We start from the raw sequence: 48,741 nt of genomic DNA on the forward strand, positions 1-48,741 counted from the left end.
GGGTCGGCGCCGTCGCGTTCCGCATCGCTCATGGCGCCACGCTAGTCGCGGCCTCCGACGGCCGCCGAGAGCGGATGCCGCGTGCCGCGAGCCCGCGCGTCCGACCGGTCAGTCGGCGGTGCGAGGCGGATGCCGCGCGCGTCGCGCCACGCGGCATCCGCCGTCGCTCAGTCCGAGAGCGCCGGCACGGTCCTCGGGCGGACGAGCGCCCAGACCGAGGTGATCGCGACGATGGCGGCGCCGAGCATGAAGGCGGCCATGGGGACCGCGCTCCCGACGCCGAACAGGCCGATGAGCGGCGAGATGACGCCCGCGAGGCCGAAGTTCAGCGCGCCGAGCAGCGACGCGGCCGTGCCGGCCTCGGCGCCGTGGTGGGCGAGCGCGAGCACCTGGACGGCCGGGAAGCTGAAGCCGCACGCGGTGATGTAGATCCACAGCGGGATCGCGGTGCCCCAGAAGCCGGCGCCCGACGAGTCGAGCACGATGATCGCGATCGCCATGGCGGCGTGCACGATCGTCGTGGCGGCGAGCACGTACTGCGGCGGGATCGGCCCGCGGATGAGCCGCGACGAGGTCTGCACGCCGATGATCACGCCGACGGAGTTGACCGCGAAGAGCAGGCCGTACTCCTGCGCGCTGAAGCCGTAGACCTGCTGGAACAGGAACGACGACGTCGTCAGGTACGAGAAGAGCCCGGTGAACGTCATGCCGCCGATGAGCGCGGCGCCGAGGTAGATGCGGTCGCGGAAGAGCGCGCGGTAGCGCTCGCGGATCGACGAGTGGCCGGCGACGTGGCGCCGCGACTCGGGCAGGGTCTCGACGATGAGGAACGCGACCGCGAGCACGACGACGACGCCGTAGCCGCCCAGCACCCAGAAGACACCGCGCCAGTCCATGAACGCGAGCAGCTGCGAGCCGATGACCGGCGCGAGCACGGGCGCCAGCCCGTTGACGAGCGCCAGGCGCGAGAGCATGCGGACGAGGGGCTTGCCGCCGAAGAGGTCGCGGACCATGGCCATCGCGACCACGCCGCCCGCGGCGGCCCCGAAGCCCTGCATCAGGCGGAAGAACGCGAGCCACGCGATGTCGGGTGCGAGCGCGGCGGCGACGGATGCCGCGATGTGCAGCGTCGTCGCGAGGATGAGCGGGAGCCGGCGGCCGACCTTGTCGCTCCACGGGCCGACGATGAGCTGGCCGAGCCCGAAGCCGATCATGGTGCCGGTGAGCGTGATCTGCACGGCGGCGGGGCCGACGCCGAACTCGGACTCGAGCGACGGGAATGCCGGCAGGTAGAGGTCGACGGTGAACGGGCCGAGCGCGGTGAGGGCGCCGAGGACGAGGACGTAGACGAGGCGCTGGCGTCGGCTGAGGAGGTCGCCCGGGTGACGCGGGGCGGCGTAGTCGTCCGGGCGGACGATGGGGATGGAGGCGGTGGACATAGGCGGTTCCCGAGGCGTGCTGGAGTGCGGTCGTGCGGAGGCGGCTGCGCTGGCGCACGCCGTCGGGCGCCGGGCGAACAGGAACGGCGCCCTCGTGGGCGCCGACGGGATCGATCTCGGCCGTCGTGGCCTCGAATCGATTCGATTGAGGGTTCGAGTCTAGCGGAACCACCCCCGGGCGGCGCAAGCCGAGGTCGTGATCGTCGTCTCGGGAATGCGCTCGCCGGGCAGTCGAGCGGGCGTCAGCCGGCCGTCGCGAGCGGGTCGGCGAGCAGTCGCGCGAAGGCGAGTTCGGCGGCGCCGATCATGAGCCGGTCCTCGCCCAGGGCGGCGACGACGAGCTCGACGTCGTCGACCGCGGCCGGCATCGCCTGCTCGGCCACGGCCCGGCGCAGCGCCTCCGGATCCTGCTCGGCGAGGGTGGCGAGGAAGCCGCCCAGGATGACGAGCGACGGGTTCAGCACGTTCACGGCGTTCGCGAGCGCGGTCGCGAGGATCCGGCGCTGCCGGTCGAGCTCGGCGGCGATCGCCGGGTCGCCCGCCTCGATGGCGTCGCGGATCGCGGCTGCCAGCGTCGGCTCGTCCGCGGAGCGGAGCCCGACGGCGTCGAGCAGCCGGGCCCGGCCGACCTCGTCCTCGAGCACGCCGCCGCCCGCGCGACGGTCCTCGGCCGAGGCGATGCCCGGGCGGTTCTGGCCGAACTCCCCCGCATAGCCGCTCGCTCCGCCGACCGCGACGCCGTGCACGATGAGCCCGCCGCCGATGCCGCTCGCGCCGCCGTTGAGGTACACGAGGTCGTCGACGCCGCGGCCGGCGCCGAACAGGTGCTCCGCCATCGCCCCTAGGCTCGCGTCGTTGCCGATCGAGGCCGGGAGCCCGGTCGCCTCCTCGACGTGGGCGCGCACGGGGACGTCGCGCCACTCGAGGTGCGGCGCGAAGCGCACGAGTCCGTCGGAGGCGCGCACGAGGCCCGGCACCGCGACGCCGATGCCGACGAATCGCGCGTGGGCGAGCTCGCGCTCGCGCCACCGCCCGATCGCGTCGGCCACGAGGAGCGCGGCCTGCTCCGGGGTCACCAGGTCGTCGACCTCGATCCGCTCGCGCGCGTCGATGCGGCCGCCGAGCCCGACCGCGGCGATCGTGACCGCGTCGACCTCGGGGTTCACGGCGACGGCGACGACGCCGGGGTGCGCGGCGACGACGGGCGACGGGCGGCCGACGCGGTTCGTGGGGTCGGGCGCCCGTTCCTCGACGAGGCCGAGCTCGATGAGCTCGCCGGCGAGCGAGGCCACCGTCGAGCGGTTCAGTCCCGTGAGTGAGGTGATGCGCGCGCGGGAGAGCGGCCCCTCGAGGTGTGCGAGTGCGAGGACCTTCGCGAGGTTGCGGCGATGCACCCCGTCGAAGCTGCCGGTACTGCCACTGCGGTCGGTCACGGCGTCCACTCTAGGTTCGCCGCGGCGTCGGCGGGGCGTGCCGCGCCAAATTTGTTGCGCTTGACCGCATATCGGTCCGGGCGTATATTCATGTCGTCCAGATCACTTTCGACAGTTCAGTCGAAATTTTCGAGAGGTTCAATGATGAACAGACGCAGCACCACGCGGCTCGTCACGCTCACCGCGGCGACCGGGCTCGCGGTCGCCTCCCTCACCGGCTGCTCGGCGGGCGGCGGCGACAGCGGGGACGGCGAGGTCACCATCACGTGGTGGCACAACGCCACGACCGGGCCCCTTCCCGCGGTCTGGGAGGAGGTCGCCCAGGAGTTCGAGGACGCCCACCCCGGCGTGACCGTCGAGCAGACCGGGTACCAGAACGAGGACCTGCAGCGCACGCTCATCCCGAACGCGCTCGCGGCCGGAGACCCGCCGGACCTCTTCCAGGTGTGGCCGGGCGGCGAGCTCCGCGACCAGGTCGAGAACGGCTACCTCATGCCGCTCGACGACGCGATCCCCGACACGATCGAGAGCGTCGGCGCCACCGTGAACCCGTGGCAGGTCGACGGCGCGACCTACGGCATCCCCTTCACGTTCGGCATCGAGGGCATGTGGTACAACACCGACCTGTTCGAGCAGGCCGGCATCGACGCCCCTCCGACGACGCTCGACGAGCTCATCGACGACGTCGGCGCCCTCCGCGACGCCGGCATCACCCCGATCGCCGTGGGCGCGGGCGACCAGTGGCCCGCAGCCCACTGGTGGTACCAGTTCGCGCTGCACTCGTGCTCCCCCGAGACGCTGCAGGCGGCCGAGACCGACTACGACTTCAGCGACGACTGCTGGGTCGAGGCGGGCGACCAGCTCGAGGCCTTCATCGGCATCGACCCGTTCCAGGAGGGCTTCCTCGGCACGCCCGCACAGCAGGGCGCGGGCAGCTCGGCGGGCCTCGTCGCCAACGGCCAGGCCGCGATGGAGCTCATGGGCCACTGGAACGCCGGCGTCATCGGCGGCCTCACGCCCGACCAGCAGGTGCCCGAGTTCCTCGGCTGGTTCCCGTTCCCCGGCATCCCCGGTTCCGCGGGCGACCCGACCGCCGCGCTCGGCGGCGGTGACGGCTTCGGCTGCTCGGCGGACGCGCCGCCGGAGTGCGCCGAGCTGCTCGAGTACATCATGAGCGAGGACGTGCAGGCGAAGTTCGCGGCGAGCGGCGCCGGCATCCCCACCGTGCCCGCGGCGACGAGCTCGCTCGAGGACCCGAACCTGAAGGCGGTCGCCGACGGCCTCGCCGCCGCGTCGTTCGTCCAGCTCTGGCTGGACACGGCCTTCGGCACCACGGTCGGCAACGCCATGAACGAGGGCATCGTGAACGTGTTCGGCGGCTCCGGCTCGCCCGAGGACATCGTGACGAAGATGCAGGACGCCGCGGCGACGCTCTGACCATGACCGCAACACTCAACCCGGCCGGGCCTGCGATCGACGCGGGCCCGGCCCCCGCCCCGGCACCCCGGCGCGCGCGCTCCGGCGCCGCGCGCCAGCGCATCGAAGTCGTGCTGCTGGTGGCCCCCGCCCTCGTCCTCTTCCTCGGCTTCGTGATCCTGCCCGTGATCCTGGCCGCCGTGTACAGCCTGTACAACCTGCCGCCCGCCTTCCGATGGGAGCACCTGGCCGACCCCGACCGGTTCATCGGCCTCGCGAACTACGAGCGGGCCTTCCAGAGCCCCGAGTTCGTCCGGGCGATCGGCAACAACTTCGTCATCCTGATCGCCTCCCTGCTCATCCAGGGTCCCCTCGCGATCGGCATCGCGCTGCTGTTGAACCGCCCGCTCCGGGGGCGTGCCGTGCTGCGCCTCCTGATCTTCGTGCCCTACGTGCTCGCCGAGGTCATCGCCGGCCTCGCGTGGAAGCTCCTGCTCCAGCCCACGGGCGGCGTGAACGCCATGCTCGAATCGCTCGGGCTCGGGTTCCTCCAGCAGAACTGGCTCGCGGACCCGTCCATCGCGCTGTGGACGCTCTTCTGGATCCTCACGTGGAAGTACCTCGGGTTCGCGATCATCCTCATGCTCGCCGGCCTCCAGGGAGTGCCCGAGGAGCTCGCCGAGGCCGCCGCGATCGACGGTGCGAGCTGGTGGCAGATCCAGCGGTACATCACGATCCCGCTGCTCGGACCGACGATCCGCATCTGGGCGTTCCTGTCGATGATCGGCGCGCTCCAGCTGTTCGACATGGTCTGGGTCACGGTCGCGCCGACCGTGCGCGGCATGGCGACCGAGACCATGGCGACGTACATGGTGCAGCAGGGCCAGTTCGCCGGCCAGCCCGGCTACGGCAGCGCCATCGCCGTCATCCTCTTCTTCATCTCCCTCATCGTCGCGCTGGTCTACCAGCGCCTCGCCCTGCGCCGCGACCTCGCCGGCGCCGTCACCCGAGGAGTGCGCTGATGTCCGCGACGACCTCCATCACCACGGGGCGCCCGATGGACGACCTGCCCGAGCGCCGCAGCGCGGGGCGCGGGTTCGACTGGGGCCAGCCGTTCGTCTACCTGGTCGCGCTCGTCGTCGCGGCCGTCGCGATCGGCCCCGTGCTCTACGTGTTCCTCGGCGGCTTCCGCACGACCGCGGACCTGAACGCCGACCCGGCCGGGCTGCCGGACCCGTGGACGCTGCAGAACTGGGCCACCGTGCTCGGCTCGCAGCGGTTCTGGGGCAACGTGCTCGCGAGCGTCATCCTCGCCGTCGGCACGACGGCGGGCGTGGTGGTCGTCGGCATCATGGCCGCGTTCGTGATCGCCCGGTACGACTTCCGCGGCCGCCAGGGCCTCTACACGCTGTTCACCGCCGGCCTGATGTTCCCGCTCACGGTCGCTGCCCTGCCGCTGACCCTGCTCCTGCGCACGCTGGGGCTGCACGGGTCGTACCTCGGCGTGATCATCCCGTCGATCGCCTTCGCGCTGCCGACGACGATCATCATCCTGGTGCCGTTCCTGCGCGCCATCCCCGACGAGCTCGAGGAGGCGGCGTCGATCGACGGCACGAGCCGCATCGGGTTCTTCTGGCGGATCCTGCTGCCGCTGTCGATGCCGGGCCTCGTCACGGTCGGCGTGCTCGCGTTCGTCGCGAGCTGGAACGGCTACCTCCTGCCGCTGCTCGTGATCAGCACCGGCACGCTGCCGCAGGACCTGTGGCCGCTGCCGCTCGGAGTGACGCAGTTCTCGACGCAGTACTCGCAGGACACGGCCGCGGTGCTCGCGTACACGTCGCTCGCGATGATCCCGGCGCTCGCGTTCTTCCTCGTCGCCGAGCGCCGGATCGTCGGCGGCCTGCAGGGGGCGGTGAAGGGATGACCTCGATCGACCCGCAGGCCCCGACGGCGGATGCCGCCTGGCGCGACCCCGCACGCCCGATCCACGAGCGCGTCGACGCGCTCGTGGCCGAGCTCACCCTCGACGAGAAGCTCGCGCAGCTCTACGGCGTGTGGGTGGGCGCATCCGACGACGGCCACGGCGACGTGGCGCCGCACCAGCACGACCTGAACGACGACGTCGACCTCGACGCGCTGCTGCCGTCGGGGCTCGGCCAGGTGACCCGGCCGTTCGGCACGGCGCCGGTCGACGCGGCGGTCGGCGCGCTCTCGCTCGCGCGCATGCAGCGGCGGATCGCGGGCGCGAACCGGTTCGGCATCCCCGCCGTGGCGCACGAGGAGTGCCTCGCGGGCTTCGCCGCGTGGGGTGCGACCGCGTACCCGGTGCCGCTGTCGTGGGGCGCGACGTTCGATCCGGCGCTCGTCGAGCGGATGGCGCGGCGCATCGGCGACGACCTCCGCTCGGTCGGCGTGCACCAGGGGCTCGCGCCGGTGCTCGACGTGGTCCGCGACGCGCGCTGGGGCCGCGTCGAGGAGACGATCGGCGAGGACCCGTACCTGGTCGCGACGGTGGGCACGGCGTACGTGCGCGGGCTCGAGTCGTCGGGCGTCGTCGCGACGCTGAAGCACTTCGTCGGCTACTCGGCCTCGCGTGCCGGCCGCAACCTCGCCCCGGTGTCGATCGGCCCCCGCGAGCTCGCCGACGTGCTGCTGCCGCCGTTCGAGATGGCGATCCGCGAGGGCGGGGCGCGCAGCGTCATGAACGCGTACACCGACCTCGACGGCGTGCCGTCGGCGGCCGACCGGTCGCTGCTCACCGGAGTGCTCCGCGAGACCTGGGGCTTCGAGGGCACGGTCGTCGCCGACTACTTCGCCGTGGCGTTCCTCAAGCTGCTGCACGGCGTCGCCGACACGTGGGCGGATGCCGCGGGCGCGGCGCTCGAGGCGGGCATCGACGTCGAGCTGCCGACGGTCAAGGCGTTCGGGGCGCCGCTGCGCGCGGCGGTCGAGGCGGGCGTCGTCGACGTCGAGCTGGTCGACACCGCGCTGCGGCGGGTGCTGCGGCAGAAGGCCGAGCTGGGCCTGCTCGACTCCGGCTGGTCGCCCGTGCCGCCCGCGCTGGCGGGACTCGGCCTGGCGGACGCCGACCTGACGGACGCCGATGCGACGCACGCCGACCGGCTGCGCGGCCGCATCGACCTCGACCCGCCGGGCAACCGCGCGCTCGCGCGCGAGCTCGCCGAGCGCGCCGTCGTGCTGGTCCGCAACGACGGCACGCTGCCGCTCGGCGCGCCCCCGGTCATCGCGGTCGTCGGGCCGAACGCCGACGACCCGTACGCGATGCTCGGCTGCTACTCGTTCCCGACGCACGTCGTGACGCAGCATCCCGGCGTCCGGATCGGCGTCCGCATCCCGACGCTGCTCGACGCGCTCCGCGCAGAGTTCCCCGGCAGCGAGGTGCGCCATGCCGCCGGCACGAGCGTCGACGGCGGCGAGACCGACGGGATCGCGGCGGCGGCCGAACTCGCCGCGGCGGCCGACGTCGTCGTGCTCGCGCTGGGAGACCGGGCCGGCCTCTTCGGCCGGGGCACGAGCGGCGAGGGCTGCGACGCCGAGTCGCTCGCACTGCCGGGGGCGCAGCAGGGGCTCGTGGACGCGGTGCTCGACACCGGGACCCCCGCGGTGCTCGCGCTCCTCGCGGGCCGTCCGTACGCCCTCGGCCGGGCGGTCGCCGAGTCGGCCGCGATCGTGCAGGCGTTCTTCGCCGGCGAGGAGGGCGCCGGCGCGATCGCGGGCGTCCTGGGCGGCCGCGTGAACCCGTCCGGGCGGCTGCCGGTGTCGATCCCCGCGACGCCGGGCGCGCAGCCGACGACCTACCTCGCCCCGCCGCTCGCCCGCGCGAGCGACGTGTCGAACGTCGACCCGACCGCGGCCTTCCCCTTCGGCCACGGGCTCGGGTACGCGACGTTCGATTGGGAGTCCTTCACGGGCGACCGGGACGAGGTGGCGACCGACGGCTCGGTCACCGTGCGGCTGCGCGTGCGGAACGCGGGCGGGCGCGCGGGCACCGAGGTCGTGCAGCTCTACCTGCACGACCCGGTGGCGTCGGTCGTGCGGCCCGTGCAGCGGCTGGTCGGGTTCGCGCGCGTCGGCCTCGGCCCGGGCGAGGCCGCGGAGGTGCGCGTCACCGTTCCGGCCGACCTGGCGGCGTTCACGGCGCGCTCCGGCGAGCGCGTCGTCGAGCCCGGCGAGCTCGTGCTCTCCGCCGGACGGTCGAGCGGCGACCTGCCGTTCGCGCACCGGGTCCGCCTCGTCGGCCCGACCCGCGTGGTGGACCATCGGCGCCGGCTGCATCCCGAGGTCGTCGTCGAGCGCCGCGCCGCGGCATCCGTCGGCGGCTGATCCCCGCACCCCCGGGCGGGGCGGCCGGTCGTGTGGAGCGACCGGCCGCCTCGGTGCGCGCTGGGCGGCGGCCGGCGCGCGCCGGGCGTAGCGTGGCCGTGACGGGAGGACCGCCATGACCGACACCCCCACCGGATTCCGACGCGTCGCCGTGCACGATGCGTTCGACCTGCCGCTCGCGCGGCGAGCGGCGTTCCGCCTGTTCACGGCACGCGGCGAGGAGCTGTGGGTGCCGGGGTGGTCGCCGCGGTTCTTCGTCGACCGTGCCGACGACCTCGAGGTCGGCACGGTCTGGCGCACGCACGACGACGCCGGTCGCCCGACGACCTGGGTCGTGGTCGCTGCCGAACCCGGGGTCCGCGTGCGGTACGCGCGCGTCGCGCAGGACTGGACGGCGGGCACGGTCGACGTCGAGCTGTCCGACGCGGCGGACGGATGCCGGGTGCGCGTGGGGTACGACCTGACCGCGATGACGGCGGATGCCGCGGCCGAGCTCGACCGGTTCGAGGCGGGCTACGCCGCCTCCCTCGCCTCGTGGCGCGAGGCGATCCTGGACCACCTCGACTCGGGCGGCGCACTGCCGGACCCGGTCTGAGCGCCGAGCAGGGCGCGGTCCCCGACCGGCGGCGAGCGACGCCTCGCGGGCGACGACTCAGGCGTCGACGTCGTCGAGGCGTGCGATGACGACCTCGAGCATGCGCGCCAGCTCGTGTCGCTCGTCGTCGCCGAGGTCCTGCAGCACATCGGACTCGACGACGTCCGACCCGCGGATGGCGAGGCTGAAGAACTCCCAGCCGTCGGTCGTGAGGCGCACCAGGATGCGCGTGCGGTTCTCGGCGTCGGGCGTGCGGTCGATGAAGCCGCGCTCGGCGAGCTTGTCGAGGCGGTGGGTCATCGACGACGGCGCGACGTTCGTGAGGTCGGCGAGCTGGCTCGGCGTGAGCGCCCCGCCGTCCTTCGCGAGCGTCGCGACGACCGCCCACTCGCCCGCGGTGATGCCGAGGTCGGTGAGCTGCCGCGCGTACCACTGGTCGAGCTTGCGCGACAGGCCCTGCACGGCCGTGATGACGCGCTGCACCGACTCCTCGCCGCCCGCCGCGACGTAGGCCGCGACGGCCCGGCGGTGCTGTTCGGCCGCGCTCGGCGTGCGTTTCGCCATGCGGGAATTCTCGCACACGTCTTTCGGTTGCTAAGATTTCGACATCGAAGTGTTCGACGCCGAAGCCGCTGCGGCCTCGGCGTCGTCTCGTCGCGGACCGTCCGTCCGCGGCATCCGTCACGACCTGGGAAAGGGGTGCGCCATGCGCGCGATGCTGCTCGTCATCGCCTCGAGCATCGGATCGCTGGGATGGGGCGGCGTGCTGCCGTACCAGTACGCCTACGCGGCCGACACGAGGGACTGGGGCGCACTCGTCGCGGCCGGCGCCGCATCGCTGTTCTCGGTGGGCGCGCTGGTCGCGGCCCCGATCGCCGGGCGGCTGAGCGACCGTCACCCGCCCGTCGTCGTCGCGGTCGTGGCGCAGCTCATCGGCGCCGCCGGCGCCGCATCGCTCATCTTCGCGAACGGCCCCGGCACCTTCCTGGCCGGCATGCTGGTGTTCGGACTCGGGCTCTCGGCGGCCGCGCCGGCCAAGCAGGTGCTCGCGCTCCAGTGGTCCGACAGCCGCGATCGCCGGAAGGTCTTCGCGTACAAGTTCACCGGCGAGTCGCTCGGCATGGCCGCCGGTGCGTTCGTCGCGGGTCACCTCGTCGACCTCGACCGCCCCGACGGGCTGCACGTCGGCTTCCTCATGGCCGCAGCCGGGTTCGTCGTGTCCTCCGCGATCATCGCGCTCGCCGGTCGCGGCGCTCCGGTGCCGACGGACTTCGCAGCCGACCCCACCGGCGCCATCCGGGCCGTCGAGGCGCGCTCGCGCGGCATCCTGCGCGTGATCTTCGCCACGCCGGCGCTGCGCTGGACGGCCATCGTCACGATCACGCTCGCGCTCGGCTTCTACGCCCAGTTCGAGTCGGGACTGCCCGCCTACGGCATCACCGTGCTCGACATCGATCCGACGGTGATCGGCACCGCCGCGGCGGTGAACTGCCTCGTGATCGTCGCCATCCAGGTCGTCATGGTGCGCCTGACCGCGACGCGCAGCGCGCCGGTGCTGCTCATGGCCGTCGGCGGGATCTGGGTCGTCGCCTGGCTCGCACTGTCGGCGGCGCAGCTCGCGCCCGGCATCGCCTCGGCGATCTTCGTCACGACGTTCGGCATCTTCGCGGTCGGCGAGACCATCTACAGCCCGGTGCTGAACCCGCTCACCGCGTCGCTCGCCCCGAAGGGCATGGTCGGCCAGACGCTCGGCGCCATGGCCGCGCTGCAGACGGCGTTCACCGCAGCGGGCCCGCTCGTCGCCGGCGTGCTGCTCGGCGCGGGGCTCGTCGACGGGTTCCTGATCATGCACCTCGCGATCAGCGCGGTCGCGGTCTTCGCGGCATGGCGCGTGCACCGGGCACTCGCCGCGCCGATGATGCCCGCCCCGGAGCCGCCGTACACCCGACCGATCCCGGTGGCGCCGGCCGCCTGACGCGTGAGGGGTGCCCTCGCAGGGCATCCCTCACGTGCCCGCGCACGCGTACCGTGAAGGACGGCGATCCCGTGCCCGCCGGCGCGGATGCCGGACAGGGGAAGGACCTCCGCATGACCGACTGGAGCACCCGCGACCTCGACGCGATCGACCGCGCCTCCGAGATCCGCGTGGCGGGACGACGTGGCGACGGCTCGCTCCGCACGCTGACGACGATCTGGCACGTGGTGGTCGACGGCGCGCTCTACGTGCGCTCCTACAAGGGCCCGGACGGGCAGTGGTACCGCGGCGTTCAGCATCACCACGAGGGGGCGATCCGCTGGAACGGCCGCACCGTCGACGTCGCCTTCGTCCCGGACGCGTCGCATGACGCCGAGGTCGACGCCGCCTACCTCGCCAAGTACGGCGACGGCGGCCCGACCCGCGCCATGATCCGCCGGCCGGCGACCGGGACCACGCTGCGCGTCGAGCCGCGCTGAGCCACTCCGCACGCGAGGAAGATACCTTCCCATGAGCCGTACGGGTGTGTACCATGCGCCACATGAGACGAGCCCGATCCGCGGCCCTGGGCGGCATCGTCACGGTCTGGGCCGGCGCGACGCTGAGCGCCTGCACATTCGGGATCGCACCGTCGGAGCCGTCCGCGCCGTCGACCGCCTCGTCCGCCGACGCCCCGTCGCCGACCGTGGACGGACCCTGTCCGGACCACTTCACGGCCCGGGTCGAATGGGGTGCCGACCCGGCCGCACCGACGACCGCGTACCTCGCGCTGACCAACGTCGGCGAGTCGGCGTGCACCCTGACCGGCTTCCCGACCGATACCGCGCTCCTCGGCGCCTCCGGCCCGATCGAGACGGTGGGCTACGGGCTCGACGGCTCCCCGACTGCCGACGCCCGAGGTCGGGCGGGAGTCGCGGTGACCGTCGAACCGGGCGAGGCCGCCTACGTCTGGGCGCGGATCTCCCGGACGGCCGCCCGGCCGAGTGACGATCCGTGCCGACTGCCCGTCGCGGCGACCGGGGTCGCCCTCGTGCTGCCCGGGGCGTCCGCGCCTATCGTCGCGCCGGTCGACGCGGAGGTGTGCGTCGACGACGACGCCGACGACCTCCAGGTCGGCCCGGTCGATTCGGAACGCCGGCCCGCGTCGGCCGACGGCTGACGGCGGCGGAGCCGGCCGCGCAGGCGACCCGCTCCGGCGTGCCTGCGCAAGGGGCCGCGCAGGCCGCGCCGACGACCGCTCACGCGGCGACGGCCGCCCCGGCCGCCCGTCGCGCGACCGACTCGGCCGCGACCGCCCAGCCCCACATGAGCGGCAGCATCGCGCTGCCCATGGACGTCACCTCGGTGACGACCACGAACCACGGGATCATGACGACCAGGAGCCACGCAGTCGTGCGCGGACGGAACCCGCGACGGAGCAGGACGATGCCGAGCGGGATGCCGCCCACGCCGATCACGAGGAACGCGGCGAGCCCGACGAGGAAGAACGTGTCGGTCCAGGGCGTGTAGTAGTCGCCGGCGAGCGCGAGCGCGAGCACCCCGTAGGCGCCGAGCTGCACCAGCCACAGGACGCGCTCCGCGCCGACCGGACCGCGCGCGCGGTAGGCGAGGATCGCGGCCGCGACGAAGGCGAGGGCGACCGGCAGCCAGATCTTGCCGTACGTCCAGTAGACGAGCGTCGGGTCGCCCCAGTCGAGGATCGGCCGGAGGACGTCGATCGCGGGCGGCGCCCAGGCGGCCACGACGGGCGACTCGAGGTCCTCCGGGTGCGCGGCGACCCGGCTCAGCGCGTGCAACTGCCCGGCCACCGTGCCGAACGCGGCCATCACCCAGGCGATGACGGCGATCAGCCGGGCGGTGCGCGACGCGACGTGCGGTGCGGGCGGTGCGGCGGGGCCGTTCGCCACGGGGGCGGTGTCGCGGGCGGCGATCATGGTGCGGTCGCTCATGGTCGATCTCCTTCTCTGGTCGTGCACTGCGGTGCAGTCGCCGCCGACGGTAGGGCGGAGCGGATGCCGCGGCGTCGTGCCGGGGCACGGGCACGGTGGACCAGGGGATGAATCGGCGCGTCCTCCCACGGGAGGATGCTCTCCGCCTTCGCGCAGGCGTAGCATCCCCACGTGCAGGCGAGGATCCGGGCCTTCGACATCGCGGTCGCCGCGGCCGTCTTCGTGCTCGTGCAGCTCGACGTCTGGGCGGGCGTCGGCACCACGAACGCGGTCGGCCCGGAATGGGCGCGTTCGCTCGCGTTCGGCCTGGCCGCCGGACTCCTCGTGTTCCGCCGCGGGCATCCGCTCGGCGTGCTCGCCGGCGTGATCGTCGTCTCCCTCGTCGAGTTCGCGATCTTCGGCTCGCCCGAGGGCAACGCCGTGCTGCTCGCCCCGCTCGTCGGGATCTACACCGTCGGCCGGTGGGAGTCGATGCCCCGGTCGTTGCTCGGCGTCGTGCTCGGCACGGTGCTCTGGTTCGGCTGGTCCTGGTTCGACCCGCTGAACGCCACGTTCGCGGACCGGCTGGACACCATCGTGTGGCTCGCGCCGTGGGTGATCGCCTGGCTCGTCGGCGCGCTCGTCCGCGCGACGGTGCAGGCCCGCGAACAGCGTCGAGTCGCGATCGCGCAGCGCGAGTCGCGCGCGATCGCCGAGGAGCGGAACCGCATCGCGCGCGAGCTCCACGACGTCGTCGGGCACGGACTCTCGGTCATGATCGTGCAGGCCGCGGCGGTGCGGCGCCGCCTCACGCCCGAGCAGGAGGTCGAGCGCACGTCGCTGGCGTCCGTCGAATCCGTCGGCCGCGACGCCCTCGCCGAGATGCGCCGGCTCGTGGGCGTGCTGCGCACCGACGAGGCCGCGGAGCGCGAGCCGGCGCCGGGCCTGGGCGACCTCGACCGGCTCGCCGAACGCGTCACCGCGGCCGGGCTGCCGGTCTCGGTGTCGGTCACCGGCGAGGCTCGCGACCTGCCCGTCGCGCTCGATGTCACCGCGTACCGACTCGTGCAGGAGGCCCTGACGAACGCCCTCCGCCACGCCGAGGGCGCCACGCGCGCGCACGTCGACGTCGACTTCGGCGAGTCGGCGCTGCGCCTGCGCGTGCGGGACGACGGCCCCGGTCCCGCGGCGTCGTCCGCCGGTGCGGATCCGGACTCCGGAGGCAGCGGGCTCGCGGGGCTCCGGGAGCGCGTGGCGCTCTACGGAGGCTCGCTGCTCGTGCGTCCGCACGACGACGGCGGCTGCGAGCTGACCGCCGAACTCCCGTGGGAGGCTGCATGAGCGCGGGCGACGCGTCGCCGGACCCGTCGATCGGGCGGGACGGGGAGGACCGCGCCGTCCGCGTGCTCGTGGTCGACGACCAGGCCCTCGTGCGCACCGGCTTCCGCATGATCCTCGAGGTCGAGCCCGACCTCGAGGTCGTCGGCGAGGTCGCCGACGGGGACGCGGCGGTCGACGCCGTGCGCGACCTCTCGCCGGACGTCGTGCTCATGGACGTGCGGATGCCGCGCACCGACGGCATCGAGGCGACGCGCCGCATCGTCGCCGAGCACGGCACGGCCGTGCGCATCGTCATGCTCACGACCTTCGACCTCGACGAGTATGTCTACGACGCGCTGCAGGCGGGTGCCAGCGGCTTCCTGCTGAAGGACGTCCAGGCCGAGCTGCTCGTGGCCGGCGTGCGCGCGGTGCACGGGGGCGAGTCCCTGCTCGCGCCGAGCGTCACCCGGCGGATGATCGAGACGTTCGTCACGCGACCCAGGCCGTCCGCAGCCTCCGCCCCGTCGCATCTCGTCGCGTCGCTCACCGACCGAGAGCGCGACGTGCTGGCGCTCGTCTCGCAGGGACGCACGAACGGCGAGATCGCCCACGACCTGTTCATCTCGGAGACGACCGTGAAGACGCACATCGGCCGGCTGCTCGCGAAGCTCGGCGCCCGCGACCGGGTGCACGCGGTGATCATCGCCTACGAGGCCGGGCTGGTCGCCGGTGCGAACGGCGGTGGACGCGGCTGATGTGGTTCGACGAACGGCCTCCGCCGCCGGCACCGACCCGTCCGATCGCGTGGGTGCGCGGGGTCCTCGCGTTCCTCGCGGCCCTGCTCTGCGCGCTCGCCGCCACCGCGATCCTGGTCTCCCCCGCGGTCACGCTCGCCCGCTGCGGAGAACTGTACGGCGACGCCGGCTCCGTCGGGCCGGCGGCGGCGCTCACCGTCGTCGCGGTCGCGTGCTGGTCGATCGGGCGCAGCCTCCTCCCGCGCGGGCGACCGCTGGATCGTCGCCTCGTGGGCGTGCTCGTCGGCCTCCTGGTGATCGTCGCGGCGACCTGGCTGCTCGCGGCGGCCTCGGAGGGCGCGCCGTTCTGCCCGAACGACGCCGTGGCGGCACCGATGGGACTGCCCGCCTTCCCGGTGCTCATGCCGGTGCTCGCGCTCGCGGTGGCCGAGGCGAGCTGCCGGATGACGCGCCTGGCGTGGTGGGCGCGATGGGCGATCGCGCTCGGGGGCTGCGCCGTGCTGGTCGTGGTGCTCGTCGCCGTCGTGCGGTAGCTCCGCGAGCGGGAAGCGGGCCGCGGCCGGGCCTGTTGCGGCATCCCGACCCCTCTGGCATGGTGTGGCGCGAGACCACCCGGGGGGAAGCCGAGGGGGCGAGGCACGTGGTCACCGTACGAGAAGCGACGTTCCAGCTGTTCCGCGACCTGGGCCTGACGACGGTGTTCGGCAATCCGGGCTCGACCGAGGAGACCTTCCTGAAGGACTTCCCGTCCGACTTCACCTACGTGCAGACGCTCGCCGAGGCGGCCGCGGTCGGTGCGGCCGACGGGTACGCCCAGGCGACGCGCACGCCGACGCTCGTCAACGTGCACACGTCGGCGGGCCTCTCGAACGGGATGTCGAACATCCTCACCGCGTTCATGAACCGCACGCCGCTCATCGTCACGGCGGGCAACCAGACGCGCGACATGCTGCTCATGGAGCCGTGGCTGACGAACATCGAGCCGTCCGTGCTGCCGAAGCCGTGGGTCAAGTGGAGTTACGAGCCCGTGCGCGCGGGCGACGTGCCGGCCGCGTTCATGCGCGCGTACGCGATCGCGACGCAGCCGCCGCAGGGCCCGGTCTTCCTCTCGATCCCGCTCGACGACTGGGACCAGCCGGCCGACGGCACGGCCGTGGTGCGCCGGGTCGCCAACCGGATCGCGCCCGACCCCGCCCGCATCGCGGAGTTCGCCGGACGCCTCGCGGCCGCCGAGCACCCTGCGCTGATCCTGGGCGCGTCGATCGCCCGCGAGCAGGGCTGGGACCAGGCGGTCACGCTGGCCGAGCGACTCGACGCGACCGTCTGGGCCGCACCGGCCTCCGAGCGGGCACCGTTCCCCGAGGATCACCGGCTGTACGCGGGTGGCCTGCCGTTCGCGATCGGCCCGCTCTCCGAGCAGCTCGCTGGACACGACGTCGCGATCGTCATCGGCGCACCCGTCTTCCGCTACTACCCGTGGGTGCCGGGGCAGTACCTGCCCGACGGCCTGCAGCTCCTGCACGTCTCCGACGACCCGGCGGAGACGGCGAAGGCGCCGGTCGGCGACAGCCTGCTCGGCGACCCGCTGCTGACCATGCAGGCCCTGACCGAGATCATCGAGGCGCGGCCCGCGCCCATCCGGACGGTCGAGACGCAGCCGCACCGGATGGCGCCGACGCCGGTCTCGCCGGAGGCCGAGCAGGAGGCTCCAGAGGGTGCGCTCACCCCGCTGCAGCTGTTCCGCGTCCTGCGCGACGCGACGCCGCCCGACACCGTCCTCGTCGAGGAGTCGCCGTCGAACCTGGCCGAACTGCACGCCGCGTGGCCCATCGAGGTGCCCGACACCTTCTTCACGTTCGCCTCCGGCAGCCTCGGGTGGAACCTGCCGGCCTCCGTCGGCATCGCGCTCGCCGAGCACGCGACGGGCCGGAACCGCCCGGTCCTCGCCGTCATGGGCGACGGCTCGCTGCAGTACTCCATCCAGGCGCTCTGGACGGCCGCGCAGCACGCCGCGCACCTCATCGTCGTGGTGCCGCGCAACGGCGAGTACGCGATCCTCAAGTCGTTCGCGGAGCTCGAGGAGACGCCGGGCGTGCCCGGCCTCGACATTCCCGGGCTCGACATCGTCTCCCTCGCGAAGGGCTACGGATGCCGTGGCGTCGAGGCCGACTCGGAGGACGCGGTGCGCTCGGCGATCGCGCACGCGCTCGAGCACGCCGGGCCCTCGGTCATCGTCGTGCCCGTGACGCCGACGGTGCCGTCGCTGCTCTAGGCCGCGGCGGTCGCAGCCGGCGCCGCCGTGCTGTCGCGCTCCACGAGGCTCGTCGCGAGGTCCATGCGGGGTGTCGGCGCACCGGGCTCGAGTGGCTCCTCGGCGAGGCGGATGGCGAGGCGCGCCGCCTCCTCGCCCATGCGACGCAGCGGCTGGTGCACGGTCGTGAGCTTCGGCGTGAGCCAGCGGGCGAGCGGGATGTCGTCGTAGCCGACGACCGAGAGGTCCTCGGGCACGCGGATGCCGCGCTCGCGCGCCGCCTCGAGCACGCCGAGCGCCTGCATGTCGCTCCCCGCGAAGATCGCGGTCGGGCGATCGTCGCGGTCGAGCAGCTCGCGGGCGCGGTCGCGGCCGCCGGAGACGTGGAAGTCGCCGTAGCGGATCCACTCCTCGTCGATCGGCAGCCCGGCCGAGTTCATCGCCGAGCGGTAGCCGTCGACGCGGGCGAGCGAGCACATCATGTCCTCCGGGCCCGTGATCGCCGCGATGCGGCGATGGCCGAGCTCGATGAGGTGCCGGGTGGCGGCGAGCCCGCCCGACCAGTTCGCCGAGCCGACCGAGGGCGCGTCGGGCGACGGGTCGCCGGCCGGGTCGACGATGACGAAGGGGATGGCACGCGCGTGCAGCTGCTCGCGGTACTCGGGCGCCAGGTCGCTGAAGACGAGCACGACGCCGACGGGCCGGCGCCGCATGACGCCCTCGACCCAGTCGGGGTCCGGCGAGTGCCGGGTGCCGCTCACGGTGAGCACGACGCTCAGCCCGTGCTGCTTGGCCACGGTCTCGACGCCGTCGATGACCTCCATCGACCAGATCGGGTCGAGTTCGTGGAACACGAGCTCGATGAGCTCGGCGCGCGCCTCGGAGCGTCCGCCGCCGCGCCGCCGGTAGCCCCGATCGGCGAGCACCTGCTCGACCCGTGCCCGAGTGGCGGCCGCGACGTCGGACCGGCCGTTGAGCACCTTCGAGATGGTCGCGAGCGACACCCCGGCCTCGGCGGCGATGTCCGCCAGGGTCACGCGCTCGGGTGCGGCATCCGTAGTCATGTTTCGAAGTCTAGCGTCGAAACTTCCGATCACCGGTGCGCATCGCCGCGCTCAGCCGCGCACCTCCCCGGCGTTCCCGTCCGCGTCGACCACCGGCACGAGCGCGCCGCCCCGGATCCACAGCGGCACGGTGTCGAACCCGTGGCGCTCGCGGCGCCATCCGCCGCCCTCGACGACCTCGCGGGTGAACCAGTTCGTCCAGCGCCCGCCGGGCAGGTAGTACTCGACCTCGCCGGACGCCGAGAACACGGGCGCGACGAGCAGGTCCGGCCCCAGCAGGTACTGCCGGTCGAGGTGTGCGACCGCGGGGTCGTCGGGGAACGCCAGTTGCATCGGCCGCATGATCGGCGTGCCGGTGCGATGCGCCTCCTCGCCGGCCGCGACGAGGTACGGCCGCAGTGACGCCTTGAGCGTCGCGAACGTGCGCGCGACCTCGACGGCGCTCTGCCCTGGTGCCTCGTCGCCGGTGTCGAACGCCCACGGCACGCGATAGCTCGTCGACCCGTGGAGCCGTGAATGGCTCGAGAGCAGGCCGAACGCGAGCCACCGCTTGAACACCGCCGGATCGGGGCTGCCCTCGAAGCCGCCGATGTCGTGGCTCCAGTAGCCGAAGCCGGTCATCGCGAGCGAGAGGCCGCCGCGCAGGCTCTCGGCCATCGACGTGAACGTCGAGGAGTTGTCGCCGCCCCAGTGCACGGGCATCGCTTGGCCGCCGGCGGTCGCCGACCGGGCGAACAGCACCGCCTCGCCCGCGCCTCGCTCCGCCTCGAGCACCTCGAACACGGCGCGGTTGTAGAGGTCGGTGTAGCGGTGGTGCATCGCCTCGGGGTCGCTGCCGTCGTGCCAGACGACGTCGATCGGGATCCGCTCGCCGAAGTCCGTCTTGATCGCGTCGACGCCCTGGGCGACGAGGCCGCGCAGGTGCTCCTGGAACCATCGCGTCGCGTCCGGGTTCGTGAAGTCGACGAGCGCCATGCCCGCCTGCCAGAGGTCCCACTGCCACACCGAGCCGTCCGCACGCCGAACCAGGTAGCCGTGCTCGAGGCCCTCGCGGAACAGCTTCGAGCGCTGCGCGATGTACGGGTTCAACCAGGCGCTCACCCGCAGCCCGCGCTCGTGCAGCCGCGCGAGCATGCCCTCCGGGTCGGGGAAGACCGCCGGGTCCCACTGGAAGTCGGTCCAGTGGAACTCGCGCATCCAGAAGCAGTCGAAGTGGAAGACCTCGAGCGGGATGTCGCGCTCGGCCATGCCGTCGATGAAGGCGTTGACCGTGGCCTCGTCGTAGTCCGTCGTGAAGCTCGTCGAGAGCCACAGGCCGTACGACCAGTCGGGCACGCGCGCGGGCCGACCCGTCAGCCGCGTGTAGCGATCGAGCACCTCGGCGGGCGTCGGGCCCGCGATCACGACGTACTCGAGGCACTCCCCCGCGACCGAGAACTGCACCTGCTCGACGGCCTCCGAGCCGACCTCGAACGAGACGTGGCCGGCGTGGTTCACGAGCACGCCGTATCCGCGGTTCGTGAGGTAGAACGGCACGTTCTTGTACGCCTGCTCGCTCGACGTGCCGCCGTCGGCGTTCCAGATGTCGACCGTCTGGCCGTTCTTGACGAGCGGCCCGAACCGCTCGCCGAGCCCGTACACGAGTTCGCCGACACCCAGCGAGAGCTGGGTGTGCAGGTAGGCGGATGCCTCGGCGAGCCCCGTCGTCGTGATGCCCGTCACACCCGTCGGCTCCGCCGCGACCGGCGCGCCGGGGGCGAGCTTCAGGTACCCGACCGACTTGTGCCCGCTGGTCGTGAGCGTCGTGCCCGCGGCATCCTCGAACGACAGCTCCCACGGGGCGCCGCGCCGGATGCGAGCACGCAGTGCTCCCGCGTCGACCACACCGCCGTCGTCGTCGACGGAGATCGACGCGCGGTCCGCGTCATCCGTGGCCAGGTCGAACCCGACGTCGCGCGGCGTGCCGCAGTGGTGCTCGACGCGCACGCGGATGACGCCCTCGGCGAGGCTCGCGAGCGACACGGTGAGCATCGGCCGGTTCAGCGTGTCGCCGCGCGAGGCGATGACGCGCGTGGGCGCCCAGGCGACGAGCTCGTCGCGGCCGTCGACGTCGCGCTCGATCGCGAGGTCGCGGGCCTCCTGCGCGTAGAGCGCCTCGACGCCGGGCCGGACGTGCCAGAACCCATCGGTGAACTTCATGGTTACTTGACCGCTCCTGCCGTGATGCCGCGCGTGAGGGTGCGCTGGAAGATGAGGAAGAAGACGAGCGTCGGGATGAGGCCGAGCAGGGCCGACGCGCTCGTCGTGGTGACGTCCATCAGCCGGTCGCCCTGGAGCACCGTGATCGCCACGGGAACCGTCTGCGTCGAGTTCGAGACGAGGAAGGTGAGCGGGATCAGGAACTCGTTCCACGTCCAGATGAAGAAGAAGATGACCAGCACCGACAACGTCGGCCGCGAGATCGGGTACACCACCCGCCACAGGATCTGCCAGCGGCTCGCGCCGTCGAGCGACGCGGCCTCGAGCAGCTCCTTCGGGAACGTGCCGTACACCGAGGCGAGCAGGTAGGTGCCGAACGCCGACTGGATGACGGTGAAGATGATGATCACGGCCCACTGGCTGTCGTACAGGCCGACCTGCTTGAACATGAAGTACAGCGGGTAGAGCAGCACCTCCTGCGGCAGCATGTTGGCCAGCAGGATGAGCACGACGATCCAGAGCCGGCCCTTCACGCGGCCGATGCCGAGCGCGAACGCGTTGAACATCGAGATGAGCACCGCGAACACGGCGACGAGGCCGGAGATGAACACGCTGTTCCAGAGCTTCTCGGGGAAGTCGACCCGCTCCCAGAACGCGACGATGCCGTCGAAGTACAGCTCCGTGGGGAGCGTCAGCGGACCGGACGTGTTGTAGTCCGCGGGCGACTTGAACGAGTTGACGAGGATCAGCAGGAAGGGCACGGCGATGAAGACGCCGAGCACGATCGCGACGACGAGCACGACCCAGTCGCCCGCGGTGCGTCGCGTGGGGCCGGCGCCCGAGCCGCGCTGCCGACGCCGGCGTGCCGGGGCGACCGCCGGGACCGAGACGGTCCGCTGGTCCGGGTCGAGTTCCTCGATGAGGGCGCTCATCGCTCCTCCTCCTTCCGCTCCATGCGGTGCTGGGCCAGGATGAACACCACGCTCACGGCCGCGATGACGACGGTGAGCGCGGTCGCGATCGTCGCGCCGTAGCCGACCTGCTGCGACTGGAAGAACTCGCTGTACGCGTAGTACGCCGGCACGATGGTCGCGGTGCCGGGGCCGCCGCCCGTGAGCGCGTACACCGGGCCGAAGACCTTGAGCGCCGCGATCGTGCAGGTGAGGGTGACGACGAAGATCTCCGGGCGGATCATGCCGAGCGTGATCGCCCGGAACCGCTGGAACCAGTTCGCCCCGTCGAGCTCGGCGGCCTCGTAGAGCTCCGGGTCGACCCGCTGCAGCGCGGCCATGAAGATGACGATCGGGTAGCCGAGCTGGACCCAGACCATGATGACCATGAGGCTCGGCAGGGCCGTGTCGGGGCTGCCCAGCCAGTTGTGGGCGAGGTCGCCGAGCCCGACGGCCTCGAGCACCTGGTTGAGGGCGCCGTTCTGCGGGCGGAGGATCCAGCCGATCACGATCGCCGCGATCACGGCCGGCAGGATCTGCGGCAGGTAGTACGTCGCGCGGAGGAAGCTCGCGAGCCGGCCGCCGAACTTGCGCCCGATGAGGTCGAAGAGCATCGCCGCGAGCAGCAGGCCGAGGATCGTCGGCGCGATCACCATCGCGAGGATCATCGCGATCGAGTTGCCGAAGCTCGTCCAGAAGACGCGGTCGCCCATGAGCTCGACCCAGTTGTCGAGTCCGATCCACTCGGGCGGGCGGATGCCGCGATACTCCGTGAACGTCAGGTACACGTTCCAGACGAGCGGGACGACCACGATGACCGCGAGCAGCGCGAGGCCGGGCACGAGGTAGAGCCAGTAGGTGCCGCGGCGGGCGCCGGGGATGAGGCCGGACTCGGGACGTCGTCCGCGGTCGCGGGCGGCGCGCCGGGCGGCGCGCGGGCCGTCGGCGGGCGGGGCGACGTCGAGGGCGGTCGCGGCCCTGGTGTCGAGGGCGGTCATGGTGCAGGTCCTTCCGGGATGGGGCATCCGGGGTGGGGCGGCCCGTCGGGCGGGCCGCCCCGGAGGGGATGCCGCGGCGCACGCACTCGCCGCGGCATCCGAGCCGGTCAGCCGATGATGTCGTCGACGCCCGACTGGTACTGCTCGCCGAACTGCTGCTGCACCTCGACCGGGGACTTCGTGCCGTTCACGAGTTCCTGGAGCCCGGCGTTGAGCTCGTCGTAGAACGTCGGCGTGGGCCAGTCGGGGTAGAACGAGATGCCGTCCATGTCGTTCAGCGCGTTGAAGTTCGCGATGAGCTCCTGCGACTTCTCGTCGGTGATGTCGGCCTCGTCGGCGGCGACGGGCACGCCGCCGTTGTTGCCGAGCAGGGCCTGGATCTCGGGCCGCATCGTGATGTCGATGAACTCGTAGGCGAGCTCCTTGTTCTTCGCGCGCTCGGGGACGACCCACATGTTGCCCGCGGAGCCCGGCGAGAGGTCGGCGGCCGGGAAGAGGAACGTGCCCCAGTCGAAGTCGGTGATCTCGCTCTGGAAGCGCCCGTACCACCAGCTCCCGGAGTAGAACATCGGGGCGTCGCCGCTGATGAAGCTCACGCCGGCGTCCTCGGCCTTGAGGCCGGAGGCATCCGTCGAGATGTAGCCCGCATCGACCCAGTCCTTCACGGTCTCGGTGGCGTACGAGATCTCGTCGCCCGACCAGTCGACGGGGTGCTGGTAGAGCTGGTAGTCCTCGACGAACTGCCGGTCGCCCTGCGTCAGGGCGAGCTGGTACCAGAGCTGTCCGAGCGGGTACTCGGCGGCGGACTCGGCGAGCGGCGTCGTGCCCGCGTCGGCGAAGGCCTGCATCACGTCCTCGAACTCGGCGAGCGTGGTCGGCACCTCGACGCCGGCCTCCGCGAACGCGTCCTTGTTGTAGTAGACCTGCACGAACTCGCCGTAGTTGGGCACGCCGTACCAGCTGCCCGAGCCCATGATGCCGTCCTCGTCGTACTTCGCCGTGGTCTGCAGCGACGGCGCGAGCAGGTCGCCCCAGCCGTACTCGTCGACGACGTCGTCGAGGGGCGTGAGCAGGCCCTCGCTCGAGAGGAGGCCCGCGGTCGCGTTGCCCTTGTTGTACTCGAGCAGGTCGGGTGCCTCGTCGGAGTTGAGGACCTGGCTGGCCGTCGAGCGGATCTGCTCGAAGCTCTTCTCCTCGAACTCCACGGTGGCGCCGGTCTCCTCCTCGAAGACCTTGATGGCCTCGGCCCAGGCGATGCCCATGGCCGAGTCGGCGCCCTCGTAGTGCCAGAGGCGGAGGACGTTCTCGTCGCCGCCGGAGTCGCCGGCGGCGCAGCCGCTCAGGGCGAGCGCGGCGGCCGCGACCGTGGCGGCGGCCGTGAGGATCCTGGTGTGCTTCATTGCTCCCTCTCCTGGTGTGGGTGGTGCGGGGGTGGATGGTGCGGTGGGGGTGTCGGGTCTGGTCGTGGTGGCGGTTGCCGGTACGGGCTCCGGATCGTCGAAGCGCTTCGATTCGATGCGAACGGATACCCCGGCAGTGGGATCCCGGCGATCAGCTCGCCGGCGGCGGTGGGGCGGACGAGCCGTGGGGCACGGACGTCGGGGCGATCAGGCGGACGCCCGCCTCGACCGGCTCGCCGTCGACCAGGCGCATCGCGAGCTCGACGGCGAGCTCGCACGACGCGCTCGGGACGAGCGGGACGGAGTCGATCGGCGGGACGAAGGCGGTCGTGTCGAAGGTCGCTCCGACGGAGACGACCGACACGTCCTCGGGCACGCGGCGGTCGAGCGCCGCGAGCTCGTCGAGCGCGACGGCGTGCGCGCCGTCGTCGCAGTGCAGCACGAGGGCGGTGGCGCCGCCCTCGACGAGGTCGCGGACGGCCTGTCGCACGCCGGTGCGACGCGGCCCGTCGGCCTCGGGGAGCACGACGGCCCGCTCGAGTCCGAACGAGTCGGCGCGCTGCTCGAACCCGCGGCGCACGCGCGGCGGGAAGTTCGAACGCTCGTAGGCGGCGGGCGGGTGCCCGATGAAGCCGAGCGAGCGGTGTCCGAGCTCCGCGAGCCCGTCGACCGCGAGCGCGGCGGCGGCCTCGAAGTCGAGGTCGACGCACACGAGGCCCTCGTGGTCGTCGGGCACGCCGATGAAGACCGTCGGCACGCTGATGCGCCGGGCGAGCGCGACGCGCTCGTCGTCGGGGGCGACGTCGAGCACGAGCACCGCGTCGGCCAGTCCGCTCGAGGCGACCCGGCGCATGCCCGCCGACGCCTCCTCCTCGGTGAGCAGCAGCACGTCGTACTCGTAGCGGCGCGCCGCGATCGAGGTGGCCAGCACGAACGCCATGTGGGCCGGCGCGTGGGTGTCGGCGCGGAACGGCTCGGTCAGCGCGAAGATCTGGGTGCGCCGCCCCGCAAGCATCCGAGCACCGGCGTTCGGCCGGTAGTCGAGCTCGCGGGCCGCCTCCTCGATCCGCCGCCGCGTGTCCGGGGCGATGGGACGCTTGCCGCTCAGGGCGTACGACACGGTGCTGATGCTCACGCCGGCGGCCTTGGCCACCTCGTGGATCTTCGCCATGTCGACTCCATCGTCCGAAACGCTTCGATTGAACTGGGACGTGACTCTATGCAGTCGTCGAAGCGTTTCGCAAGTCTTTTGTGGAAATTGCGAACAAATGGCACGCCTCGGCTTGCCGCCGAGCGCTCCACGGGTTATGTTTCTACTGCCAACAAATCATCGATGACGCTGAAAGGCGGATCCCCATGGCCAGCGCGCCCACTCGCGACGACAAGTTCTCCTTCGGCCTCTGGACCGTCGGCTACAACGGCACCGACCCGTTCGGCGGGCCGACCCGCAACGCGCTCGACGTCGTGCACGTCGTCGAGAAGCTCTCGGAGCTCGGCGCCTATGGCCTCACCTTCCACGACGACGACCTGTTCGCGTTCGGCTCCTCCGACGCCGAGCGCCAGACCCAGATCGACCGCCTGAAGGGCGCGCTCGCCGACACCGGCCTCATCGTGCCCATGGTGACCACGAACCTGTTCTCGGCCCCGGTCTTCAAGGACGGCGGCTTCACCTCGAACGACCGCAGCGTGCGCCGCTTCGCCCTCCGCAAGGTGCTGCGGAACCTCGACCTCGCCGCGGAACTCGGCGCGAAGACGTTCGTCATGTGGGGCGGCCGCGAGGGCGCCGAGTACGACTCGGCCAAGGACATCCGCAGCGCCCTCGAACGCTACCGCGAGGCCGTGAACCTGCTCGGCGACTACGTGACCGACCACGGCTACGGCCTCCGCTTCGCGATCGAGCCGAAGCCCAACGAACCCCGCGGCGACATCCTGCTGCCGACGGTCGGCCACGCGCTCGCGTTCATCGACTCCCTCGAGCGCCCCGAGCTCGTCGGCCTCAACCCGGAGGTCGGCCACGAGCAGATGGCGGGCCTCAACTTCGCCGCCGGCATCGCCCAGGCGCTGTACCACGACAAGCTCTTCCACATCGACCTCAACGGCCAGCGCGGCATCAAGTACGACCAGGACCTCGTGTTCGGCCACGGCGACCTCCACAACGCCTTCGCGCTCGTCGACCTGCTCGAGTTCGGCGGGCCGAACGGCGGCCCGGCCTACACCGGCCCGCGCCACTTCGACTACAAGCCGAGCCGCACCGAGGACGAGACGGGCGTCTGGGACTCGGCCGCCGCGAACATGCGCACCTACCTGCTGCTCAAGGAGCGCGCCGCCGCGTTCCGCGCCGACCCCGAGGTGCAGGAGGCGCTCGAGGCCGCGAAGGTCACCGAGCTCGCGCAGCCGACGCTCGGCGACGGCGAGAGCGTCGACGACCTGCTCGCCGACCGCTCGGCGTTCGAGGAGTTCGACGCGTCGGCCTACCTCGGCGGCAAGGGCTTCGGCTTCGTGCGGCTGCAGCAGCTGGCCACCGAGCACCTGCTCGGCGCGCGCTGAGCGTCGGCGGAACGCGATGACGCTCGTCGCCGGCGTCGACTCGTCGACGCAGTCGTGCAAGGTCGTGATCCGGGACGCCGCGACCGGGGCGCTCGTGCGCTCCGGTCGCGCGTCGCACCCCGACGGCACCGAGGTGGACCCCGCCGCGTGGTGGGGCGCACTGCTCACGGCGTTCGCGGATGCGGGCGGGTTCGACGGCGTCGAGGCGATCTCGATCGCCGGCCAGCAGCACGGCATGGTCGCCCTCGACGCCGACGGCCGCGTCATCCGCGACGCCCTGCTCTGGAACGACACCCGGTCCGCGCAGGCCGCGCGCGACCTGATCGACGAGGTCGGCGCCGAGGCCTACTCCCGACGCACCGGGGTCGTGCCGGTGGCCTCGTTCACCGCGACGAAGCTGCGCTGGCTGCGCGACGCCGAGACCGAGCACGCGGCCCGCGTCGCCGCGGTCGCCCTCCCGCACGACTGGCTGACCTGGCGGCTCCGCGGGTACGGACCGGCCGGCGAGTCGCCGCTCGGCCCGGTGCTCGAGGAGCTCACGACCGACCGCTCCGATGCGAGCGGCACCGCGTACTGGGGCGCCGACGGCTACGACCGCGACCTCCTGGTCCGCGCGCTCGGACACGACGCCGTCCTGCCACGCGTGCTCGGCCCGGGGGAGGCCGCGGGCCGCACCCCCGACGGCATCCTCGTCGGCCCCGGCGCGGGCGACAACGCGGGGGCGGCACTGGGCCTCGACGCGGCGCCCGGCGACGTCGTGGTCTCGATCGGCACGAGCGGCACCGTGTTCGCCGTGACCGACTCCCCCGTCGCCGACCCGTCGGGCACGGTCGCCGGCTTCGCCGACGCGACGGGGCGCTTCCTCCCGCTCATCGCGACCCTGAACGCCGCCCGCGTGCTCGACGCGACCGCCGGGCTGCTCGGCGTCGACCACGCCGAGCTCGGGCGCCTCGCGCTCGAGGCCGAGCCGGGCGCGTCCGGCGCCGTGCTCGTGCCCTACTTCGAGGGCGAGCGCACGCCGAACCTCCCCGAGGCGACCGCGTCGTTCTCCGGCCTCACGCTCGCGAACACGACCCGTCCGTCGATCGCGCGGGCCGCCGTGGAGGGCCTGCTCTGCGGGCTCGCCGACGGGCTCGACGCGGTCCGCGCGCAGGGCGTCGAGGCGCGGCGGATCCTCCTGATCGGCGGCGCCGCCCAGAACCCGGCCGTGCAGTTGGCCGCGACGCAGGTCTTCGACGTCCCGGTCGTGGTGCCGGCCCCCGGCGAGTACGTCGCCGACGGCGCCGCGCGGCAGGCCGCGTGGGTGCGCTCCGGGCGACGACCGACGTGGCCGATCGACGCCGGCGCCCGGATGCCGACCGACACGCGCCCGGAGATCCGACGACGGTACGCCGAGGCGCGCGAGGCCGCCGGCTGACCGCCGTGCAGACCCGGGCGCCCGTCGCCCCTGCGGCGGTCGGCGTCGGCGCGTAGCATGGCGAGTGGACGTCGCCGTCCGACGACGCCCCGCCGACAGGCAGGAGGATCGATGATGATGTCCGATTCCGATGAGGTTCGCGGGAACGAGCCCGACGACGTCGAGGGCACCTACACCGAGGTCGAGGGCCAAGCGCCGCGGAAGCGGACCGTCGAGGGCGAGTACACACGCACGAACGGCGTCGAAGAGGACGAATCGGTGGTCGGCGACTACACCTCGACGGAGGAGCACCCCGAGGTGCACGAGGCCTCCGAGGAGCACGGGGACTACACGCGTACCGACGAGAGCCGGCCGAAGCCGCACCCGGGTCCGCACCGCACCTGACCGCGTCGCCCGACGCGATGGCCACCGGACCGGCGTACGGGTCCGGTGCCCGTCAGGCCTGCCTGCGTGCGAGGTGGGCGCCGGCGGTCTCGAGCCAGTGGACGGGGTCGGTCATCGCCTGATCCGGGCTGCCGGCGAGGTCGGTGAGCGAGACCGAGGCGGCGAACCCGGACGGGTCCGCGTCGATCCGGCCCGCGACGAGTGCGACCGGCACCCCGGCCGCACGGGCGCGGGCGGCGACCTCGGTGGGCACCTTGCCCGCCGCGGACTGCCCGTCGAACCGGCCCTCACCCGTGACCACGAGGTCCGCACCGGCCAGCGCGGCATCCAGGCCGATCGCGTCCGCGACCGCACCGGCACCGCCCGACATCCGCGCCCCCCACGCCAGCAGCCCGAACCCGGTCCCGCCGGCCGCGCCCGCACCATGCGCCTCCGCGAGCACCTCCCCGTCCGGCAGCAGGCGAGCGTACCGGCCCAGGCCCGCGTCCATGGCCTCCACCATGCCCGCGGTGGCGCCCTTCTGCGGGGCGAAGATCGACGCCGCCCCGAACGGCCCGGTCAACGGGTTCGACACGTCGCTGAGGATCTCCGCCCCACCGGACGGCACCGACCGCAACCCGGACAGGTCGACCCGATCCACCACCCCGACCCCGTCCGCCCCGGACGGCACCGGCCGCCCCGCCGCGTCCGCGAACACGGCCCCCAGCGCACTCAACGCGCCGATCCCGCCATCGGTCGAGCAACTGCCCCCGATCGCGAGCAGCAGCCGGGTGGCGCCCGCGTCCAGGGCCGCGGCGATCGCCTCCCCGAACCCGACCGTGTGCGCCCGCATCGGCCGCAACGGATCCAACAGGGTGATCCCCGACGTGGCCGCCAACTCCACCAACCCGACCCCGCCCGGCAACCGCAGCCACACCGCGTCCACCGGCCGGTCGTCCGGACCGGTCACCGCGACCGGCACCTTCACCGCCCCCGGCACCGCCGACGCGAACGCCTCCAACGTGCCCTCACCGCCATCCGCCATCGGCCGCAGCACCACCTCGTCCCCCGGCCGCACCGACACCCACCCCCGCGCCAACGCCGCCGCCGCACCCGCCGCCGACACCGTCCCCTTGAACGAATCCGGCGCCAACACCACCCGACCGCTCACGCGCCGGCCACCGTCGCCGCCGTGGGCGCCGGCACGCGGCGCAGCCAGTCGAGCGCGTTCGCGAGCAGCGCCCGGTGACCCGGCGAGTCGTACGACCGGGTGTCGTGGCCGAGGGCGTCGTAGACGAGACGCGACGGCCCGATCTCACGGGCCCAGACCAGCGGATGCCGGATGCCGTCCTCCTCGTGCTCCGCGATCGGCTCGATGACGTCGTGCAGCTGCAGCGAGCTGTAGCGCTCGTCCTCGAGCGTGAAGTCGTCGAGTCCCTCGCGGACGGCGTGGTTGCCGACCAGGTGCACGTGCGCCTCGCCGAGGGGCGGATGCCACGACAGGTCCCACTCCCATCGGCCGCCGATCGCGCGGTCGAACGCGTCGACGTCGCGCAGGCTCGAGGCGGCCGCATGCACCGCGAGGATGCTGATGCCGCGCTCGAGCGCCGCTTCGAGCGGGCCGTCGTCCACCGCGGACGCGGGGGCGTCGGCCGGGAGCGGCGACCCGTCCTCGCTCGAGCGGTCCGGGTCCCCCGCGTTGACGACGAGCAGCGTGACGTCGTCGTCGAGCGCGGCGAGCGCGGCATCCACGTCCTCGCGGACCTCGACGTCGAACCCCGCCTCCGCCACGATCTCGGCCAATCGGGCGCTCGTCTCGGCGTACGGATGCCACGGGTCGGCGTACCGCCCGGCCCCGCTCAGGATGATGGCACGCATCGGAACCTCCTCGGTCGGCTGCATCGTACGACCGTCAGTCGGCGACCACCATGGCCCAGTCGAACGCGTCGAGCCGCACGCGCCCGATCCGCTCGCCCGTGACGGCGTCGGTGCCGGCGACCTCGACCTCCACGACCGGCCCGTCGTGGTTGACGAGCGTGAGCAGCGAGCCGCGCCGCGCCGCCTCGACGTGCTCGGGCAGCCCCGCGACGACCGGCTCCACCCCGGTCGTCGCGAGGAGTCGGTCGACGACGGCCTGCGTTCCGGCCTCGTCGGGGATCGTCGCGAGGTACCGGGCGGTGCCGCCGAGCTCGCCGACGCCCCGGACCGTGAGCGCGGGGTCGCCGGCGCGCCGCCCGTCGGCGAAGGCGGCCTCCACGCGCGCGTCGCCCGTCACGTGGATCTCCTCGGCGAGCAGGGTGCCGGTGCCCGCGAGGCCCGCATCGCCGGCGAACGGCGCCGTGCGCTCGCCCGGCACGTCGGGGGCGGCATCGGTCGGCACCAGGGCGCCGAAGTCCTCGATGCGGATCCCGCAGAGTGGTCCGAGCTGCGTCGCGAACCCGCCGTCGCGGAAGCGGTCGAGTTCGTCCACCACGTCGGTGAACGGCCCCGCCAGCAGGTGACCCCCGCCCTCGACGAACGCGGTCAGCGCCGCGGCATCCGCCTCGCGCACCAGGTACAGCGCCGGCGCGATGACGAGGTCGTACCCCTCGCCGACCCGGGACGCCGGGACGACGTCGACCTGGACGTGCCGGCGGTGCAGTGCGCGGTGCCAGCGCTGGACCACGGCGACGTAGTCGAGTGCGTTCTGCGGATGGTCGGAGGCCTCCACGGCCCACCAGCTCTCCCAGTCGAACACGAGCGCGACCCGCGCATCGCGGGCGCCCGCGGGCAGCTCAGGCAGCGCCGAGAGCGTCGCGCCGAGCGCCACCGCCTCGCGCCAGGTCCGGGTCCCGGTCCCGGCGTGCGGGAGCATCGCCGAGTGGAACTTCTCCGCACCCGCCCGGGACTGGCGCCACTGGAAGAAGAGGATGCCGTCGGCGCCGCGCCCGATCGCCTGCGCGCTGAGCGCGGCCATCTGCCCCGGCGCCTTCGGCGCGTTCCACGGGCGCCAGTTCAGCGCGTTCGTCGACTGCTCCATGAGCAGCCACGGCACCTCGGGCTTCAGCGATCGCACGAGGTCGCGCTGGAACGCCGCCGCACGGAACGACTCCGGGTCGTTCGGGTCGGGATAGCAGTCGTCGCTGATGACGTCCATGTGCTCGGCCCACCGCGCGTAGTCGGCCGGCTTGAAGGCGCCCATGAAGTTGGTCGTGATCGGCTGCGTGCCGCCGGCGGCGCGGATGATCGCGCGCTCCATCAGGTAGCACTCGAGGAGCATGTCGCTCGTGAACCGGCGGAAGTCGAGCTCCTGGCCCGGGTTCCGCGAGTACGGCGCCTTGCGCGGCGGGAACACCTCGTCGAACGACTGGTAGCGCTGCGACCAGAAGTCGGTGCCCCACGCCTCGTTGAGCGCCCGCACGTCGCCGTAGCGGTCGGCGAGCCAGCGGCGGAACGCGTCGCGCGCGGCGTCCGAGTAGTCGGCGTTCAGGTGGCATCCGTACTCGTTGTTCACGTGCCACATGACCACGCCCGGGTGCCGTGCGTACCGCGCGGCGAGCGCCGTGACCAGCTCGGCCGCGAGCCGTCGATACACCGGCGACGACGGGGCGAACTGCTGGCGGCTGCCCGGCCAGTACGTGGCGCCGTCCTCGTCCTGCGGCAGCATCTCAGGGTAGGCGGCCGTCGCCCACGGCGGCGGCGACGCGGTCGCCGTGGCGAGGTCGACGGCGATGCCGCCCTCGTGCAGCAGGTCGATCACGCGGTCGAGCCAGCCGAAGTCGAACTCGCCCTCGCGCGGCTGGATCCGCGACCACGAGAAGATGCCGAGGCTGACCATGGTCACGCCCGCCTCGCGCATGCGCGCCACGTCGTCGGGCCAGAGCTCCTCCGGCCACTGCTCGGGGTTGTAGTCGGCGCCGTAGTGCACGGATCGTCCTCTCGTGGTGTCGCGGTCTCGGTGCGATCATGGCGCGGGCGCCGGCTCCCGCGAGGGAACCGGCGCCCACGTGGGCCGGATCGGGTCAGCCGAGGATGACCTGCGCCTCGCTGAAGAACTGGCTCACCGCGTCGTCGACCGAGATCGCGCCGAGGCCGATCGACTTGCCGAGGTCCCAGAAGGTCTGCTCGAGCGAGCCGTAGCCGACGACCGGGACGGGCGGGGCGTCGCCGATGCGGTCCGAGACCGATTCGAGGTACTCGGCCACCTGCGCGTCGACGCCCTCGAGGGTCGTGCCGGCGAGCTTGGTCTCGGAGGCCGGGAAGCCGAGCGTCGTGCCGAAGATCTCGCCGGCCTGCTCGCTGTTGACCACGAAGTCGAGCCACATCGCGGCCGCCTCGGGGTGATCGGTGTCGGCCGAGATCGCCATCTGGAGGCCGGCCTGGCGGTAGAGGTCCGTGCCGCCGGGCACGTCGAGCGGCGGGGCCACGAGGGTCACGGACTCGGCGCCGGAGTCGGCCAGGTAGCCGCCGAGGAAGTTGCTCCAGCTCGCCTCGCTCGCCGTCCGGTTCGAGCCGAAGCCGGAGATCGGGGCGATCTCCTCGAGCTGCTGCTGCGGGATCGCGACGCCGTCGCGCGCCTCGGCGCCCGAGTTCCAGAAGTCGCGCAGCTGGTCCTCGGTGAAGCCGAGTTCGCCGTCCTCGGTGTAAAGGTTGTCGCCCTCGGCGCGCAGCACGTTCTCGAACGTCTGGATGCGCTGGGTCATGTCGGTGCCGCCGTAGACCTCGCCGCCTGTGGCCTCGGTGACCTCGGCCATCCACTCGGTGTACTCGTCGTAGGTCGTGCCGCCCTCGTAGGGCTCGACACCGGCCTCCTCGAGCAGGCCGTCGTTCAGGAACACGGCCCACGAGCTGTAGCCGGTGGGGAGCGAGTACTGGGTGCCCTCCAGCTGGCCGGTCTGCTTCAGCGAGTCCTCGAACGCGTCGAAGTCGATGTACTCGGCGACCGTGTCGAGGTCGAGCAGGAGGCCCGGCTCGGCGTACTCGCGGAGGTAGGAGTCGCTGAACTGCCAGACGTCGGGCAGGCCGCCGCCGGCCGCCTCGGTCTTGCGCTTCTCCCAGTACGAGGGGAAGTCGGTGAAGGTGCCGTCGATCGTGATGTTCGGGTGCTCCTCCTCGAACGCGTCGATCAGCTGCTGGTAGCGATCGGCCCGGTCGTCGTTGCCCCACCAGGTGAAGTTCAGCGTCACCTCCTCGTCGGGGTCGTACTCGCCGCCGGCGTCGCCGCCCGCGCAACCGGTCAGGGCGAGGGCCGCAGCCCCCGTCATCGCCGCGGCGGCGAGCCAGTGCCGCCGGCTGGTCCTCGTGAACATCGTCGTCCTCCGTGCTGTGGGGGTTGGGTGGCGCTTCTGGGAAAGCGCTTCCCCGCACTGTAGCGTGGAACGATTCATGGGTCAAGACCCCGGCTCACGTCGCGTGGCCGCGGCCGCACCCCGCGACATCCGTTCGGGAGGAACTCCGTGCCGACACGCCGTCCCGGGCGGGCCGACACACCGTCGGACCGCCGGAACTTCCTCCCGAACGGATGTCCCGGCGCCCGTCGGCGGGCCCGGCGCGCGTCGGCGGCCCCGGCGCGCGTCGGTGGGCCCCGCGCGCGCAGCGACGCGCGCAGCACTGCGCGCAGCGCGGGCGCCCGTCAGATGCGGTGCACGTTCTCCGAGATGACGACGGCGCCCGCGGGCACCGGAAGGCCGTCGGGCTGCACCACGAGCTCGGCCCCGCCCTCGATGCCCATGCCGCCGACGGCGACCCCGCCCGGCCCGCCGCAGCCCGAGCCGGCCTCGCCGTTCAGTGAGACCATCACGAGGCACACGGAGTCGGGCGTCAGGCCGCGGGCCAGCCACAGCCGGAGGTCGCCGTCCTCCCCCACGTAGCGGCTGGAGGACAGGTCGACCGAATCCTGCAGCGTCGCCTGCGCCGACGACGGCAGCTCATCGCCCGCCCGGACCGCGCGATCGAGGTCGGAGAAGCCGACCCCCGCCATCGAGCACCCGGCGAGCGCGACCGCCGCCATCGTCGTGCCGCCGATCGCCCCGAGCCTCCGCCACGTCGCCATGGCCGGATGATGTCAGGTCCGCGGCGGCTCCGCTCGATCCGTCCCCAGCCCGTGGCGATGACGACGCGGCCGGTTCGGCACGGCGACGATCGCGAGCGCCACGCACCCCAGGGCCGCCACGAGCAGCGGGAACAGCTGCCAGGTCACCACCACGGCGAACCCCGCCGCGGCGAGCAGGTAGGCGGCTCCCACCGGATCGGCCGCCACCGCTCGGGGAACGGCGCGCAGCGCCCCGAGCCAGCCGAGCTGCGGTCGCCAGAGCCCGGCCGCCGTGAGCAGGACGAGCGCGATCGCCGCGAGGCCGAGCCATCCCACCGCCGCCACGATCGGGCCGCCGGGCAGCGCGCCGCTGGTCGCGAGATCGATGTCGAGCAGCAGCACCAGGGCGACGACGACGGATGCCGCGCCCACGCCGATGCCGCCGAGGAGCCCCGCCCGCAGGTCCGCCCAGAACTCGCCGAGGCGCGATCCCTCCGCGAGCAGGTAGCGCCGCAGGTGCCGCACGCCCGCCGCGAGCGCGGCCGGCAGGGTCACGATCGGGATCGAGGCGAGGGTCACGAGCACGCCGACGAGGAGCACCTCGCCGAGCAGCGAGAACGCGCTCGTCGCCCCCGGGAAGCGCGCGGGCGCGCCGCCCGAGCGGACCGGACCGGAACCCGATCGCTCGGCGCGGCGCGCTGCGCGCTCCGTGCGACCGCTCGCTCGCGACATCCGCTCGACTCCTAGCCCTTGAGTCCCTGGGTGGCGACGCCGTCGACGAGGAAGCGCTGGAACACGATGAAGAAGATCAGGATCGGCAGCAGCGCGAGGAACGACACCGCGACGGTGGCTCCGTAGTCCGAGGTGGAGGTCTGGTCGTTGTAGAGGCGCAGCGCGACCGGGAGCGGGTACTGCTCGGGACTGTTGACGTAGAGCAGCGGCCCGAGGAAGTCGTTCCAGGTCCAGATGAAGGTGAAGATCGCACTCGTGATGAGGGCGGGCTTGATCAGCGGCAGGATGATCGAGAAGAACGTGCGCCAGTGCCCGGCGCCGTCGATCCTCGCCGCCTCGTCCATGTCGCGCGGGATGTTGCGGATGAACTGCACGATCAGGAACACGAAGAACGCCTCGGTCGCGAGGAACTTCGGCAGGATCAGCGGCCAGTACGTGTCGACCATGTCGAGCTTCTGGAACATGATGTACTGCGGGATGATCACGACGTGGAACGGCAGCAGCAGCGTGCCGATCATCGCGGCGAAGAGGATCCCGACGCCCTTGAACTGCACCCGGGCGAACGCGTACGCGGCCAGAGCGGACGAGAACAGCGTGCCGACCACGGCCATGACGGCGATGAACAGCGAGTTCGCGAAGAACCGCCACAGCGGCACGCCCGCGATGCCCTCGAGCACCTTGAAGTAGTTCTCGATCGTGGGGTCGTCGGGGATCAGGCCGGGGTTCTGGCCGAACTCGCTGGACGGCTTGAACGTGGCGATGAACAGCCACACCAGCGGGTAGAGCACGACCGCGGTGAGCGCCGCGAGGACCACGAACCAGATGATCGTGTTGACGGTCTTCCGCTTGATGCGGCGGCGGGGCGGGGTCGGCTGCTGGTCGAGCTCGATCTCGAGGAACTCGCCGCGGGCCTGCTCGATCGTGGAGGTGGTGGTCATCGGTTGTCTCCCGCGTAGTGGACCCACGACTTCTGGGTCTTGAACAGGATCGCGGCGATGATGGCGACCGCGATCACGAGCACCCACGCCATCGCGGCGGCGTAGCCCATCTGGAGGTCGGCGAAACCGCGCTTGTAGAGGTAGACGGTGTAGAAGTTCGTCATGCCCGCGGGCCCGCCGGACCCGTTGGAGATGATGTACGCCGACGCGAACACCTGGAACGCGTTGATGAGCTCGAGCAGCAGGTTGAAGAAGATCACCGAGGAGAGCATCGGGAAGGTCACCGAGCGGAACTTCCGGATCGGACCTGCGCCATCGACCTCGGCCGCCTCGTACAGCTCGCGCGGCACCTGCTTGAGGCCGGCGAGGAAGATCACCATGGGGGCGCCGAACTGCCACACCGCGAGCAGGATCATCATCGGCAGCACCAGGGCCACGTTGCCGACCCATCCGCCGATGTCGACGCCGAAGAAGCTGAGCGTGTTGTCGACCGGTCCGTCGGTGGAGAACATCGCCCGCCACACGATCGCGACCGACACCGACGCGCCGATCAGCGACGGCGCGTAGAACGACGACCGGAAGAAGGTCGACCCGCGGTCGCGGTAGTTCAGCAGCATGGCCACGGCGAGCGCGGCGGCCAGCTTGATCGGCGTGCCGACCAGCACGTACACGAGCGTGATCTGCACCGACTGGATGTACTGCGGGTCCTCGGTGAACATCCGCACGAAGTTGTCGAACCCGATCCACTGCGGTTCGGTGAAGAGGTTGTACTTCGTGAACGCCAGGTACAGCGAGTACAGCATCGGCCCGAGGGTCAGGCCCAGGAAGCCGATCATCCACGGGAGGAGGAAGGTGTACCCCGTGGCCGTCTCACGACGGTTGCGGACCTTCAACCCGTGGCGGGTCGGGGTGTCCGGACCGCGACGGCCCAGGAGGCGCGGACGCTTCTCCCGATCGGCCGTGACGATCGCTCTCGTCAGGGTGGTGCTCACTGTCTCTCTCCCGTTCGATCCCGAGGGTACCCGGGTCCGGACCGCTGGCGATCCGGACCCGGAGCGCCCTACTGGTTGAGGACGACGTCCATCTCGGCGAAGAACTGGCTCACGGCCTCGTCCACGGTGAGGGTGCCGAAGCCGAGCTCGGTGCCGAGCTGGCGGAACTTCTCCTCGAGGGTGCCGTAGCCGACGATCGGCACGGGCGGGGCGTCGCCGAGGCGGTCGCTGATCGACTCCTCGTAGGCGCGGATCTGCTCGCCCAGCGGGTCGAGCTCGGCGCCCTCGAGCATGGTCTCCGACGCGGGCAGGCCGCGGTTGGTGCCGAAGATGGCGCCGGCCTCCGGGCTGTTCACGAGGAAGTCCACGAGCGTCGCGGCCGCCTCGGGGTGGTCGGTCGTCGCGGCGATCGAGTGCAGCATCGAGGGCTTGAGGTAGAGGTCCTTCGCGCCCTCCGCGGTGACCGGCGGGGCGATGAGGCCGAGCTCGGTGTAGTCCTCGCCGAGGTTGCCGAGGTAGCCGGCGCCGAAGTTGTCCCAGGTCAGCTCGCTCGCGGTCTTCGCGGCGTCGAAGCCCGAGACCGGGTAGATCTCCTCGAGCTGCTGCTGGCTGATGACCGTGCCGTCCTCGCGGATCGAGTCGCCCTGCTCCCAGAAGGCCGCGAGGTCCTCCTCGGTGAAGTTCGGCTCGCCCTCGTCGGTGAAGAGGTCCGCGCCCGCGGCACGCCGCTGGATCTCGAAGTTCTGGATGCGGCCGGTCCAGTCGGTGCCGCCGTAGACCGCGCCGCCGGATGCCTCGGTGACCTCGGCCATCCAGTCGTTGTAGTCCTCCCAGCTGCCGCCGGCGAAGTCGTCGACGCCGGCCTGCTCGAGCAGGACCGGGTTGGTGAACATGCCCCACGCGTTCGTGGAGGTCGGGATGCCGGTGGTCTCGCCGTTCACGACGCCGATCTGGAGGATGTTCTCGCTCAGCGGGTCGGTGTCGATGATGTTGCCGAGGTAGGGCTCCAGGTCGAGCAGGAGGCCGTTCTGGGAGTACTGCCGAAGGTAGGAGTAGTCGAACTGCATCACGTCGGGCAGGCCGCCGCCGGCCGCCTCGGTCTGGCGCTTCTCCCAGAACTCGGGGAACCCGAGGAACGACGAGTTCACCGTGATGTTCGGGTACTCCTCGTTGAACGCGGCGATCGCCTGGTCGTAGAGGTCGGCGCGGACGTCGTTGCCCCAGAAGGCGAGGTTCAGCGTGACCTCCTCGTCGGGATCGAACGTGCCGGCGGGCTCCGAGCTGCCGGAGCAGCCCGTGAGCACGAGGGCCGTGCTCGCCGTGACCGCGGCGGCGGCGAGTACCGCGCGGCGGGTGCGGATGTGGAACATCGTTGTCCTCCCGGAAACGTCTCTGTCTCTGCTGATGCATCTCGCGCTGAGTTGGGAAAGCGCTTCCCCAAATGTAGCCCCAACGTCGTCATTGGTCAATGCGAAGCAGAAAATCGTTTCAATGCGTGATCGGACCGAGATGCACGGGGCCGTTCCGATCGCACTCGAGCACCCCGTCGCGGACGACGAGCGGTGCCGCGAAGATCGCGCTGCGGCGCGCCGCCGCGGCATCCGCCGACGTGGCGTCGGACCCCGCATCGGCGCCGAGCTCCGACCCGTCCCAGTGCGGATGGGTGAAGTAGACGAGCGTGGCGCGATCGCCCTCGACGACGACGTCGCCGTGCCGGCCGAAGGTCCCGTCGCCCCGGCGCCGCCCCGGTGCCCCGAGGATGACGTCGTCCGGCCCGCCCTGCCGGGTCCAGTGGATCGCGTCGTCGGATCGGTGCACGCCCATCCCCCGCCACTCGTCGACCAGCATCCACCACCACCCGCCGAGCTCGAAGACGTTCGGACCCTCGTGCGGCCGCCCGGCGATCGCCCGGCCCTCGACGCGCCAGGAGTCGTGCGCGAGGTCGGGGCTCGAGGCGACCCAGGTGGTGGAGCCGTCCGCCTCGTCCTTGAACCACATGCGCCAGCGGCCGTCGGGGCAGCGCGCGACGCACGCGTCGATCACCCGGTCCGAGCTCAGCCGGAGGTCGCCGACCGCCCGCCAGCGCTCGAGGTCCTCGCTGACGTACTCGACGATCCGGCGGGGATGCCCCTCCCACCGATCCGGGATCCCGTCGATCACGGTGAGGTACATGCGGTACCGCTCGCCGTCGAAGACGACCTCCGGCGCCCAGTGCGTCTCGACCCGGTCCGAACCGGCGCCCGCGCCGCCCGGGCGCAGGTCGTCGAGCGTGCCCGCATACCGCCACGCCACGCCGTCCGCCGACCGTGCCACGCCGATGCGGCTGCCGTGCACCCACGCGACGCCCGGTTCGTCGACCGAGGCGCGGCGCTGCGTGTAGTGCATCCACCACTCCCCCGTCAGGTGGTGGCGGGTCACGGTCGGATCCGTCGCGCCGTCGTGCACCGGGTCGTGGAACAGCGCCTCGTCGTCGGGGAGGCGCACCCCCGGGCCGGCACGATCGGCGGCGCCGACGGATGCCGCGGCCGCCGTCATCGCCTGAGGTCCGTGACGGGGCTCTCGAGGCTGCGCATGCGGTCCGCGTCCTCGCGCAGGCTCGTCGGGGTCACGGTCCGTCCGCTCGCGGCCGACGAGTAGATCGCCGTCACGATCTCGAACGAGCGCGCCGGGTCGCTCGCGGTCGGCGGCAGCGGCGCGCCGGTCGCGAGCGCACGGTAGAGGTCGCGCACGAGCGGATCGTGCCCGCTCGGCTCCTCCTCAGCAGGCAGCGCCGCCCACGCGTCGACGAGGGCCGGGTCGACGCCCGGGGCGGGCGTGATGCGCCAGTGCTCGTGGCCGTGCCCGTAGAGGTGGTCGACCGTGACGGTCGCGAGCTCGGTGTCGATGCGGATCGAACTCGTCTCGCGGGGCGAGAGCGCGCTGGTGACGACGGAGGCGACGACCCCGTTCGCGAACGCGACCGTCGCGGTCGACACGTCCTCCATCTCGGTCTCGCGCGCGAGCCGCCAGAGCTGCCCGTTCACGCTCGCCCAGTCGCCGAGCAGCCACGCGAGCAGGTCGACCTGGTGGATGCCGAGGCCGAGCGTCGGCCCGCCGCCCTCGGTCGCCCACTTCCCGCGCCAGGGCACGGCGAAGTACTCGGGGGCGCGGTACCAGAGGGTCTGGCAGGTCGCCACGAGCGGTCGGCCGAGCGCGCCCGAGGCGAGGAGCTCCTTCACGTGCGCCGCGGCCGTGCCGGTGCGCTGCTGGAAGACGACGGCCAGGCGCCGGTCGTTGCGCGCGGCGGCCGCCGTCATGTCGTCGAGCTCGTCGAGCGAGAGCGCGGCGGGCTTCTCGCAGATCACGTGCACGCCCGCGGCGAGCGCGGCGATCGCCTGCTCGGCGTGCACCCCCGGGGGCGTGCAGACGTGCAGCACGTCGATGCCGCCCGCGGCCAGCAGCTCGACGAGCGAGTCGGCGACCGCCGGGCCGCCCCAGCGGTCCGCGAACGCCCGCGCGCGCCCGAGGTCGCGGTCGATCACCGCGACGAGCTCGCCGTCGGGTGCGGCGCGCAGCGCCTGCGCATGCGCGTCGGCGATCGCGCCCGTGCCGATGATGGCGGCGCGGAGCGGCGCACCGGAGCGGGCGCCGGAGAGGGCGCCGGGAGTCGGGTCGGTCATCGGTCTCCTCCGTCGGGGTCGATGGTGGCGTCTGGTGCGTCCGGGGCGTCCGGGGCGTCCGGGGCGTCCGGCGGCGGCCCGGCGGTGTCGTACCGCTGCAGCCGCCCGCACATGCCGAGGGCGGGCGAGACGGATGCCTCGGCCGCGCGCGCGTCGGCGAGGCCCGGGTCGAGCCCCTCCGAGAGCGCGTCGAGGCGGCGTCCGGTCTCGTGCGCCGCCGCGAGCGCGCCGGCCTCCCAACGACCGCGCCACTCGGGCACGTGCCGGGCGACGAGTGCCGCGGTGCGGGCGTGCAGCCTCGCCAGACGCTCCGCGTCGACGCTGCCGTCCGCGCGGAAGAGCGCCAGGTACCCTTCGACCGCGAGGTCGCGGCGGGCGTGGGCGGCGGCGAATCGCTCGCCCTCGGCGACGTCGGGGGCGGGCAGGGCGGCGGCCTGCGCGTACCGGTCCGGGTCCGCCAGCACGTCGTCGGGGAAGGTCATCACCGCGTCGCCCGCCTCGGGCAGCCCGGCGTTCTGCATGACGACGCGCACGTCGAGCCCGCCGTCGTTCACCGCGCGATGGATGACGCCCGGGTCGAACCAGACGAGGTCGCCCGGTTCGAGCACGCGTTCGGCGAAGGTCGCGGCGCCGTCGATCGTGTGCAGCCGTCCGCGGCCGCCGACGACCAGGTATGCCTCGGCGGAGACGACGTGCAGGTGCGGCGTGCCGCCCGCGAGACCGTCGGGCGCGACCGCGTCGTACACCTCGAGGCGGCTCACCGAGGTGGCGCCGGGGAACGGCGGGAGGCTCACGACTCCCCCAGCAGGTCGCGGAGCACCGCGGCGGCGGCGCCGGCGAGTCGGGCGGCCCGCTCGGGGTCCGCGGCGCCGTCGGCGATCACCACGCCGTAGCGGAGCGACATCGCCTCGCCCGGCCCGATCTCGTGCTCCTCGCTGAAGAAGGGGGCCGGGCAGAGGCACGCGAACTCCTCGCTCCGCGCGAACCACTGCGGCGGGTGCTGCAGGTTGGCGGGGTCGTCGACCATGACGACGGTCGACGCGCTGCCGGTCCCGTCGTGCCGGCCGGTGAAGCCCATCCACGGCGCCCGCGTGCCGCGCAGCTCGTCGCCGCCCGCGTGGCCGGGCGCGAGGACGCGCCCGCCGGTGAACGAGCGCGGCCCGCGCCAGAACAACCCGCCGTAGCCCGCGTTCTCGCGGCCGCGGGTCGTGGGCGAGCCGATCGGGATCACGCGGCCCGCGACGTTCCTCATTCGGGTCGCGAAGCCGAGCAGCCACGCGTCCTCCGCGAGCACGGATGCCGCGAGCGTGCGCTCCTCGGCGAAGACCGTCTCCCCGCCCTGGGTGACCCAGTCGAGCCGTTCCCGGATGCGTGCGACGCCGTCGGCTGCGCTGCCGCCGCCTGCGGCATCCGGCACCTCGAATCCGACGTGGCGCTGGGCGCCGTTGTTCGGCAGCTGCACGTAGCCCTCGCCGCGCACGAAGGTGGGGCCGCCCCAGAAGTTCTCGTCGCCGACGACGGGGAGCGACCAGGCGATGCCCTTGTGCCAGACGTGGTCGTGCGGGCGGTACAGCGAGACCGTCTCGCCGCCGAGCGTGCGGATCGGGTCGAGGTAGGGCCGTGGCGACTCGAAGGTCGGGTGGTCGGGTGCGACGACGTACTCGGCGAGCACGGCGTCGCCGGCCCGGATCACGAGGCGGTCGTCGGCACGGGAGATGCGGAGGTCGGTCATCGGTCTCCTTCGGTCGTCGTCGAGCCGTCGCGCGTCGCATGGACGATCCATCAGGCTGGAAAGCGCTATCCCAAGCCTACACCGTCACCCATCGCTCCAGTGTTCCACCTCCCCCGGGCGGGCCGCCGACGCGAGCGGGTCCTCCCCCGCCACGGCCGTCGCCGACCGCCGGCACGTCGGCGCGGTGCGGTCGGCACGGTACGGTCGGCAGCATGGCGCCACGCTCCGACGGACACGATCCGGCACCCCCGCGCGTCCTCCCGGACGCCGGGTCGTCCGAGCGCGGCGGCGGCGATGCGACGACCGCGGCGCCGACCGACGACCGCCGTCGCGTGCTGCATCGCCGCGTCCGCGCCATCGTCGCGTTCACGATCGGCTACAACGTGCTCGAGGGGGTCGTCGCCCTCACTGCCGGGACGATGGCGTCGTCGGCCGCGCTCATCGGCTTCGGGCTCGACTCCGTCATCGAGGTCGCCTCCGCCGCGGCCGTCGCGTGGCAGTTCACGCGGCGCGATCCCGAGCGCTGGGAGCGGCCGACGGTCCGCGCCATCGCGATCGCGTTCTTCGCCCTGGCCGCCTACGTGGCGGTCGACGCGATCCTCGCCCTCATGGGCGTCGAACGCGCCGCCCACAGCCCGCTCGGCATCGGCATCGCCGTCGCGAGCCTGGTCGTGATGCCGCTCCTCGCGTGGATCGAGTTCCGGACCGGCCGCGAGCTCGGGTCGCGGAGCGTGCAGGCGGATGCCACGCAGCTCCTGCTCTGCGTGTACCTGTCGGGCACGGTGCTCGTCGGCCTGCTCCTCAACTCGCTGCTCGGCTGGTGGTGGGCCGATTCGGTCGCGGCGCTGGTCGTGGCGGCACTCGCCGTGCGCGAGGGCGTCGAGGCGTGGCGCGGAGAGGTCGAGTCGCCGATCGAGCTGCTCGACGAGCACGAACCACACGGCACGAGCTGCGGGTGAGCGTCTCGACCTACCTCGCCGCCGCGACCCCGCCGCGGCTGGCCGTGGGCGGGATCACGATCGCGATCCCCGTGCTCGCGGTCGAACAGCACGTCGGCGTCGCCGTCGGAGGCCTGCTCGCCTCCGCCGCGCTCGGGCCGAGCATCGTCGCGGCGCCGATCGCGGGCGCCATGCTCGACCGGAGCAGACGCCCGGGCGCACTCATCGCCGGGGCCGGGATCGTCATCGCCGCCGCGTACGCGTTCGCGGCGTTCCTCGGCCCGGTGCCGGCCTGGGCGGTCGCGATCGCGCTCGTCATCGCGGGCACCGTCACGCCGTTCGTGTTCGGCGGGCTGTCGAGCTTCGTGACCGAGTCGATCCCCGAGGAGCGCCGGGCGTACGCGATCGACGCGCTCGCCTACAACCTCGGAGCGGTCGCGGGCCCTGCGGCGGTGGCGGCCGCCGCGGCGCTCGGCTCCGCCCGCATCGCGACGCTCGCCATGGCGGCCGCCGCCCTCGTCGGCGCCGTCGCCACGGTGCCCCTGCGGCTGCGCCCCGCCGCGCACCCGGACGGGCACGAGCGCCCGTCGTTCCTCGGCACCATCGCCGCCGGCTTCCGGCACATCGCGACGCACCGGCCGCTCGCCGTCATCACCGCGAGCGGCACGCTCAGCCAGTTCGGGTCCGGCGGGCTCGCGATCGCCGCCGTGGCCCTGTCGGTCGCGCGGACCGGCGACGCCGGCGAGGGCGCCGTGATCGTCACGGCGTTCGCGATCGGCGGCCTGCTCGGCGCGCTCTGGAACTCGCGACGGCCGCCGCGACGGTCGCCCGAGTGGGTCATGGGGTGGGGCTTCGCCGCGACCGGCCTGTGCACGGTCGCCGCCGCGGCCGACCTCGGTCCGGCGTGGGCGATCGCCGCGGTCGGCGCGTCGGGCCTGTTCACCGCGCCGAGCGCGGCCGCGATGCTCCTGATCCGCAAGCAGCAGAGCCCGCCCGAGCTGCGATCCCAGGTGTTCACGGTCGGCGCGGGCCTGCGCGCCGCGGCGGCCGCCGCCGGTGCCGCCGTGGCGGGGCTCGCCGCGGGCGTCGGCGCCGAGGTGCTCATCGTCGCGATCGGCGTCGTGTGGGTCGCGTCCGGCGCGATGCTGCTCGCCTACCCCGCCGGTGCGCCGGCCATCGACGGCAGCGCCGACTGAGCGGCCGCCGGCCCCGCGGCATCCGTCGCGCCCATCGCGGGACGTCGGTCGGCGCCGGTGCGCCTGGCGCACGGACCGCGACGGCCCGGACCCCCGCTGCGCGGTCGGCTACCGCGGCACGTTGGTGAAGATCACGTCCTCGTACTGGAACGACGGCGCCGTCTGCAGCGTGATGGAGTCGGGGTCCGCGACCGAGTAGGCCTCGCGCCAGGTGAGGGACTCGCCCGGCAGGATCGCCGTCGTCGGCGGGATGCCGACCTGGCCGCCCTCCGCACCGACGTCGAGGATCCGCGACGCCTCGACGCCGTCGGACGACACCCGGGTCAGCACGATCGGCTGCAGACTCTCGGCGGAGCCGTTGACGATGGTGATGGTGAACACGAGGTTCACGCCCTGGTCGGCGCCCGCGGCGAGGTCGGACGGCGTGAACGGCTCCGGCGCGGACACGCTCATCGTGACCTCGTTCGTCCACACCATGGTCTCGCCGAAGGAGAGCACCTGCTCGGCGCCCGTCCCGTCGGTCTCGCCCTCCTCGCCCTCGGTCGCCTCGTCGCTCTCGAGCGGCGCCTGGGACTGCGACACCTCGTCGTCGAACTCGTCGAGGACGCCGGAGTCGACGACCTGGTTGAAGATGCCGAGGGCGGTGACGGCGAAGACGACCGCCCCGATGATGCCGCCGAGGACCGAGAGCGCCAGGCCCGTGATCGCCGGCCACTTGCGCCCCTTGAGGAACACCGCGATGAGCGAGAGCACGAACCCGATCGGCAGGAGCACGAAGCCGACGACCTGCACGAACGGGATCAGGGCGAACACGAAGCCGACCGCCGCGACGACGAGTCCGACGATGCCGAGCACGTTCGTCTGCGGCTCGGGAGGTCCGGCCGGCGGATACCCGGCGGGAGCGGCGCCGGTGCCGCCCGGGCCGTTCGTCGAGAGCCCGGCGAACGGCGTGGTGTCGGCGTACGGCGACCCCGCGGGCCGGCCCGCGGCAGCCGCCTGGTCGCCGCCGAGCGCGGCGGTGTCGTACGGGCGCGTGGCTCCGTCGGGAGTCGCCGGTTCCAGCGGCGCCGTGTGCTCGGTCCACTGCTGACCGTCCCAGTAGCGCTGCTGGCCCCGTCCGTCGTCGTACCACCCCGGGGGCGCGCTCGTCGGATCGCTCATGGTCGCGATGATGGCAGCGCGGCGCGGCATCCGTGGGGTCGAAAGGCCCGCCTCGCGGGTCGGCGCGCCGATCCCGCCCGCGGCGGTCGGCGGCCGCTCAGACGCCGAGGTCGAGGTCTGCGATGCGCACCGGCTCGCCGGTCTCGAGCGACCGGTTGCCCGCGATGCCGACCGAGACGGCGCGCACGCCGTCGGCGTACCCCGCCACGCGGCCGAGCGGCTCGTCGACCGTGATCCGGTCGAACAGGTGCCGCAGCAGGTAGGCGTCGCCGCCCCCGTGGCTGCCGATGCCCTCGGGGATGGGAACGACCTCGGCGCCCTCCCAGTGGCGCTGGACCACCAGCCGCTCGCCGTCGGGACGCACCTCGTCGACCGCGGAGTGGTCAGGATGCATGCTCGGGTCGACGACGACCCGGCCGTCCTCGCCGACGAGCACGGCGCCGCGCTCGACGACCTCGAGCTCGGCGCGCCCCTCCGTGCCGTTCACGGTGACCCGGTAGCCCTCCCACGGCGCGTGCGCGTTGAGCGAGTAGCTCAGCGTCGCACCCGAGTCGTAGTCGACGAGGGCCGCGACGTTGTCCTCGATCGTGATCCCGTCGTCGAAGACGTCGCGGTCGCGGAGGTAGCCGTCGTGGTGCTCCTGGTCGAGGTAGAGCTCCTTCAGGCGCGCGTCGCCCGCCAGGTCGAGGGCGAAGGGGTCGCCCGCGCCGCCCGCCCCGGTGCCGCGGGCCGGTCGCCCGCCGAGCCCGCGCGCCGCCGCGTTGCGGGCGCCGTAGAAGCGGAGCCCGCCGCTCGCGAACACGCGCTCGGGCGCGGCCCCGATCCACCAGTTCACGAGGTCGAAGTGATGGGAGGCCTTGTGGATGAACAGCCCGCCCGAGTTCGACTTGTCGCGGTGCCAGCGCCGGAAGTAGTCCGCTCCGTGCACGGTGTCGAGCGCCCACTCGAAGTGCACGCTCGTGACGGCCCCGATGCGGCCCTCGGCGATGACCCGGCGGAGCGTCGAGTTGCGGGGGCTGTACCGGTAGTTGAACGTCGTGATGACCTCACGGCCGGTCTCGCGGACGGCCTCGCCGATGCGGCGGACGCTCGCAGCGTCGATCGTGAGCGGCTTCTCGACGACCACGTCGGCGCCCGCGCGCAGCGCGCGGACGATGAGGCCGGCGTGCGTCACGTCGGGCGTGGTGATGATCACCCGGTCGAGCCGTTCGCTCGCGACCATCCGCTCGAGGTCGGCCTCGGCGTAGCGAGCGGGCGCCGGATGCCCCGCGGCCAGGACCTCGCGCTCGTACACGTCGAGCCGGCCGGGGTTCACGTCGGACCAGGCGACGAGCTCGGCGACCTCGGGCACGCGCTCCGCACCGAGCACGGTGCCCGACAGCGCCCCGATGTACATGCCGGCGCGGCTGCCCGTGCCGATGAGTCCGTACCGTTCGCGCTGCGCCATCGCGGCTCCTCGTCGTCATGCGGTCCGGCGCCCGGCGTCCGCCCGAGCGGCCCGGACGTGCGGAGACCCATTTCCTCGGCGCTCACGCCCTCGGGCGTTCCGCGCCCGGAGCGTTTGGGAAAGCGCTATCTCACTACGGTAGCATCGATATGAGGGGCGACGCGCGGCCGTCATCGCTCCGCGGCATCCGTCGGCTGCGGCGGTACCATGGGGCGCCCGCGAGGGACGCACGCGAGGGCCGCACGCCGGGGCCGCACGCCGAGCCTCACGACCCACGGAGGACGCATGACCGACGACGCCGTCGACACCCGCCGCACCGCACCCGCGACCCTGCACGACGTCGCCCGCGAGGCGGGCGTCTCGCTGGCGACGGCGTCCCGGTCGCTCAACGGCAGCACCCGCAAGGTCAACGAGGAGTACCGCCAGCGCGTGCTCGCGGCCGCCGCGAAGCTGAACTACTCCCCCAACCTCTCGGCGCAGGCCGTCGCCCGTGGCAGCACCACGACGGTCGCCCTGCTCGTCGCCGACATCGCCGACCCGTACTTCTCCCAGATCGCCGCCGGCGTGGTCCGCGAGGCCGACCGCGAGCGCCTCATCGTGACGATGGCCGCCACCGACCGCGACCCCGAGCGCGAGCTCGACCTCGTCCGCACGCTCCGCGGCCAGCGCCCGCGCGTGATGATCCTGGCGGCGTCGCGCCGCGAGGGCGACCCGAACGACGACGCGCTCGCCGCCGAACTGCGCGCCTACGAGTCCAACGGCGGACGCGTCGCCTTCGTCAGCAGCGCCGACCTGCCCTTCCGGGCCGTGCGGCTCGACAACCGCGCCGGCGCCGACGCCCTGGGCCGGGAGCTCGTCGGGCTCGGCTACCGGCGCTTCGCCGTGGTGACCGGCGCCGAGGGCATCCGCACCGCCGACGAGCGCCTCGCGGGGTTCCGGGCCGGCGTCGAGTCCGGCGGCGGTGCGATCGAGCGCATCGTGCGACCCGACTTCACCCGCGACGGCGGGTACGAGGGGATGACCCGGCTCATCGAGGACGGACTCGACGGCATCGAACTCGTCTTCGCCGCGAACGACGTGATGGCGGTCGGCGCCCTCTCCGCGGTCCGCGACGCCGGCCTCACCCCCGGCACGGATGTCGCGGTCGCCGGCTTCGACGACATCCCCACCGCGCGTGACGTCGCCCCCGCGCTGACGACCGTGCGCATCCCGCTCGAGGAGGTGGGACGCCGCGCCCTCCGGCTCGCGCTCGGCGAGGCCTCCGCCGACGACGAGCACCCCGTGCACACCGAGGTCGTCCTCCGCGAGTCCACGCCGCGCCGCGGCTGAGCCGCGCCCCGCGCGCCGCGTCGCCCGCTCCGGAGCCGCGACGGCTCCGCCCACTCCCTCCGAGCGCGGACGCACCCGCGCGCCGCCGCGCGCCCACGTGCCAGCGCCCCGCGCCCGCGCCGCCGCCCACGGCGCCCGCGACGATCCGGAGCGACGTGCCTCCCGACTGCACGAAGCCGTTGATCGCGGGATTCGGGCCGAGGTAGGCCGCGT

General features: G+C 73.1%; 44 protein-coding genes (1 of these 44 running past the window's edge). 18 read left to right on the forward strand and 26 right to left on the reverse strand.

Features of this window, described 5'->3' with window-relative positions; translation table 11 throughout:
- From ABD230_RS16995 to ABD230_RS17005, 3 genes are all read right to left on the reverse strand, one after another.
- Nucleotides 1-32 carry the start of a phosphatase PAP2 family protein gene (locus tag ABD230_RS16995; RefSeq protein WP_344377566.1) on the reverse strand. It extends 772 nt beyond the left edge of the window, so 32 of the gene's 804 nt are visible here — the first part of the coding sequence; its start codon is at nt 30-32; its stop codon lies off the left edge, out of view.
- A gap of 135 nt (nt 33-167) precedes the next feature.
- Nucleotides 168-1,439 carry a multidrug effflux MFS transporter gene (locus tag ABD230_RS17000; protein WP_344377569.1) on the reverse strand — a complete coding sequence of 424 codons (1,272 nt, stop codon included), beginning with the start codon at nt 1,437-1,439 and terminating at the stop codon, nt 168-170.
- A 242-nt stretch (nt 1,440-1,681) separates the two neighbouring features.
- Nucleotides 1,682-2,872: an ROK family protein gene (locus ABD230_RS17005; RefSeq protein ID WP_344377572.1), complete on the reverse strand. Its 1,191-nt coding sequence runs from the start codon at nt 2,870-2,872 to the stop codon at nt 1,682-1,684.
- Between the two features lie 144 nt (nt 2,873-3,016).
- Between ABD230_RS17005 and ABD230_RS17010 the strand changes: the two genes are divergently transcribed.
- The 5 genes from ABD230_RS17010 to ABD230_RS17030 all read left to right on the forward strand — a co-directional run bounded on the left by ABD230_RS17010 (nt 3,017) and on the right by ABD230_RS17030 (nt 9,227).
- The gene (locus ABD230_RS17010) at nt 3,017-4,309 is read left to right on the forward strand and encodes an ABC transporter substrate-binding protein (RefSeq protein ID WP_344377575.1); all 1,293 of its coding nucleotides are present in this window, start codon (nt 3,017-3,019) and stop codon (nt 4,307-4,309) included.
- A 2-nt stretch (nt 4,310-4,311) separates the two neighbouring features.
- A complete protein-coding gene (locus tag ABD230_RS17015) occupies nt 4,312-5,310 on the forward strand; it encodes a carbohydrate ABC transporter permease (protein ID WP_344377579.1) in 999 nt (332 codons plus the stop codon).
- The gene (locus ABD230_RS17020) at nt 5,310-6,212 is read left to right on the forward strand and encodes a carbohydrate ABC transporter permease (protein ID WP_344377581.1); all 903 of its coding nucleotides are present in this window, start codon (nt 5,310-5,312) and stop codon (nt 6,210-6,212) included. Before ABD230_RS17015 ends, ABD230_RS17020 begins: the two co-directional genes overlap by 1 nt.
- A complete protein-coding gene (locus ABD230_RS17025) occupies nt 6,209-8,632 on the forward strand; it encodes a beta-xylosidase/alpha-l-arabinosidase (RefSeq protein ID WP_344377583.1) in 2,424 nt (807 codons plus the stop codon). The genes ABD230_RS17020 and ABD230_RS17025 overlap by 4 nt, the downstream gene beginning before the upstream one ends.
- A 115-nt stretch (nt 8,633-8,747) precedes the next feature.
- Nucleotides 8,748-9,227: an SRPBCC family protein gene (locus tag ABD230_RS17030; protein ID WP_344377585.1), complete on the forward strand. Its 480-nt coding sequence runs from the start codon at nt 8,748-8,750 to the stop codon at nt 9,225-9,227.
- 57 nt (nt 9,228-9,284) lie between these two features.
- On the opposite strand, the gene ABD230_RS17035 is transcribed toward ABD230_RS17030, so the two are convergent.
- Nucleotides 9,285-9,791: a MarR family winged helix-turn-helix transcriptional regulator gene (locus tag ABD230_RS17035; RefSeq protein ID WP_344377588.1), complete on the reverse strand. Its 507-nt coding sequence runs from the start codon at nt 9,789-9,791 to the stop codon at nt 9,285-9,287.
- A gap of 142 nt (nt 9,792-9,933) precedes the next feature.
- On the opposite strand from ABD230_RS17035, the gene ABD230_RS17040 reads away from it, so the two are divergent.
- From ABD230_RS17040 to ABD230_RS17050, 3 genes are all read left to right on the forward strand, one after another.
- Entirely contained in the window at nt 9,934-11,202 is a 1,269-nt protein-coding gene (locus ABD230_RS17040; protein ID WP_344377590.1) for an MFS transporter, read from the forward strand.
- A gap of 113 nt (nt 11,203-11,315) precedes the next feature.
- Nucleotides 11,316-11,681 (forward strand): DUF2255 family protein, encoded by a 366-nt coding sequence (locus ABD230_RS17045; protein WP_344377592.1) that lies wholly within the window; start codon nt 11,316-11,318, stop codon nt 11,679-11,681.
- A 62-nt stretch (nt 11,682-11,743) separates the two neighbouring features.
- On the forward strand, nt 11,744-12,361 hold the full coding sequence (locus tag ABD230_RS17050; RefSeq protein WP_344377594.1) for a DUF4232 domain-containing protein: 618 nt from the start codon (nt 11,744-11,746) through the stop codon (nt 12,359-12,361).
- Between the two features lie 79 nt (nt 12,362-12,440).
- Here ABD230_RS17050 and ABD230_RS17055 read toward each other — a convergent pair whose 3' ends face one another.
- Nucleotides 12,441-13,151 carry a hypothetical protein gene (locus ABD230_RS17055; RefSeq protein WP_344377597.1) on the reverse strand — a complete coding sequence of 237 codons (711 nt, stop codon included), beginning with the start codon at nt 13,149-13,151 and terminating at the stop codon, nt 12,441-12,443.
- 171 nt (nt 13,152-13,322) lie between these two features.
- Between ABD230_RS17055 and ABD230_RS17060 the strand changes: the two genes are divergently transcribed.
- The 4 genes from ABD230_RS17060 (at nt 13,323) to mdlC (ending at nt 17,477) form a co-directional block, all read left to right on the forward strand.
- Nucleotides 13,323-14,471, forward strand: a complete 1,149-nt coding sequence (locus tag ABD230_RS17060) for a sensor histidine kinase (protein ID WP_344377601.1) — start codon at nt 13,323-13,325, stop codon at nt 14,469-14,471.
- Nucleotides 14,468-15,205, forward strand: a complete 738-nt coding sequence (locus ABD230_RS17065) for a response regulator (protein WP_344377606.1) — start codon at nt 14,468-14,470, stop codon at nt 15,203-15,205. Before ABD230_RS17060 ends, ABD230_RS17065 begins: the two co-directional genes overlap by 4 nt.
- 53 nt (nt 15,206-15,258) lie before the next feature.
- Nucleotides 15,259-15,738 carry a hypothetical protein gene (locus tag ABD230_RS17070; RefSeq protein ID WP_344377609.1) on the forward strand — a complete coding sequence of 160 codons (480 nt, stop codon included), beginning with the start codon at nt 15,259-15,261 and terminating at the stop codon, nt 15,736-15,738.
- 107 nt (nt 15,739-15,845) lie between these two features.
- A complete protein-coding gene (gene mdlC, locus ABD230_RS17075) occupies nt 15,846-17,477 on the forward strand; it encodes a benzoylformate decarboxylase (RefSeq protein ID WP_344377611.1) in 1,632 nt (543 codons plus the stop codon).
- Here the strand turns inward: mdlC and ABD230_RS17080 are convergent.
- The 6 genes from ABD230_RS17080 to ABD230_RS17105 all read right to left on the reverse strand — a co-directional run bounded on the left by ABD230_RS17080 (nt 17,474) and on the right by ABD230_RS17105 (nt 25,238).
- Complete coding sequence (locus tag ABD230_RS17080; protein ID WP_344377613.1) at nt 17,474-18,520, reverse strand: LacI family DNA-binding transcriptional regulator; 1,047 nt, start codon at nt 18,518-18,520, stop codon at nt 17,474-17,476. The genes mdlC and ABD230_RS17080 overlap by 4 nt on opposite strands.
- 51 nt (nt 18,521-18,571) lie before the next feature.
- Entirely contained in the window at nt 18,572-20,719 is a 2,148-nt protein-coding gene (gene yicI, locus ABD230_RS17085; RefSeq protein WP_344377616.1) for an alpha-xylosidase, read from the reverse strand.
- Between the two features lie 2 nt (nt 20,720-20,721).
- Entirely contained in the window at nt 20,722-21,651 is a 930-nt protein-coding gene (locus ABD230_RS17090; protein ID WP_344377619.1) for a carbohydrate ABC transporter permease, read from the reverse strand.
- Nucleotides 21,648-22,667, reverse strand: a complete 1,020-nt coding sequence (locus ABD230_RS17095; RefSeq protein ID WP_344377623.1) for a carbohydrate ABC transporter permease — start codon at nt 22,665-22,667, stop codon at nt 21,648-21,650. The genes ABD230_RS17090 and ABD230_RS17095 overlap by 4 nt, the downstream gene beginning before the upstream one ends.
- 107 nt (nt 22,668-22,774) lie before the next feature.
- Entirely contained in the window at nt 22,775-24,067 is a 1,293-nt protein-coding gene (locus tag ABD230_RS17100; protein WP_344377627.1) for an ABC transporter substrate-binding protein, read from the reverse strand.
- 151 nt (nt 24,068-24,218) lie between these two features.
- On the reverse strand, nt 24,219-25,238 hold the full coding sequence (locus ABD230_RS17105; protein ID WP_344377630.1) for a LacI family DNA-binding transcriptional regulator: 1,020 nt from the start codon (nt 25,236-25,238) through the stop codon (nt 24,219-24,221).
- 185 nt (nt 25,239-25,423) lie between these two features.
- On the opposite strand from ABD230_RS17105, the gene xylA reads away from it, so the two are divergent.
- From xylA to ABD230_RS17120, 3 genes are all read left to right on the forward strand, one after another.
- Nucleotides 25,424-26,614 carry a xylose isomerase gene (gene xylA / locus ABD230_RS17110; protein ID WP_344377634.1) on the forward strand — a complete coding sequence of 397 codons (1,191 nt, stop codon included), beginning with the start codon at nt 25,424-25,426 and terminating at the stop codon, nt 26,612-26,614.
- A gap of 16 nt (nt 26,615-26,630) precedes the next feature.
- Nucleotides 26,631-28,031: a xylulokinase gene (locus ABD230_RS17115; protein ID WP_344377637.1), complete on the forward strand. Its 1,401-nt coding sequence runs from the start codon at nt 26,631-26,633 to the stop codon at nt 28,029-28,031.
- A gap of 117 nt (nt 28,032-28,148) precedes the next feature.
- Nucleotides 28,149-28,415: a hypothetical protein gene (locus ABD230_RS17120; RefSeq protein ID WP_344377640.1), complete on the forward strand. Its 267-nt coding sequence runs from the start codon at nt 28,149-28,151 to the stop codon at nt 28,413-28,415.
- 52 nt (nt 28,416-28,467) lie between these two features.
- On the opposite strand, the gene ABD230_RS17125 is transcribed toward ABD230_RS17120, so the two are convergent.
- The 13 genes from ABD230_RS17125 to ABD230_RS17185 form a co-directional block, all read right to left on the reverse strand.
- Nucleotides 28,468-29,553, reverse strand: a complete 1,086-nt coding sequence (locus tag ABD230_RS17125; protein WP_344377704.1) for a glycerate kinase — start codon at nt 29,551-29,553, stop codon at nt 28,468-28,470.
- 8 nt (nt 29,554-29,561) lie between these two features.
- Nucleotides 29,562-30,272, reverse strand: a complete 711-nt coding sequence (locus ABD230_RS17130) for a ThuA domain-containing protein (RefSeq protein WP_344377643.1) — start codon at nt 30,270-30,272, stop codon at nt 29,562-29,564.
- A gap of 34 nt (nt 30,273-30,306) precedes the next feature.
- On the reverse strand, nt 30,307-32,301 hold the full coding sequence (locus ABD230_RS17135; RefSeq protein ID WP_344377647.1) for a beta-galactosidase: 1,995 nt from the start codon (nt 32,299-32,301) through the stop codon (nt 30,307-30,309).
- Between the two features lie 94 nt (nt 32,302-32,395).
- A complete protein-coding gene (locus ABD230_RS17140) occupies nt 32,396-33,682 on the reverse strand; it encodes an ABC transporter substrate-binding protein (protein ID WP_344377650.1) in 1,287 nt (428 codons plus the stop codon).
- A gap of 323 nt (nt 33,683-34,005) precedes the next feature.
- A complete protein-coding gene (locus tag ABD230_RS17145; RefSeq protein ID WP_344377652.1) occupies nt 34,006-34,425 on the reverse strand; it encodes a hypothetical protein in 420 nt (139 codons plus the stop codon).
- A gap of 12 nt (nt 34,426-34,437) precedes the next feature.
- Nucleotides 34,438-35,136 carry a hypothetical protein gene (locus ABD230_RS17150; protein WP_344377655.1) on the reverse strand — a complete coding sequence of 233 codons (699 nt, stop codon included), beginning with the start codon at nt 35,134-35,136 and terminating at the stop codon, nt 34,438-34,440.
- Nucleotides 35,137-35,147: 11 nt separating this feature from the next.
- Nucleotides 35,148-36,074, reverse strand: a complete 927-nt coding sequence (locus ABD230_RS17155) for a carbohydrate ABC transporter permease (protein ID WP_344377658.1) — start codon at nt 36,072-36,074, stop codon at nt 35,148-35,150.
- Nucleotides 36,071-36,967 (reverse strand): carbohydrate ABC transporter permease, encoded by an 897-nt coding sequence (locus ABD230_RS17160; protein ID WP_344377709.1) that lies wholly within the window; start codon nt 36,965-36,967, stop codon nt 36,071-36,073. The genes ABD230_RS17155 and ABD230_RS17160 overlap by 4 nt, the downstream gene beginning before the upstream one ends.
- A 167-nt stretch (nt 36,968-37,134) precedes the next feature.
- Nucleotides 37,135-38,436, reverse strand: a complete 1,302-nt coding sequence (locus ABD230_RS17165) for an ABC transporter substrate-binding protein (protein ID WP_344377664.1) — start codon at nt 38,434-38,436, stop codon at nt 37,135-37,137.
- Between the two features lie 118 nt (nt 38,437-38,554).
- On the reverse strand, nt 38,555-39,601 hold the full coding sequence (locus ABD230_RS17170) for a family 43 glycosylhydrolase (protein ID WP_344377667.1): 1,047 nt from the start codon (nt 39,599-39,601) through the stop codon (nt 38,555-38,557).
- On the reverse strand, nt 39,598-40,725 hold the full coding sequence (locus tag ABD230_RS17175; RefSeq protein WP_344377670.1) for a Gfo/Idh/MocA family protein: 1,128 nt from the start codon (nt 40,723-40,725) through the stop codon (nt 39,598-39,600). Before ABD230_RS17175 ends, ABD230_RS17170 begins: the two co-directional genes overlap by 4 nt.
- Nucleotides 40,722-41,519: a cupin domain-containing protein gene (locus ABD230_RS17180; RefSeq protein ID WP_344377672.1), complete on the reverse strand. Its 798-nt coding sequence runs from the start codon at nt 41,517-41,519 to the stop codon at nt 40,722-40,724. Before ABD230_RS17180 ends, ABD230_RS17175 begins: the two co-directional genes overlap by 4 nt.
- The gene (locus tag ABD230_RS17185) at nt 41,516-42,457 is read right to left on the reverse strand and encodes a DUF6807 domain-containing protein (RefSeq protein ID WP_344377674.1); all 942 of its coding nucleotides are present in this window, start codon (nt 42,455-42,457) and stop codon (nt 41,516-41,518) included. The genes ABD230_RS17180 and ABD230_RS17185 overlap by 4 nt, the downstream gene beginning before the upstream one ends.
- Before the next feature lie 212 nt (nt 42,458-42,669).
- Here ABD230_RS17185 and ABD230_RS17190 point away from each other — a divergent pair, with 212 nt between their 5' ends.
- Together ABD230_RS17190 and ABD230_RS17195 are read left to right on the forward strand one after the other, a co-directional pair.
- On the forward strand, nt 42,670-43,416 hold the full coding sequence (locus ABD230_RS17190; protein ID WP_344377677.1) for a cation efflux transmembrane domain-containing protein: 747 nt from the start codon (nt 42,670-42,672) through the stop codon (nt 43,414-43,416).
- Complete coding sequence (locus tag ABD230_RS17195; protein ID WP_344377681.1) at nt 43,413-44,591, forward strand: MFS transporter; 1,179 nt, start codon at nt 43,413-43,415, stop codon at nt 44,589-44,591. Before ABD230_RS17190 ends, ABD230_RS17195 begins: the two co-directional genes overlap by 4 nt.
- Before the next feature lie 108 nt (nt 44,592-44,699).
- Here the strand turns inward: ABD230_RS17195 and ABD230_RS17200 are convergent, their stop codons facing one another.
- The gene (locus tag ABD230_RS17200) at nt 44,700-45,752 is read right to left on the reverse strand and encodes a DUF2510 domain-containing protein (RefSeq protein WP_344377683.1); all 1,053 of its coding nucleotides are present in this window, start codon (nt 45,750-45,752) and stop codon (nt 44,700-44,702) included.
- A 97-nt stretch (nt 45,753-45,849) separates the two neighbouring features.
- On the reverse strand, nt 45,850-47,199 hold the full coding sequence (locus ABD230_RS17205; RefSeq protein ID WP_344377686.1) for a Gfo/Idh/MocA family protein: 1,350 nt from the start codon (nt 47,197-47,199) through the stop codon (nt 45,850-45,852).
- Nucleotides 47,200-47,484: 285 nt separating this feature from the next.
- On the opposite strand from ABD230_RS17205, the gene ABD230_RS17210 reads away from it, so the two are divergent.
- Complete coding sequence (locus ABD230_RS17210; protein ID WP_344377692.1) at nt 47,485-48,528, forward strand: LacI family DNA-binding transcriptional regulator; 1,044 nt, start codon at nt 47,485-47,487, stop codon at nt 48,526-48,528.
- Nucleotides 48,529-48,741: the final 213 nt, after the last annotated feature.

Origin of the sequence: Agromyces tropicus (assembly GCF_039531345.1) — a bacterium.
GTDB lineage: Bacteria > Actinomycetota > Actinomycetes > Actinomycetales > Microbacteriaceae > Agromyces > Agromyces tropicus.

Excerpts from the sequence above, each read along its gene's own strand:
- ABD230_RS17000 (WP_344377569.1), bottom strand. The coding sequence starts at position 1,439 with ATGTCCACCGCCTCCATCCCCATCGTCCGCCCGGACGACTACGCCGCC.
- ABD230_RS17010 (WP_344377575.1), top strand. The coding sequence starts at position 3,017 with ATGAACAGACGCAGCACCACGCGGCTCGTCACGCTCACCGCGGCGACC.
- ABD230_RS17015 (WP_344377579.1), top strand. The coding sequence starts at position 4,312 with ATGACCGCAACACTCAACCCGGCCGGGCCTGCGATCGACGCGGGCCCG.
- ABD230_RS17020 (WP_344377581.1), top strand. The coding sequence starts at position 5,310 with ATGTCCGCGACGACCTCCATCACCACGGGGCGCCCGATGGACGACCTG.
- ABD230_RS17025 (WP_344377583.1), top strand. The coding sequence starts at position 6,209 with ATGACCTCGATCGACCCGCAGGCCCCGACGGCGGATGCCGCCTGGCGC.
- ABD230_RS17030 (WP_344377585.1), top strand. The coding sequence starts at position 8,748 with ATGACCGACACCCCCACCGGATTCCGACGCGTCGCCGTGCACGATGCG.
- ABD230_RS17035 (WP_344377588.1), bottom strand. The coding sequence starts at position 9,791 with ATGGCGAAACGCACGCCGAGCGCGGCCGAACAGCACCGCCGGGCCGTC.
- ABD230_RS17040 (WP_344377590.1), top strand. The coding sequence starts at position 9,934 with ATGCGCGCGATGCTGCTCGTCATCGCCTCGAGCATCGGATCGCTGGGA.
- ABD230_RS17045 (WP_344377592.1), top strand. The coding sequence starts at position 11,316 with ATGACCGACTGGAGCACCCGCGACCTCGACGCGATCGACCGCGCCTCC.
- ABD230_RS17050 (WP_344377594.1), top strand. The coding sequence starts at position 11,744 with ATGAGACGAGCCCGATCCGCGGCCCTGGGCGGCATCGTCACGGTCTGG.
- ABD230_RS17055 (WP_344377597.1), bottom strand. The coding sequence starts at position 13,151 with ATGAGCGACCGCACCATGATCGCCGCCCGCGACACCGCCCCCGTGGCG.
- ABD230_RS17065 (WP_344377606.1), top strand. The coding sequence starts at position 14,468 with ATGAGCGCGGGCGACGCGTCGCCGGACCCGTCGATCGGGCGGGACGGG.
- ABD230_RS17080 (WP_344377613.1), bottom strand. The coding sequence starts at position 18,520 with ATGACTACGGATGCCGCACCCGAGCGCGTGACCCTGGCGGACATCGCC.
- yicI (WP_344377616.1), bottom strand. The coding sequence starts at position 20,719 with ATGAAGTTCACCGATGGGTTCTGGCACGTCCGGCCCGGCGTCGAGGCG.
- ABD230_RS17090 (WP_344377619.1), bottom strand. The coding sequence starts at position 21,651 with ATGAGCGCCCTCATCGAGGAACTCGACCCGGACCAGCGGACCGTCTCG.
- ABD230_RS17095 (WP_344377623.1), bottom strand. The coding sequence starts at position 22,667 with ATGACCGCCCTCGACACCAGGGCCGCGACCGCCCTCGACGTCGCCCCG.
- ABD230_RS17100 (WP_344377627.1), bottom strand. The coding sequence starts at position 24,067 with ATGAAGCACACCAGGATCCTCACGGCCGCCGCCACGGTCGCGGCCGCC.
- ABD230_RS17105 (WP_344377630.1), bottom strand. The coding sequence starts at position 25,238 with ATGGCGAAGATCCACGAGGTGGCCAAGGCCGCCGGCGTGAGCATCAGC.
- xylA (WP_344377634.1), top strand. The coding sequence starts at position 25,424 with ATGGCCAGCGCGCCCACTCGCGACGACAAGTTCTCCTTCGGCCTCTGG.
- ABD230_RS17115 (WP_344377637.1), top strand. The coding sequence starts at position 26,631 with ATGACGCTCGTCGCCGGCGTCGACTCGTCGACGCAGTCGTGCAAGGTC.
- ABD230_RS17120 (WP_344377640.1), top strand. The coding sequence starts at position 28,149 with ATGTCCGATTCCGATGAGGTTCGCGGGAACGAGCCCGACGACGTCGAG.
- ABD230_RS17130 (WP_344377643.1), bottom strand. The coding sequence starts at position 30,272 with ATGCGTGCCATCATCCTGAGCGGGGCCGGGCGGTACGCCGACCCGTGG.
- ABD230_RS17140 (WP_344377650.1), bottom strand. The coding sequence starts at position 33,682 with ATGTTCACGAGGACCAGCCGGCGGCACTGGCTCGCCGCCGCGGCGATG.
- ABD230_RS17145 (WP_344377652.1), bottom strand. The coding sequence starts at position 34,425 with ATGGCGACGTGGCGGAGGCTCGGGGCGATCGGCGGCACGACGATGGCG.
- ABD230_RS17150 (WP_344377655.1), bottom strand. The coding sequence starts at position 35,136 with ATGTCGCGAGCGAGCGGTCGCACGGAGCGCGCAGCGCGCCGCGCCGAG.
- ABD230_RS17155 (WP_344377658.1), bottom strand. The coding sequence starts at position 36,074 with ATGACCACCACCTCCACGATCGAGCAGGCCCGCGGCGAGTTCCTCGAG.
- ABD230_RS17165 (WP_344377664.1), bottom strand. The coding sequence starts at position 38,436 with ATGTTCCACATCCGCACCCGCCGCGCGGTACTCGCCGCCGCCGCGGTC.
- ABD230_RS17170 (WP_344377667.1), bottom strand. The coding sequence starts at position 39,601 with ATGACGGCGGCCGCGGCATCCGTCGGCGCCGCCGATCGTGCCGGCCCG.
- ABD230_RS17175 (WP_344377670.1), bottom strand. The coding sequence starts at position 40,725 with ATGACCGACCCGACTCCCGGCGCCCTCTCCGGCGCCCGCTCCGGTGCG.
- ABD230_RS17185 (WP_344377674.1), bottom strand. The coding sequence starts at position 42,457 with ATGACCGACCTCCGCATCTCCCGTGCCGACGACCGCCTCGTGATCCGG.
- ABD230_RS17190 (WP_344377677.1), top strand. The coding sequence starts at position 42,670 with ATGGCGCCACGCTCCGACGGACACGATCCGGCACCCCCGCGCGTCCTC.
- ABD230_RS17200 (WP_344377683.1), bottom strand. The coding sequence starts at position 45,752 with ATGAGCGATCCGACGAGCGCGCCCCCGGGGTGGTACGACGACGGACGG.
- ABD230_RS17205 (WP_344377686.1), bottom strand. The coding sequence starts at position 47,199 with ATGGCGCAGCGCGAACGGTACGGACTCATCGGCACGGGCAGCCGCGCC.
- ABD230_RS17210 (WP_344377692.1), top strand. The coding sequence starts at position 47,485 with ATGACCGACGACGCCGTCGACACCCGCCGCACCGCACCCGCGACCCTG.